This window comes from Kitasatospora sp. NPDC058492 (assembly GCF_042720685.1).
In the GTDB taxonomy this organism is placed as follows: Bacteria; Actinomycetota; Actinomycetes; order Streptomycetales; family Streptomycetaceae; genus Kitasatospora.
On the sequence record NZ_JBHXMU010000040.1, the window covers coordinates 1 to 57,671 of the forward strand.

A 57,671-nucleotide genomic window follows, 5' to 3' on the forward strand; every position below is an offset into this window, starting at 1 on the left:
GCCATCTGATCGTGCTTCAGATCCGGATCGGATCAGATGTCGCGGAAGGTCTCGATCTGCGCGCCGATGGAGTTGAGGCGCTCGGCGAGGTCCTCGTAGCCGCGGTTGATGACGTAGACGTTGCGCAGGACGGAGGTGCCCTGGGCGGCGAGCATCGCGAGGAGGATGACGACCGCGGGGCGCAGGGCCGGCGGGCACATCATCTCGGCGGCGCGCCAGCGGGTGGGGCCCTGGACCAGGACGCGGTGCGGGTCGAGGAGCTTGACGTCGGCGCCGAGGCGGGTCAGCTCGGTGAGGTAGATCGCACGGTTGTCGTAGACCCAGTCGTGGATCATCGTGGTGCCGTGGGCGGCCGCGGCGATGGCCGCGAAGAACGGCACGTTGTCGATGTTGATGCCGGGGAACGGCATCGGGTGGATGGTGTCGATCGGCGCGGTCAGCTTGGACGGGCGCACGGTGAGGTCGACCAGACGGGTGTGGCCGTTGTGGGCCCGGTACTCGGGGGTCCGGTCGTAGTCGAGGCCCATCCCCTCCAGCACCGCGAGTTCGATCTCCAGGAACTCGATCGGCACCCGGCGGATCGTCAGCTCGGAGGAGGTGACGACGGCGGCGGCGAGCAGGCTCATCGCCTCCACCGGGTCCTCGGCCGGGGTGTAGTCGACGTCGCAGGTGATCTCCGGGACGCCGTGGACGGTGAGGGTGGTGGTGCCGACGCCCTCGATCCGTACGCCCAGCTTCTCCAGGAAGAAGCACAGGTCCTGGACCATGTAGTTGGGCGAGGCGTTGCGGATGACGCTGACGCCGTCGTGCCGGGCGGCGGCCAGCAGGGCGTTCTCGGTGACGGTGTCCCCGCGCTCGGTCAGCACGATCGGACGGTCCAGCGGGGTGCCCGGCTCGACCGAGGCGTGGTAGGCGCCGCCGGTGGTGGCGACCTCCAGCCCGAAGCGGCGCAGCGCGGTCAGGTGCGGCTCGACGGTGCGGGTGCCGAGGTCGCAACCGCCCGCGTACGGGATGGCGAAGCGGCTGGCGCGGTGCATCAGCGGGCCGAGGAACATCAGCACGCTGCGGGTGCGGCGGGCCGCCTCGACGTCCATCGCCGCGAGGTCGAGCTCGGCGGGCGGGGTGAGTTCGAGGTCGCGGCCGTCGTTGGTCCAGCGGCTCTTGACACCGATGCTGGTGAGCACCTCGAGGATGCGGTAGACCTCTTCGATCCGGGCGACGCTGCGCAGCGTGGTGCGTCCGGTGGTCAGCAGCGAGGCGCAGAGGATCGCGACGCAGGCGTTCTTGCTGCTGCGGACGTCGATGGCGCCGGAGAGTCGGGTGCCGCCGGCGACCCGCAGGTGCATCGGGCCGGAGTAGCCGAGGGAGACGATCTCGCTGTCGAGGGCTTCGCCGATGCGCGCGATCATCTCAAGGCTGACGTTCTGCTTGCCCTGCTCGATGCGGTTGACCGCGCTCTGGCTGGTGCCGAGGGCCTCGCCGAGCTGTGCCTGGGACCAGCCGCGGTGCTGGCGGGCGGTACGGATGAGGGTGCCGATACGGGTGAGGTAGTCGCCTGTCACTCGCCAGACCATATCTCATGGTTGAGATGGCGACAGAACCAGGGGCGGGCGTGACACTACTTTTGTCCGTTTCTCGCCCCGTATGAACGTCAGATCTTCACATCACCAGGCGGTATTGCCGCGATTCTGTGAGAGCGTCACGGCCCGAGCGGCTCCACCCGGCCGACGACGGTGCCCGCGCGGTCGATGCAGATGACGTCCACCGCCACCGGCGAGCCGACCAGCACGCCGAGCGCCGTCGCCCGCGCCGCCTCGGCGACCAGATCGCCCAGCGGCACCCCGGCCGCCCGGCACAACTGCACCGCCTCCAACCCGGTGTTGGCGGCGGCCACCGCCTCGGCCAGCGCGCCGTCGGCCCCGCCCCGCCGCGCCAGTTCGGCCAGGTACCCCTTGTCCACCTGGGAGCGCGCCGAATGCAGGTCGAGGTGGCCGGCGGCGAGCTTGGACAGCTTGGCGAAGCCGCCCGCGATCGTCAGCCGGGGCACCGGGTGGCGCTTGAGGTACTTGAGGACGGCGCCCGCGAAGTCGCCCATGTCGAGCAGCGCGTCCTCAGGCAGTCCGTGCACGGCGACGGCGACCTTCTCGGAGGTCGAACCGGTACAGCCGGCCACGTGGGTGCGGCCCGCCGCCCGGGCCACGTCCACGCCGCGGCGGATGGAGTCGATCCAGGCGGAGCAGGAGTAGGGGACGACGATGCCGGTGGTCCCGAGGATGGACAGGCCCCCGAGGATGCCCAGCCGTGGATTCCAGGTGGACCGGGCGATCTCCTCGCCGTGGTCCACGGAGATCTCGACCACCACGTCCCCGCTGCCGCCGTGCGCGGCGGCCACCTCCGCCACGGCGTCGCGGATCATCTGCCGGGGCACCGGGTTGATCGCGGGCTCGCCGACGGGCAGCGGCAGGCCCGCCTTGGTGACCGTCCCCACCCCCGGGCCGGCCCGGAACACCACGCCGGCGCCGGGCTCGCCGGCCCGCACCGTCGAGCGGATCAGCGCGCCGTGGGTGACGTCGGGATCGTCGCCGGCGTCCTTGACCACGGCGGCCATGGCGCTCGCCGGCATGGGCGGGGCGGCGGCTCGGCCCCCGGTGGCCCGCCCCCCGGTGGCCAGATCCCCGGTGGCCAGCCCCCCGGCCCTGGGGGCAAGTTCCGCGGCGACGAGTTCCTCGGCGGCGAGGGCGAAGGCCGGCTGCTGGCCCTTGGGGAGGGTGATGGCCACCGGGTCCGGGAACTCACCGGTGAGCAGCGCGGTGTACGCGGCCTTGGTGGCGGCGGTGGCGCAGGCGCCCGTGGTCCAGCCGTGCCGCAGGCCGCTGCTCTTCAGCTGGCCGGCCCGGCCTCCGGCTTCGACTCCAGCCTTGGCCGCCGCTTCGGCCCCGGCTTCGGCCCCCGCATCGGCTCCCGCTTCGGCTCCCGCTTTGGCCACCTGCGTCTCGCTTCCGGCTCCGTTGAGGTGCGGCCGCACCGGCCGTCGGTACCGATTTTCCCCCATTCGCCTGGCCGCGCCCCGACCGGGGGCGGTGGAGCGGGGCCCCGCGGCCCGGTGTCCGAGTCGGGGAGCGGCCGCTGCCCCGCGTTCCCGAAGAGTTCTCCGCACGGGCCTCGCACCCCGCTCCTACCAGTGAGTAATCTGGCGGTCCGCCAGAGGGCGGGTTCATGACACGGGGTCCGGTGGCCGGGTTGTCCGGCCGGGCCATCAGCATGTGGGGGTTTTTGTGGCAGGGATGAGTCGGCGTACGTTCCTCACCGGTACGTCGGTGGCCGCCGCCTGGTCGGCCTTGTCGCTGGGCGGCGGGCAGTTCGCCTCGGCGGCGGAGCGCGAGCGCGCACTGACGGCCACCGCCGCGCGGGCGGTCAAGACGACGGGCACCACGCTCGACCAGGTGGCCACGCCCGTCGGCACCGGCGGGTACAAGCGGCTGACGGCCGGGCCGGGCTGGCCGCTGGTGGTGCGCGGCGACCTGGCGGCGCCGGGCACCGGGCGGGACGACCGACGGACCGGGCTGGCCAGCTTCGTCCAGTTCAGCGACCTGCACCTGGTGGACACCGAGTCCCCGGTGCGATTCGAGTACCTGGCCCGGTTCACCGGCAGCGCGTACCGGCCGCAGGAGGCCCTGAACGCCCGCGGCGTCTCGGCCCTCGTCGAGCGGGTCAACGCGCTCGACGGCGGCCCCTACACCGGGATGCCGTTCAGCATGGTGATGGCCACCGGCGACAACACCGACAACCACGAGCAGGCCGAACTCGACTGGTACCTCACCGTCATGGGCGGCGGCCGGCTCGCCCAGAACACCGGTGACCCGAACCGCTACGAAGGCGTGCAGAACTCGGGCAACGCCGCCTACTGGAACCCCGAACTCGCCTACAACGACGACTACAAGGCGAAGGGCTTCCCGCAGATACCGGGCTTCCTCGACGCCGCCGGCCGGCCGTTCGACGCGCCGGGCCTGCGTACGCCCTGGTACACGACGGTCGGCAACCACGATGACAGCCTTGAGGGTTCACTGCCGGACCTCGGGCTGCTGAACGACCTCTACACCGGCCAGTACAAGCTGGAGGGCTGCAACGACGCCGACGCGGCGCGGCTGATGGACTCGCTGCGCCGCGACCCGGCCGGCGCCGCGCTCCTGCTCGCGAAGCTGCTCGCGAGCGGCGACGCGGTGCGCCGGATCACCCCGGACGAGCGCCGACGGCCGTTCACGCTCAAGGAGTTCGCCAAGGCCCACCTGAACCCGGCGCACACCGGCGCCGGCCCGTACGGGCACGGCTTCACCTCGGACATGGTGGGCAGCGGCAAGCTCTACTACACCTTCCGTATCTCGGAGAAGGTGCTCGGCATCAGCCTGGACACCACCAACCAGGCCGGATTCGCGGACGGTTCACTGGGCGCCGCGCAACTGCGCTGGCTGGAACAGCAGTTGAAGGCGCACAGCGGGCACTGGTACGACACCGACGGACGCAAGGTGACGGGTGGCAGCACGGACGAGGTGATCCTCCTGTTCAGCCACCACACGAGCACCACCATGGGCAACCTGCTGCCCGACCCGCGCAACATCTTCGAGAAGCGGCACGACGGCAACGAGCTGGTGGCGCTGCTCCAGCGCTACCCGAACGTGATCGCGTGGGTGAACGGCCACACCCACATGAACAAGGTCACGGCGCACGGCCACGCGGTGCCGGAGCGGGCGTTCTGGGAGATCAACACCGCCTCGCACATCGACTACCCGCAGCACGGGCGCATCATCGAGATCGCGGACAACGGGGACGGCACGCTCTCCCTGTTCACGACGCTGATCGAGTCCTCCGCACCGTACGGCACGGACTTCGGCAGCACCTCGGACGCCAACCTCGCCGCGCTGTACCGCGAGCTGTCGTACAACGACCCGAACGGCCGGCCGGCGGCGCTGCTGGGCGCGGGCGAGGACCACAACACGGAGCTGGTGATCGCCAAGCCGACCCGGTGACGGGGAGGCGGGGACGCCGGGCGGCGAACAAGTAACAGAAAACAGATGACAGCTAACAGATGATGAAATCTGTTAGCTGTCATCTGTCAGTCGCCGCCCGTTACTCCTCCGGGTACCGCCGCGGCGTCCAGACGACCTTCACGCCGCCGCCCCGCTCGACCGCCTGGGTCTGCGAGGAGCCGATCAGCAGGATCGTCCGCATGTCGACCAGCGCCGGATCCAGCTCGCCCAACCGGACGATCCGCACGCGCTCGGTCGGCCCGCCGACGTCACGCGCCATCACCACCGGCGTCTCGGGCGCGCGGTACTCCAGCAGCAGGTCCCGGGCGAGGGCGACCTGCGTGGTGCGCGACTTCGAGCCCGGGTTGTAGAGCGCGAGCACCAGGTCCGCCTCGGCCGCCGCGCGCAGCCTGCGGGCCACCACGTCCCAGGGCTTGAGCCGGTCCGACAGCGACACCACCGCGTAGTCGTGCCCGAGCGGGGCGCCGGCCCGGGAGGCGGCCGCGTGCGCCGCGGTCATCCCCGGGACGATCCGCACCGGGACGTCCCGGTAGGCCTCCTCGCAGGCGACCTCCAGGACGGCGGTGGCCATCGCGAAGACGCCCGGGTCACCCGAGGACACCACCGCGACCTTGTGCCCGCGCCGGGCCAGTTCGAGGGCGTACTCGGCGCGCTCCGACTCGACCTTGTTGTCCGAGCCGTGCCGCCGCTGGCCCGGCCGCTCGGGCACCCGGTCCAGGTAGGTGGTGTAGCCGACCAGGTCGGTCGCCTCGGCGAGGACGCCGCGCGCCTCGGGAGTGAGCCAGAGCGGCCCGGCCGGACCGGTGCCGATGACGGCCACCGCGCCCGCGCCGTCCGTCCGCCGCTCCACCGGCTCCAGCGGCGCGACCTTGCTCGGCAGCACCGCCACCGAGAAGTACGGGACGGTCTCGCCCTCGACCTCCGCGAGCGGCAGGATGCGCTCCCCGTCCATGAACGCGCGCTCGACGTACTGCGCGTCGTCGAGCCGGCCGGCCCGCTCCAGCGCCCGCCGGACGGCCGGGAAGGTGCGCCCCAGCTTCATGATCACGGCGGAGTCGGCGGCGGCGATCCGCGCCGTCAGCTCCTCCTCGGGCAGCGTGCCCGGGATGACGGTGAGCGTCTCCTCGGCCTCGGTCAGCGGCTGGCCGAGCCGGGCGGCCGCGGCGCTGACGGAGGTCACGCCCGGCACCACCTCGGTCGGGTAGCGGTGCGCGAGCCGCTTGTGCATGTGCTGGTACGAGCCGTAGAACAGCGGGTCGCCCTCGGCGAGGACCACGACGTCGCGACCGGCGTCCAGGTGGGCGGCCAGCCGGGCGGCGGCCTCCTCGTAGAAGTCGTCCAGCGCGCCTCGGTAGCCGCCCGGGTGGTCGGTGGTCTCGACCGTGATCGGGTAGACCAACTTCTCCTCGATCTGACCATCCGTCAGATAGCGTTCGGCGATCGAGCGCGCGATGGACCGGCCGTGCCGGGCGCTGTGGTAGGCCACCACGTCGGCCTTGCCGATGAGTTCGGCCGCCCGGACGGTCACCAGCGACGGGTCGCCGGGGCCGAGCCCGACCCCGTAGAGCCGGCCGACACCAGAGATCTGACGATCCGTCACTCTTCTTCGCTCGCAATCGCGTTGACGGCGGCGGCGGCGATCGCGCTGCCACCGCGCCGGCCGCGCACCACCAGGTGCTCCAGGCCGGACGGGTGCTCGGCCAGGGCCTGCTTGGACTCGGCGGCGCCGATGAAGCCGACCGGGACGCCGATCACCGCGGCCGGGCGCGGCGCTCCGGCCTCGATCATCTCCAGCAGCCGGAACAGCGAGGTCGGCGCGTTGCCGACGGCCACCACCGCGCCTTCCAGCCGGGGCAGCCACAGCTCCATGGCGGCGGCGCTGCGGGTGTTGCCCATCTTCCGGGCGAGCTCCGGCACGGACGGGTCAGTGAGGGTGCACACGACCTCGTTGTCGGCGGGCAGCCGCTTGCGGGTGACGCCGCTCGCCACCATGTTCACGTCGCACAGGATCGGCGCCCCGGCCCGCAGCGCCGCGCGCGCGGAAGCGACCACGCCCGGTGAGTACACCAGGTCCTCGACCAGGTCGACCATCCCGCAGGCGTGGATCATCCGCACCGCGACCTGGGAGACGTCCGCCGGGAGGGCGGCCAGGTCGGCCTCCGCACGGATGGTGGCAAAGGACTGGCGGTAGATGGACGCGCCGTCCTTCTCGTACTCGATCACTTCGTGGTCCTCCTGGCCTCGGCGACCGCCTCGGCCATCTCCTCGTTCGTCACGTCCACGGCCGCCCCGGCGGCCGCCGGACCGTTCACCGTCACCCGGTAGCCCTGCCCGGTGGCGAGCACGTCCACCCACCGCCCGGCCGGATGACCGCAGCGTCGTTCACACCCCGACCAGTGCACCGGGAGACCGGCGGTCGGGAGGCCGGCCATCGGAAGGCCCGCGGCCGGAAAGCCGGTAACCGGAAGGCCGCCGACCGGCGGGCTCCCGGTGGTGGCCGCCGCATCGAGCGCCCGCGCCGCGTCGGCCCGGACGTCGACCCGCGACTTGGCGCACCCCGGCAGTCCGGTGCAGGCGGTGGCCCGCTCCCAGGGCGAGCCGGGCGCGGTCCGGAACCCGGCCGCCGCCAGCGCGGGCAGCCGGTCGGCCGGCGCCCCCGGCAGCACCGCGCCGCGCCAGGGCGTCAGCCGGATCTCCCCGGCGCAGGCGTCCGCGAGTTCCCGCCACTGCGCGGCGCCGGCCCGGCCGAAGCGCATGCCCACCGACAGCCCGCCCGCCACCTCGGGGAACGAGCCGGCCGTGCGGACCACGCCGACCGCGGGCGCGGCCCCGGCGAGGGCGGGCACCGGCACGGGCCCGGCCGGCAGCAGCTCGGGGACCTCGCGCAGGTGCCAGGCCTTGCGCCCGCTCTCGCGCAGCACGTCCAGGAAGGTCCGGGCCGCGTCGAGCACGGCCGTCACCTCCTGCCCCGCCGGCACCGGACGCCCGTGGGCGGCCCGTCCGAGGCGCAGCAGCGCCGACCCGTCCGGGCCTGCGATCAATGTCACATCGGCGTCGAACGCGGCGACGTCGCCCCGCCCGTCGTCCAGCGCGAACAGGAACTTGCCGGAGAGCCCGGCCGCCCAGTCGCTCGCGCACAGCCGCGCGTCCAGCTCCCGCGCCCAGGCCTGCACGTCGGCGAAGCCGTGTCCGTCGAGCCCGGCGAGCGGGGAGGCCACGATGTTGCGGACCCGTTCGTGCGTGTCCGAGGGCAGCAGGCCGACGGCGCGCAGCCGTTCGGCGAGTTCGGCCCCGCAGTGCGAAGCCAGGCCGCGGAGTTGGACGTTGCCGCGGGAGGTGGTCTCCAGTTCGCCGTCGCCGAGCGCCTCGGCGGCGTCGGCCAGCGCCAATGCCTGACGGACCGTCAGCAGACCGCCGGGCAGCCGGACCCGGGCCAGGGCGCCGTCGTCGGCCGGATGTAGACGAAGGGCCCCTGGGCAGGCGTCCGCGCGCCCCCGGTCGGGCACCGCGGCGCCCGGCGCGGTGGCGTCGGGTGTCGGTGGCATGGCCGCGAGCATACAGATGATCCGATCGGTTGCCTTTGTCCGTCGCCTCACACCCCGGGCGCTCCGGGCGGCCTCCCCGGGATCGCCCTCCCCCAGGTCAGCCGCACCCCGTACGATGCTGGCGGACGGTCCCCGCGGACCGTCCGCACGCCAGCGACGGCGCAGGGGAGGAAACCGGTGCAAGCCCGGTGCGGTCCCGCCACTGTGACCGCGGTTCACCGGGAGACCGGACGGCCGCGGGAGCCAGGAACTCCTGCCGTCCTCCACCGGCCCGGGGCGCGGACCCCGAGGAAGGCTCGAAGAGCAATGCGCTGCCGCATGCCCGCGCCCGGGTCCCCGGGCACCTCACGCCCGCCCGACTCCGGGCGCTTCGCCGACGTCTCGGCGCTCCTTCGGTCGCCGGTCACGCGCCGTCGCCCGCTTTCGTCCGCCGCATGCCACGCGCCTTCGTCCGTCGCATGCCACGCGCTTTCGTCCGTCGCTCGTCACTCGTCACTTTCCACGCCGGCGCGCCCTTCGGCTCGGGGCGGCTCCGAGGCCGGGAGGGCCTTCGCATGATCCTGCTGCTGTCGACGTCCGACACCGACCTGCTCAGTGCCCGCGCCGCCGAGGGCCCGGTCCGCTACCGGCTCGGCAACCCGGCCCGGCTCACCCCCGAGGACCTGCCCGCGCTGCTGGAGGGCACCGGCCTCGTCGTGGTCCGCCTGCTCGGCGGTCGCCGTGCCTGGCAGGAGGGCCTGGACACGCTGTTGGCCGGCCCCCGCCCGGTGATCGTGCTGACCGGTGAACAGGCCCCCGACGCCCAGCTGATGGAACTGTCCACCGTCCCGGCCGGCATCGCCGCCGAGGCGCACGCCTACCTCGCGCACGGCGGCGCCGCCAACCTCGCCGAACTGGCCGCCTTCCTCTCCGACACCGTGCTGCTGACCGGCCACGGCTTCGCCCCGCCCGCCTCCGCCCCGGCCTGGGGGCCGCTGGAGCGCGAAGCCCGTACGCAGGACGGCCCGACGGTCGCGGTGCTCTACTACCGCGCCCACCACATGAGCGGCAACACCGCCTTCGTCGAGACGCTCTGCCGGGCGATCGAGGACCAGGGTGCGCAGGCCAGGGCCTACTACTGCGCCTCGCTGCGCGGCGCCGAGCCCGAACTGCTGGCCGCGCTCGGCGAGGCCGACACGCTCGTCACCACCGTGCTCGCCGCCGGCGGCACCCGCCCGGCCGACGCGCAGGCCGGCGGCGACGAGGAGGCCTGGGACGCGGGCGCGCTCGCCGCCCTGGACCGGCCGATCCTCCAGGCGCTCTGCCTCACCTGGTCGCGCGCCCAGTGGGAGGCCAGCGACGACGGCCTGTCCCCGCTGGACACCGCCACCCAGATCGCGGTGCCGGAGTTCGACGGCCGGCTGATCAGCGTCCCGTTCTCCTTCAAGGAGCTGGACGAGGACGGCCTCACCGTCTACGCCGCCGACCCGGAGCGCGCCGCCCGGGTGGCCGGCACCGCCGTCAAGCACGCCCGGCTGCGGCACATCCCGGCCGCCGAGCGCCGCCTGGCGCTCGTGCTGTCCGCCTACCCGACCAAGCACGCCCGGGTCGGCAACGCCGTCGGCCTGGACACCCCGGCCAGCGCGATCCGCCTGCTGAACCGGCTGCGCGCGGAGGGCATGGACCTGGGTTCGGACCTCCCCGGGCTGGACGGAACGAACGACGGCTCCTCCGATGCGTCCCAGGACTCCTCCCTCGACGCCTCCCACGAGGGCGACGCCCTGATCCACGCCCTGATCGCGGCCGGCGGCTACGACCAGGACTGGCTCACCGAGGACCAGCTGGCCCGCAACCCGGTGCGCATCCCCGCCGCCGACTACCGCCGCTGGTACGCCACGCTCCCCCAGGGGCTGCGCGAGCAGGTCGAGGCGCACTGGGGCCCGGCCCCCGGCGAGCTGTACGTCGACCGCTCGCAGAACCCGGACGGCGACATCGTGCTGGCCGCGATCCGCTCCGGGAACCTGCTCGTCCTGATCCAGCCGCCGCGCGGTTTCGGCGAGAACCCCGTCGCCATCTACCACGACCCCGACCTGCCGCCGAGCCACCACTACCTGGCCGCCTACCGCTGGATCGAGGCCGCGCAGGCCGACGGCGGCTTCGGCGCGCACGCCGTCATCCACCTCGGCAAGCACGGCAACCTGGAGTGGCTGCCCGGCAAGACCGCCGCGCTGTCCGCCGAGTGCGGCCCCGACGCCGTCCTGGGCGATCTGCCGCTGATCTACCCGTTCCTGGTCAACGACCCGGGCGAGGGCACCCAGGCCAAGCGCCGTGCCCACGCCACCCTGGTCGACCACCTCGTCCCGCCGATGGCCCGCGCCGACTCCTACGGCGACATCGCCCGCCTGGAGCAGCTGCTGGACGAGCACTCCAACATCGCCGCGATGGACCCGGCCAAGCTGCCCGCGATCCGCGCGCAGATCTGGACCCTCATCCAGGCCGCCAAGCTGGACCACGACCTCGGTCTGGACGAGCGCCCCGAGGACGACGGCTTCGACGACTTCCTGCTGCACGTCGACGGCTGGCTGTGCGAGATCAAGGACGCCCAGATCCGCGACGGCCTGCACGTCCTCGGACAGGCGCCGGCCGGCACCGACCGGGTCAACATCGTGCTCGCCATCCTGCGCGCCCGCCAGATCTGGGGCGGCGTCAGCGCGCTGCCGGGCCTGCGCGAGGCCCTCGGGCTGGACGAGGCCGCGCTCACCCTCGGGGCCACCGACGCCGCCGAGGCCCAGGCCCGCGCCCTGGTCGAGGCCATGGAGGCGCAGGACTGGGCGGTCGAGGCGGTGGAGAAGGTCGCCGCCGGGCTGCCGGAGGCCGTCCACGAGGTGCTGACCTTCGCCGCCACCCAGGTGGTGCCGCGGCTGGCCGCCACCACCGACGAGCTGGACGCCGTGCTGCACGCGCTGCGCGGCGGCTTCGTCCCGGCCGGGCCGTCCGGCTCGCCGCTGCGCGGCCTGGTCAACGTGCTGCCGACCGGCCGCAACTTCTACTCCGTCGACCCGAAGGCCGTCCCGAGCAAGCTCGCCTGGGAGACCGGCCAGGCGCTCGCCGCCTCGCTGGTCGAGCGGTACACCGCCGACAACGACGGCGCCTACCCGCCCTCGGTCGGGCTGTCGCTGTGGGGCACCAGCGCGATGCGCACCGCCGGCGACGACATCGCCGAGGCCTTCGCCCTGCTCGGCGTCCGTCCGGTCTGGGACGACGCCTCGCGCCGGGTCACCGGCCTGGAGCCGATCGCCCTCGCCGAGCTGGGCCGCCCGCGCATCGACGTGACGCTGCGCATCTCCGGCTTCTTCCGCGACGCCTTCCCGCACGTGGTCGCCCTGCTCGACGACGCGGTGCGTCTGGCCGCCGCCCAGGAGGAGCCCGCGGAGCAGAACTTCGTACGCGCCCACGTCCAGGCCGACCTCGCGGTGCACGGCGACGAGCGCAAGGCCACCGTCCGCGTCTTCGGCTCCCGCCCGGGCACCTACGGCGCGGGCCTGCTCCAGCTGATCGACAGCCGGGACTGGCGCACCGACGCCGACCTGGCCGAGGTGTACACGGTCTGGGGCGGCTACGCCTACGGGCGCGGACTGGACGGGCGGCCGGCCCGCGAGGAGATGGAGACCGCGTACAAGCGGATCACCGTCGCCGCGAAGAACACCGACACCCGCGAGCACGACATCGCCGACTCGGACGACTACTTCCAGTACCACGGCGGCATGGTGGCCACCGTCCGGGCGCTCACCGGCAAGGCGCCGACCGCCTACATCGGCGACTCGACCCGCCCGGAGACGGTCCGCACCCGGACGCTGACCGAGGAGGCCGCCCGCGTCTTCCGCGCCCGGGTGGTCAACCCGCGCTGGATCGAGGCGATGCGCCGGCACGGGTACAAGGGCGCGTTCGAGATGGCCGCGACGGTGGACTACCTGTTCGGCTACGACGCCACGACGGGCGTGGTCGCGGACTGGATGTACGAGAAGCTCACCCAGGAGTACGTGCTCGACCCGGTCAACCGGGAGTTCCTGACCGGCGCCAACCCGTGGGCGCTGCACGGGATCAGCGAGCGGCTGCTGGAGGCGGCCAGCCGCGGGCTCTGGGAGCAGCCCGACCCGGAGCTGATCGCGCAGTTGCAGGCCGCGTTCCTGGAGACCGAGGGGGACCTGGAGGGCGACGAGGGCTGAGCCACGGGGGTGGCCACCAGTGTTCCCGTAGTCCATTCGGGTGACAGGAACACTGGTGGCGCAGTCCGTCCGAGCGGACAATACGGGGCATGCCCCGCCGCCTCGCCCTCACCAGCCCCGCCCGGCGCACGCCGCACCGGGAGCACTCCGAGCACCGCGAGCACCCTGAGCACTCCCCGCATCCCGGGCACCCCGAGCACTCCTCGCATCCCGGGCACCCCCGGCACCCTGAACCTCCCGGGCACTCCGAACACGGCGGGCAGTCCGGACACGGCGGCCACCCGCAGGCGCGCCCGCACCGCTACCGCGCGCGGTTCGGCGCCCTGGCGGCCGGGGCGGTACCGGTGCTCGCCTTCCCGGCACCGGGGCAGGCCTGGCTGGCGTGGGTCGCGCTAGTCCCCGGGATGCTGCTGATGCAGCGCGCGCCCGGCGGGCGGGAGGCGGCGGTGCGCGGGTGGTGGTTCGGGGCGGGCTTCATCCTGACCGCGATGTACTGGCTGGTCCCGTCCATCGGGCCGGGGCTACCGGTGCTCGCCGTGCTGTTCGGGGCGCTCCAGGGCGGCTTCGGGTACGCCGTCCACCGGCTGCTGCACCCGCCGCTGACCGGCCGTCGGGCGCTGCTCGCGCTGGTCGTCGTCCCGGCGGTCTGGGTGACCACCGAGTACGCGCGCTCCTGGGACGCCCTCGGCGGGCCGTGGGCACTGCTCGGCGCCACCCAGTGGCAGCACCCGGCGATCCTCGGGCTCGCCTCGACCGGCGGGATCTGGCTGGTCAGCGCGGCCGTCGCGGCCGCCAACACCGGGGTGCTGATCGTCCTGACCTCCGTGCACCGGCGACCGCGCGCCCTCGCGGCGCTGACCACCGTCCTGGTTCTGGCCGCCGGCCCGCTGCTGTTCGCCCTGCGCGACGCCCCCGCCCCGGCCGGAGCGGTCACCGTCGCGCTGGTCCAGCCCGGCATCGTGGACGACCCGCAGGCCCGGTTCGAGGCCAGCGCCCAGGCCACCGCCGCGCTCGGCGGGCAGCCGGTGGACCTGGTCGTCTGGGGCGAGAGCAGCACCACCGCCGACCTCGACCGCGACCCGGCCGCGCTCGACCGGCTGCGCCAACTCTCCACCGCCACCGGGGCGCAGATCATCGCCGGAGAGGACGCCCGCAAGGCGGACGGGCGGATCTCCAAGGACGCGGTACTGGTCTCCCCTGCGGGCGTGCTGGACCGCTACCGCAAGATCCGGCTGGTGCCCTTCGGCGAGTACATCCCGCTGCGGCCGGTGCTCGGCTGGATCGCCGGCGTCAGCCGGGCGGCCGGCGAGAACCGGGCGCCCGGCACCGCCTTCCACGTCCTGCCGGCCACCGACCGGGCGGGAGGACCGCTGCCGGTCGGCGCGCTAATCTGCTTCGAGTCGGCCTTCCCCGACCTGGCCCGCACCGCCGCGCGGGACGGCGCCCGGGTGCTGGTCTACCAGTCCTCCACCTCGACCTTCCAGCACACCTGGGCACCCGAGCAGCACGTCTCGCTGGCGGCGATCCGGGCCGCCGAGACCGGCCGGCCGGCCGTGCAGGCCTCGCTGACCGGGGTGTCGGCGGCCTTCGACGCGCAGGGCCGCGAGCTCGCCCGGCTCGGTACCGACGGCACCGGCGCGCTGACCGTCCGGCTGCCGCTCACCGAGCCCGGGGCGCTGACCTGGTACGACCGGATCGGCGACGTGGTACCGATCGGCGCGCTGCTCGTCACCGCGGGCGCGACGGCGGCGGCGTGGCGTTCCAGCCGCAGTCGGCGCCCGGTGTGAGGGCGGAGACTGCGCCCGACGGGAGGACGTCGGGGTCCTCGGCAGGGGCGCGGGCAGCGGCGCGGGCAGGGGCGTCGACAGGGGCGCGGGCAGGGGCGCGGCCTTCGGGGGGTCAGCCCTCGGTGCCGGCCGGGTAGACGCCGAACGACGCGCCCTGCGGGTCGCGCAGCACGGCGATCCGGGGGCCGTCCGGCACGTCGGTGGCCCCCATCAGCACGTCCGCGCCGAGGCCGCTCGCCCGGGCGACGGTGTTGTCGACGTCCGCGACCGAGAAGTACGGCAGCCAGTGCGGCGGCACCTGCGGCGGGAAGCGGTCGTCCATCACGAGCATGCCGCCGAAGTCGGCGCCGTCCAGGCCCCACTGGGTGTACTGCTCGGACGGGCTGACGGACCAGCCGAAGACCGCCGGGTAGAAGGCGGTCGCACCGGCCGGGTCGCGGGTGAGCAGTTCCACCCAACCGAGCGAGCCCGGCTCGTTGAACACCTCGGCGCCCGCGAACGCGCGGGCCTGCCAGAGCAGGAACACCGCGCCGGAGCTGTCCCCGACCACCGCGAAGCGGCCGAGGTCGGACACGTCGGTGGGCTCCTTCAGGACCTTGCCGCCGGCGTCCTCGACCTTCGCGACGGTGGCGTCGGTGTCGGTGACCGCGAAGCAGGTCGACCAGGCGATGGGCTGCTGCGGCGCGAACCGCGGGCTGACGGCGGCCGCCGTGGCGTCGCCGAGGAACATCTGGGTGTAGCCGCTGGCCTCGGGGCGCACATCGGCCTCGGCCCGCCAGCCGAACAACTCGCCGTAGAAGGTGCTGGCGGCGGCCGGGTCGGAGGTGCCCAGCTCGACCCAGCAGGGGCCGCCGATGGTCACGGAGTTCTGCTTCATGGCTTCTCCTCTCGACTTCTTCTCTCGGTTCTCGATCTCTCGGTCTTTGTTGACTGATCGTCACTCTTGCCTTGTGTCACGCGACTTCGAGCACCACCTTGCCGCGGGCATGGCCGGATTCGACGAAGGCGAGCGCCTCAGCGGCCCGGGCCAGCGGGTAGCGGCCGGTGATGTTCGGGTCCAGCTCACCGGCGGCGACCAGGGCCGCCAGCGCGGACAGGGTCTCGGACGTCGTCGAGCGGGTGATGTAGCGGCCGCCGAGTTCGGCCACGGTGGCCGGGTCGGCGGTGCTGACCAGCTCCGTACGGTCCTTGCGCACGGGGACGGCGGCCCGCAGGGCGTCGCCCCCGACCAGATCGAGGATGCCGTCGACGCCGTCGGGCGCCGCGGCCGCGATCCGTTCGGCGACGCCGTCGCCGTAGCGGACGGGCACCGCGCCGAGGGACTCCACGTACGCACGGTTGGCGTCGCTCGCGGTGCCGAGGACGATCAGGCCGCGACTGCGGGCGATCTGGGCGGCCGCGCTGCCGACACCGCCGGCGATGCCGAGGATCAGCAGCGTCCGGCCGGCGCCGAGGCCGAGGTCGCGGACGGCGTCATCCGCGGTGGCCGCCGACACGGGCAGGACGGCCGCCTGGTCGAAGCCGACGCCCTCGGGCTTGAGCGCGCTCAACTCGGCGCGCATCAGCGTCTGTTCGGCGTAGGCACCGGCGGCCGCGAGGCCGAACACCTCATCGCCCGGGGTGAACCCGGTGACCCCGGGGCCGACTTGCAGGACCACGCCCGAGGCCTCCTGGCCCATGACGGCGGGGAGTTCACGCTCCCGGCCGAGCAGGCCCGTGCGGATCTTCCAGTCCACCGGGTTCACCCCGGCCGCGCCGACCGCGATCGCCAGCTGCCCGGGGCCGGGCTCCAGCACCGGGCGGTCCAGGAACTCCTGTGTCTCCGGCCCGCCGTAGTCGACGAAGCCGAATGCCTTGGCCATCGGTGATCCCACTCCTCGGGTAGCGGTTGCGATCCCCCGTCCTCCCCCGCCCCAGCATGCGGGCGGGGGAGGACGGGTGCGGGCGCTGCTGGGCCGAACGGGGGCGGGCGGGGCGGCGGGCGGCGGCAGTGGGCGCTGTGGGCGAACAAAAAACAGATGACAGATAACAGATTTCGAAATCTGTTACCTGTCATCTGTTAGTTGTCGGCTGCCACCTGTCAGCGGCCGTCCGTCAGCGCAGCGCCCGCGCCACCGGAATCCACAGCTGGGCCTCCGCCTGGCCGTCCGACAGGAACCGGGTGCGCAGGATCTCCGGCCCCGGCCGGAACTCGTACGGGTTGGACGGGAACCACTGCGTGAAGACGTCCCGCCACATCTCCTGGAGGGCCTTCGGGAAGGTCCCGGTGTTGGAGAAGGCCGCCCAGGTGCCCGCCGGCACCTCCCGAACGTCCAGGCCGTCCGGGACGACGGTGTCCGCGTCCGCCACCACCGCGTGGTAGTAGTCGAGTTCGACACCCTCTTCACGGCTCTCCGAGAAGAACTCGGTGACCGAGAGGATGCCTTCCGGCTCGCGGCCCGAGAGCGCCGAGATCCGGTCGACGGTCTCCTGGCCGAGCCCCTTGATGAACGAGGCGATGGCCGGGTTCACGCCCTCGTGCACCAGCGGGACCCGCGCCCGCCGACCGATGATCCGGAAGTCCGGCTGCTCGATGATCCGGTATTCCATACTGCTGCTTCCCTCCACGACGAGTCGGAAGGACATCCGGGGCTGGGACTTGAGCACCGCGCCCTCGCGCCGGGCCTCACCGGGCCCGACCCCGTGCATCGCCCGGAACGCCCGGGCGAACGCCTCCCCCGAGGTGTAGCCGTACCGGATCGCGACCTCCAGCAACGTCCGCTCCCCGCCGAGGACTTCGGCCCCGGCGACGGTCAACCGCCGACGCCGGACGTAGTCCGACAGCGGCATCCCGGAGAGCATCGAGAACAACCGTCGGAAGTGGTACTCCGACGTCATCGCGATCCGGGCCAGCTCGGCGACCTCGACCTCCTGGTCCAGGTTCCGTTCGATGTGCTCCATCGCCCGGTTCAGGTGTTCCAGCACTCCAACCCCGTCCTTCCCTTACTGATCACCACCGTAGGAAGGACCCACCCTGCCGCACCCGACAATCGGTGCCCGCTCCGGTCGGGTACCGATCGCCGGGTGACGGCGAGTCGCGCCATCGGCGCCGGGCGAAGGGCCGCGGGCGCCAGGCGGAGGACCGCGAGCTCCAGGCGGAGGGCCGCGGGCACCGGGTGGCGGGCGGCAGGGCTCAGATCAGGCCCTGGGCCAGCATCGCGTCCCCGACCAGCTCGAAGCCGGCGATGTTCGCGCCCACCACGTAGTCGCCCGGGTGTCCGTAGCGCTCGGCGGTGGTGAAGCAGGAGTCGTGGATGTGCTTCATGATCCCGGCCAGCCGCTCCTCGGTGCGGGCGAAGGTCCAGGAGTCGCGCGAGGCGTTCTGCTGCATCTCCAGGGCGCTGGTGGCCACGCCGCCCGCGTTCGCCGCCTTGCCCGGGCCGAAGGCCACCCCGGCTTCCTGGAACACCCGGACCGCCTCCGGGGTGGTGGGCATGTTGGCCCCCTCGGCGACCGCCAGCACCCCGCCCCGCACCAGGGCCAGCGCGTCCGTCCCGGTCAGCTCGTTCTGGGTGGCACAGGGCAGCGCGACGTCGCAGGGCACGCTCCACACGCCAGGGCCCTCGACGAACCGGACGTGGCTGCCGCGCAGCTCGGCGTAGTCGGCGACCCGGCCGCGCCGGACCTCCTTGACCTCCTTGAGGAGCGCGAGGTCGATGCCCTTCTCGTCCACCACGTAGCCGGTGGAGTCGGAGCAGGTGAGCACGGTCGCGCCGAGCTGCTGCGCCTTCTCGATCGCGTAGATGGCGACGTTGCCGGAACCGGAGACGACGACCCGGCGCCCGTCCAGGCTCTCGCCGCGGCTGTGCAGCATCTCGGCGGTGAACAGCACGCAGCCGTAGCCGGTCGCCTCGGTCCTGGCCTGCGCGCCGCCCCAGCCGAGGCCCTTGCCGGTGAGCACGCCGCTCTCGTAGCGGTTGGTGATCCGCTTGTACTGGCCGAACAGGTAGCCGATCTCCCGGCCGCCGACGCCGATGTCCCCGGCGGGGACATCGGTGTGCTCGCCGAGATGGCGGTACAGCTCGGTCATGAAGGACTGGCAGAACCGCATGACCTCGGCGTCCGAGCGGCCCTTGGGGTCGAAGTCGGAGCCGCCCTTGCCGCCGCCGATCGACAGCCCGGTGAGCGCGTTCTTGAAGATCTGCTCGAAGCCGAGGAACTTGACGATGCCGAGGTTCACCGAGGGGTGGAAGCGCAGCCCGCCCTTGTACGGGCCGAGGACGCTGCTGAACTCCACCCGGAAGCCGCGGTTCACGTGGATGTCGCCGGAGTCGTCCGTCCACGGCACCCGGAACATGAGCTGCCGCTCGGGTTCGCAGATCCGCTCGATGATCCGGGCGTCGACGAACTCGGGGCGGCGGGCGAGCACCGGCCCGAGGGTCTCCAGGACCTCGTGGACCGCCTGGTGGAACTCCGTCTCACCCCTGTTCCGGCGGACCACGTCCGCGTAGAGCGCCTCGATCACGCGCTGCTCGGCGTCGAAGGAGGTCGGGGAGGTGGCGGCGGGAGGGGTTGTGGGCATCTGATCAGGACCTTCCGTGGTCGTCGGTGCTCGTGCGCGAGGCATTCCCGTGCCCAGGAAACGGGGAAATCCTCGCAGTGTCCACGGTCCGGCTCCCGACGCATCCACATGCTGAAACCCCCACGCCTCGCGGACCGTACGATCCACCAGCGCCCTCGCGTCCGCACGGAGCCCGGCTGAACCACAGTCCGTAGTCGAACCGGGCACGGACAGTATTTAGTTGTTCAAATTGGAACTACCGAGTACGGTCATCGACATCCGATCCACCCCGGGCCGGCCGGCCCGCCCCTCTCGACCCATCGGTTCGTCGGTTCGCCGACCCATCTCCTCATCGACGGAGGCCCACCCATGCCGCAGCCCGGCCCCGCCACGGTGCGCTCGCGTGTGCGCATCCCGCTGACCTTCCACGACGGCTACCGCGCCGAGGCGCAGGCCCTCACCTTCCACGACCTCGCCGACGGCGCGGAGCACCTGGCGCTCGCGTTCGGCGAGGTGCCGGAGGGCGGGACGCCGCTGGTGCGCCTGCACTCGGAGTGCCTGACCGGCGACGTCTTCGGCTCGGACCGCTGCGACTGCGGCCCGCAGCTGCGCGAGTCGGTCGAGCGGATCGCCGAGGCCGGCGGCTACCTGCTGTACCTGCGGCAGGAGGGCCGGGGCATCGGGCTCTACAACAAGCTGGAGGCCTACTCCTTGCAGGACTCCGGATTGGACACGTACGACGCCAACACGGCGCTCGGCCTGCCCGAGGACGGCCGGGACTACACCGCCGCCGCCCAGATGCTCGCCACCCTCGGCGCCACCGGCATCGACCTGCTGAGCAACAACCCGGACAAGGCGCAGCAGTTGGCCGACCTCGGGATCACCGTGCGGCGACGGGTGCCGACCGGCGTGCACCTGTCCGCGAGCAACGTGCGCTACCTGCGGGCGAAGGTTCGCGGAACGACCTTTTCACTCGCTCATGATCTTTTGCGGGGGCGCGTCAGCTGACCGAAGGTGTGATCATGGACGGCCCCGACGTGATGGACCTGTACTGCCGCAAGTCGAAGAAGCTGCGACAGGGAAGCCACAAGCAAGAGCTGTCCATGGACGCCCAGGAGGCCCGAGGAAGGGGCTTCGCCGCCCGCGAGGGCTACCGGATCGGGGTCGTCCACCGCGAGAACCTGTCGGCGTACAAAAGCGAGGTCCGGCCGAGGTTCGACAAGGCCCTGGACCGGCTCCACGAAGGCGAAGCGGCGGCCCTGTGGTCGTACGACATGAGCCGGTTCAGCCGGAAGGGCGCGGGTGAGGTCGTCGGTGTCCTGGACGCCGGTAAGCGGCTGATCTTCGATTGGGACGGCCTGGACTCGATCCGGCCGCGCGATCGGAAGCACATCATCAACGCGGCCGAGGAGTCCCGCGAGTTCTCCGCCCGGCTGTCGGAGAAGGTCCGGGACACGAAGAACGAGCAGCGCCGACAGGGCCGCTGGCTCGGGGCCGCTCCGTACGGCCTGAAAGCGACCACGAAGCGGAAGCTCGCCCACACCGAGGCTGCGACACCGCGCCCGCTGTTCGGCCGGGGCGGGCTCGACCCGACCGCCCCCGCCAAGCCCGACCACCTGGCCATCGCCGAACAGCTGCTCCGTAAGGCGTGGTGAGCACAGGGGTGGGGCTTTAAACGGGCCGGAATGTCCCCTTCACAGCGTGGCCGGGAATAACGGGTACAGGATTCACCCCCTATTCAGAGCCCACGGAAGGGCGACCCGCAAGACTCTGTGCGCCCGCACGGTGGCCCCTCGGAGCCCGGCCGCAGCCGAGGGCCCGTGGGCGCCCCGTGAGGCCGTGACGCGGGTGGGCAGCAGCCTTGGCGACCCCGCCCAACTGGACCAGGTCACGGCGTCTCCGCAACTGCGGCAGATTCCGTAGCTACCCGTGCAGGCCAGCGCGCGGCCAACGAATCGCGGTTGCACGGCTTCGCGCCGGCCTTGCGCGCCTTACGGCTACAACTTCCTTTCTTCGTAGCCTTGTTAATCAGAATCGAGGGAATGGAGAGTGCGCGTCGGCGCGTGACGCCGGCCACTGCCCCGGGGGGTGACTCCCCTTCGCGCCTCCTTCTTCACCGGGGCGTCATAGCAGGCCAGCACCGATGCGCATGGGCACAGACCAACCCTCCTGCGCACACTGTGACAATCAACCACCCTGAGTAGGGAAAGGGATTCCCCTGCACGAGATCATCACTGACCTTCGGGCCGGACTCGCCGCCCTGGAGATCGAGTTGGACCCCCAGGAGGACGCCGCGCTCCGCCTCGCCGAGCACCACCTGCGCGACGCCTCCCACTGCGACGAACAGGTCCGCGCCGACGGCCGACTGATCGCCGGAGGCACCCGCCACGGCGTCCAGGTCGCCCACCCCCTGATCGCAGAAGCCCGACAGCTCCGCGCCGAGGCAGGCCGCCTGATCGCCCGCGTCCGCCTCCCCGGCGACGAGCCCGAGACGGGCCGCTCCAACGCCGCGCGCAGCCTCGCCGCCCACCGTTGGGGCAACCGCATCTGACCGCCTGAGCAGACCGGCCCCGGCCGCCCAATGAACTGGGTGGCCGGGGCCTTTCGTGCGTTCTGGACCCTCGGGATTCCAGTGGGCTATCCGGGCTTGCCTGCCGAGCGAACGTCCCGGCTCATCTTGCGTTGAACGGCGTGGGGGACGCGCCTCATACCGACTTCGTGCAATTTCGTGCATGCGGGGTTGTGGATCTCACTCACAGGGCTGACGGTGGTGCATGTCCCCGCAACTCCCTAGACGTTGGAGATCGTCGTGGCACTAGATTTCGTGGGCATCGACCCGACCACCGGCGGCGGAGGCTCGCCCACCGTGTGGGTCGAGGACGAGACGGAGGAGATCGTCGTGCAGAGCTTGACGGCCGATGCCGCGCTCTGCGAGAAGATCGCGGGGACCGAGTGGGTTCCCGGCCACGCGATCGGAGTCCCCGCTCATGAGTCCGTGATCCGTATCCCGGCGCGCATGCTGCCGATCCTGAAGGAGGCTGTCGAACGTGTCGAACGTGCCCGACTTCGCCGCGCTGCTGAAGAACGCGCAGAAGACCGCAGTACACCTGGAGATGCGTGACGCCTACGCTGTCGGCGACGAGGCAGAGGAGATCGACCGCTTCGCCCGCACTGGCGAGATCGAGTTGGACCCCGAAGCCTCGTGGTGGCCCGAGTGGCTGGGTCTCGTCCGCGAGACGATCGGCCGTGGGGTGGTCATGCGCAGGGCCCGGATCGTCTCCGAGCCGGTGACCGACTACATCCGGTGGGAGCACGCGGTCACCCCGATGAATCTCGCTGCTGGGGAACTGGTCCGGTGGCTTCCGAGGAGTCAGGCGTCGGACATCGCGTTGCCGGGTAACGACTTCTGGCTGATCGACGACAGGTTGGTGCTGTTCCACTTCTTCACGGGGTACGGCGACTGGGCCGAACCCGGGTTCGCCTTCTCCGAGGACCCCGCGACGATTCGTCTCGTCTCTTCCGCGTTCGAAGCCGTCTGGGAGCGGGGCACCCCGCACGACGAGTACAGCGTCTGACCTACCCCTACCCTGCGAGCACCGGACCGCCAGACAATGCCGACGTCACCGTCATCAAGCGCGCAAGCGGCGCGTCTTGCCCTTGCCAACCGCCTGGTCGACCTCCGCAAGGATGCCGGACTGACGGGTAAGCAACTGGCGTTCCGGTGCGGGTGGAACCCTTCGAAAGTGTCCCGAATCCAGAGCGCGCGGACCCCGCCGGCCGATTCCGATATTCGGGCGTGGTGCGCGGCCTGCTCGGCGTCCGACCAGGCGGACGATCTGATCGCCACGTCGAGAGCGGTCGAATCGATGTACCTGGAGTGGCGGCGGCTCCACCGCACCGGGATGCGCCAGGTACAGGAGGACTTCTATGCGCTCCACGAGCGGGCGGAGTTGTGCCGGACGTACGTCTCGAACGTCGTTCCTGGCTTCCTCCAGACTCCGGAGTACGCGACTGCCCTGATGCGCTCCATCACGGAATTCCAGGGAACCCCTGACGACGTAGCCGACGCCGTTGCCACGAGGGTGGCGAGGGGACGGCTTCTGCACGAGGGCAGACACCGGTTCGCGGTACTGATGGAGGAATGGGTACTCCGCTCCCGTATCGGCGACGCGGAGACCATGGCCGGACAACTCGGCCATCTGCTGGCCATGATGCCGCTGGCCTCGCTGTCGCTGGGGGTTATCCCGTCCACCGCGCAGCGCAGCATGTGGCCCCTGGAAGCGTTCTACCTGTACGACGATCGGCACGCCGTCGTGGAGACGCTGACGGCTGAGGTCAACGTCACTCAGCCTCGTGAGATCGCTGACTACGTCCGGGCGTTCGGCGAGTTGCAGCGTCTCGCGGTCTACGGTGCCCAGGCGCGTGCACTCATCACATCGGCGATAGGCGCGCTTGGGTGAATCCGCGCAAGGCTGTGCAACTTGCTCGCGGGCCGCGCCGCCACCTCCCTACCTTCCTGCTGACGGCTTGCAGACGCAGTCGCAGCGGCGGATGTAGGGAGCGTGCGAGCGATGACTGTTTCGCGGCAGCGACGGCCCCGCCGGGACGACCGGCGGGCCTCCCCGGAGGAGATGGCCGCGATCCTGGCCGAGTACCGGAAGGCCGAGGCCGATCGGAAGGCGGGCGCCCTGCCGAGCGTGCGTCCGGCGTGTGGTTGCCGCGTTCACGCGGGGAGGTTGCCTGATGGCTGGCGCTGACGCCTGGTACGGCCGCCCCGGGCACGCCGGGCTGTGCCCCGTCCCTCGTTCCGGTGCGATCGGCATGGAGGGGTACGGCGTCCTGAACTACCGCGCGGGTGGTGCGCCGACCTGGGCGCGGGGGCAGGCCGGGCGGGACGTGTGGTTCTCCGGCTACGCGGAGGCCCGGGACTGGGCGGCGCAGCAGATGAGCCCGACCGCCGAGAGGCCCGAGTTGGAGCCCGCCGTGGATTCGCCGACGCTGGCCCGGCTGCGGGCGGCTACGCAGCAGATCAACGCGCGGCCCGTATGGATGAGGTGACTGCGGCCGACCTGGGGCGGCTCATGGCCGATGACCAGATGGCCGAGTACCGCGAGGCTGCCGAGCAGGCCCGCGCCGGTCACACCACCCGGGCCGAGGTCTGGGCCTACGTGGTGGCCGGATCGCTCTGCATGGTCGCCCTGGGATGGCTGCTGACCCGCTGAGACTCCCGTCCGTGCGTCGTCCCCCCGGGGCGCACGGGCGGGCCCGAACTCCCGCCCCGACCGGCGGACCTGGACAGCTCGAACGGTCGGAGCGGGTTCCGCAACACCGAACGGCCCGGCCGCCAACCGGTGACCGGGACATCCCAGCGCGAGGAGGCACCAGTATGCGCTACGACCCGCCCAACAAGCCCGAGAGGCCGCCCGGCCCCATGGAGCCCGGATCGTCCGCCACCACCGCCGAGTAGGAGGACTCACCCATGCGCTTCGAGATCATCGTGTCCAAGCACAAGGGCAACGAGAAGCCCCCGCCGAAGCACGCGGGCAAGCCCGCGAAGGAGAACCCCAACCCGACGCCGTCGAAGTGACGGACTGACACTCTGGACGGCCCCCGCGTGCACCATGCCGCGCGGGGGCCGTCCCCCGTTGCAAGGGAGTCACTCGGTGGACGACCGAATCGTCATCTCGTACCAGTCGCGCCACTTCGCCGGAACGGACTGGAAGGCGCGGGCCGACCGCTGGACGGCAAGCTTCTACCTCAATGACGGCGACACCGTGTTCGGCACCGCCACCATGACGCGTGTGATCCCGGGTGCGACCCCGAACCCACGCGCAGCGCTGGAGTTGGACCCCGGCCTGCTCGATCGCATCCCTCGTGTGATCTTCACCGAGGACGGTGGACTCGTGCCGATCCTGGCTGAGCTGTGCCCCTCGCTACTGCTCCTGCTGGAGTCCGTCGAGGTCTCCGCCGAGTGGCGGGGGAAGGGCGTCGCGATGCGCCTGGCCGTCGAGGCCCTTCGCCGCCTGGCGGTCCCCGGGGCGCTCGCCGTCTGCTACCCGGCACCGATCCACGACCACGGGCCGGACGAGCCGTGCAGCTACGACTCCGACGACCCCGAGGTGCGGCGGCCGGACGAGGAGGCCATCGAGAAGCTTCGGCGGGCCTGGGAGGAACACGGGTTCTCGTTGCTCGCCGAAGGGGTGTACGTCCGGCGCGTGGAACCCTGATCGAGGTAGGCACGACGACCAGCATCGAGCGCACGTGTCGCCCAGGGGAAAACCGCAGGTCAATGGCGAGGTGTACCCTTATTCGCTGCGCCAAGGCGGAGCGGACCGGGCACTCGATCGAACTGTCCCGGCTGGTCGGCTGAGCCGGATGGCGGCTGGATCGCCGGCGGCGGGCGGCTGACAACTAACAGCTGACAGATAACAGATAACAGATTTCAAAATCTGAAAGCTGAACTCTGTCATCTGTTATCTGTCAGCCGTTCGCCCGTCAGCCGCCCGCCCCCGTACCCGCCCCCCGCGCCCGGGCCGTGCGCAGCACCCCGTACGCCGCGAGCGGGAGCGCGACCAGCAACGCGGCCCAGAACGCGCCGTGCCCCCAGAACTCCGCGACGGCCGTGAACTGCCCCTGGAGCACCGGGATCCGCAGCGCCTCGACCGGGCCGAGCGGTCCGGGCCAGGCGCCGAGCACCAGGGTGGCGGGGATCCAGCAGCCGAGGAGCGCCCGGGCGGTGACCGGCGTCCCCAGGGTGCTCGCGAGGGAGACGACGGCCAGCAGGACGACGAACCCGGACTGGTAGGCCGCACCGGTCTGGCCGGTCCCCCAGGAGGCCGGCGTCGGGTGGTGCCTGGTGGCCGCCAGCCGCACCTCGACCGCCGCCCACAGCAGCAGGGCGAGCACACAGGTGCTCCCGAGCGCGAACAGCGCGCGGTCGCGGGCGCCCACGGGGCCCGTCCGCCACTGCTTGCCGTCCCACCGTGCCGCCGCGCCCCGCCCGGCGAGCCGCCGCCAGGCCTCCCGCACCTGCCGCCGGGCCTCGTGCGCGGGCTTCAGCAGCCGGTTCGCCGCGCGCTCGATCAGCACGAACGACGCCACGATCGCCGCCACCGCCGCGAGGCCGGCCCAACTGCCCATCCCGCCCTCGAACAGCACCACCCGCTCGGCCACCGGTTTCGGCATCTCCAGGCCCGTCATCGGCGGTCCGAGCCGCAGGTAGCCGATGGCGAAGGCCCCGACGCCGGACAGGGCCGCCGTACCGAGGCCGACCCGGGCGGGGAAGAAGGCGAGGACGGCGGCGGCGACCAGCGCCGCCCCCAGTTGGCCGACCACCTGCTGGGCCGCGTGCTCGCCGGCCTTCCTCAACGGCCCGCCGAAGGCGCCGTCGGGCGAGATCTTGAGCTGGACCCCGGCCTCGACGGGGTAGCGGAACACCGCCCCCGCCCACAGCAGCAACCCGAGGGCGAGGAACAGCAGCAGCACGGCGCCCGCCCGACGCGGCAGACCGGTCCGGGCGTGCGGCCACCACTCCCGCAGCCGGGCCGGCCAGTCGACCGGCATCCGTTCACGCCCGCCCTGCCACAGCCGCCCCAGCCACCGGTCCCGGCCGGCCCGGTTCTCCCGGCCTTCCCCGCCCTCCCGGCCCTGGTCGCCGTCGGGCCGCTCGCCCCGGCCCCGGCCGCGCGGGCGCAGCGTCTCGGCGGCGACCAGGGCCGCGCGCCCGGCGTCGTCCCCCGGGTCGGCGCCCACCGCCCGCCGCCGCAGCGCCGACCAGCGGCGCCGGACCGCCTCCGGCGCGGCGGTCGGGTCCGGCGCGGGCCGGCGCACTGCGGCGCGTACGGCCGTGCGGAGCCCGGAGCCGGCGGCCAGGGCCGCGTCCACCACCACCGCCGCGACCAAGGCGGCGAGCTCCGTCGCCCGTTCGGGCAGCGGCAGCCGGTGCAGGGCGGTGGGCAGCGGCGAGAGCCGGCCGAGCAGCCGGTCGCGTTCCTCGGGGCGCACGCTCAGCCACACCACCAACCGGTGTGCCTCCTCGCGCTCCTGCGGGCTGAGCCCGTCGCCGCCCCGCCGGCCGCCGCCGACGGCGTGGGCGGCACGGTCCACTTCGGCCAGGACGTCCGGGAGTTGGGCCAGGGCGAGCAGTCGGGAGCAGTGTTCGCCGGAGCACTCGGGGTGGAAGCAGTCGTAGCGGGCGGCGACGGCCGGGGCGCCGACCCGGACCAGTGCGTCGATGAACGCGGCGCCGTCCGGTTCGGTGGCGATGCGTTCCAGCCCGGGGGTGTCGATCGGGCGGTCGAGGTAGTAGGGGGTGGCGGAGGGGGCGAAGGCGGCGCCGAAGGCGAGCACCGCGAGGGCGGCCACGGCGTCGCGGCGGGAGCCGGGAGCCCGGGCGACGTCGGTCAGGTGGTGCAGGTCGAAGACGTTGTCCTGGACGTCGTCGCGCAACCAGTCGCGCAGCCGCTCCGCTCCCCCGGCGGAGAGCCAGCGGGCCGCGTCGCCGGAGCGCCGGAGCAGGACCTCGGCGAGCTTGGCCGGGTCGGTGAAGGGGGATCCGAAGAAGGTGATCGGCCGGTGGGTGCGGCCGGTGTCGGCCCGGGTCTGTCGCCGGACCACCGCGGGGCTGCCGCCGGCCAGCCAGCTGCGGACCTGCGGGGCGGTCCAGCGGTCCTCCGGGTTCTTGGTGAACAGCCCTTGAAGGAGCAGCAGTTGGCGGGGGTCGGCGAGGGCCGAGAGGTCGACCTCGTCCCCCAGGACCAGTTCCAGTTGCAGCACCTCGTCGCTGATCAGCAGGCCGTCCGCGCCGAGGAAGCGGGGGCGGCCGGTGAACAGCTCGTACAGGACGTTGCCGAGCGCCCACCAGGGCCCGGCCTCGTGGTTGCGGCCGGCCAGGAGTTCGGGGGCCATGTACGGGATGGTGACGATCGTCTCGGGCGTGAAGCGGCGGCTGGCGGTGAGCCGGGCGACACCACCGAAGTCGGCTATCACGAACTCCCCGGGCTCGCGGCCGGGGCGGACCAGGACGTTGGCCGGCTTGAAGTCCAGCGGGTTGCGCTCGATCCGCCGTTGCCAGAAGTCGAGCAGGGCGACGAGCTCGTAGACGATCCGCTCGGCCTCCCGCCGGTCGGTGTGCCGGCCGCGCTTGCGAAGTTCGGCGAAGTGGTCGGCGAGGGTGACCGGCAGGTACTCCATGGCCACCCAGTCGAGTTCGGCGCCGTGGTGGCCGACCCGGCCGAAGTCGACGATGTGCGGGACGTGGCGGCGGTAGTCGTCGTTGCGCAGGTAGCCGAGCAGGTCGGCGTCCATGGCGTGGCCGGCGGCCGTCACCTTCACCGCGGCCTCGCCGCCGCCGTCGGTGCGCCGGACGTGCCAGACGGTGCCCTCGGTGCCGGAGCCGGCCACTCCGAGCGGGGCGAAGCGGCCGCGCAGGGCGTCGGGGAAGGCGCCCGCGAACCGTCCGCCGGTGGGCCCCGCACTCTCCGACGCCCCGCCCCCCGGTATCCCACCCTCCGACACCCCGCCCTTCGACACCCCGCCCACGGGGCCCTCGCCGCTCCGGCTGGGCCCGGGGCCGACGTTGTCGGCCCAGCCGGGGGCGGCGGCACGCCCGGTGCCCGCACGCCGCTGGACCTTGGTCGGGGCCTCCGGGTCGACCCGCTCCGGCGCGGCCCGCTGGACCCTGGTCGGCGCCTCCGGGTCGAAGCGGGCCCCGCCGTCCGGCTCCCGCCCGGTCGCGGCGTCGGGGTCCGTCCGGGTGCGCGGGACGGCGCCGAGCCGGGACGGCCGGTCCGGTACGACACCGAGGCGCCGCCCCCACGGCCGCCGGTCCACCCTGGTCGAGGGCTCGGGCCGGGGCCCGGGGCCGCTCTCCGGCCAGGGGCCTCGTCGGTCGTCGTCGGCCGGGCCGGCGTCCTCCGGTGTGGCCATGGCGGCGCTCTCCTCCCCGCTTCCCAGGGCCGGCGCGGGGCCGTAGCCACGCACCACACGGCCCCGGGTGGTGATTTTGACGCGCCATCATCCCGCATGGTGGGCCGTGGTGTTGGCCGATTTTCCGGAACGCGACCGAGCGGTTGCACGACCGCCGCCGAACGCCACCGCGGGCCTTCCCCACCTGCTCGGCCCCTGCCCCCTGACGGCCCCGACGCGTCAGCCCCCGACCGGGCGCCCCCGCGGCTCCTCGGCGATCCGGCGGGCGATCTCGGCCGGCCGCACCGGGCGGCCGAAGTGCCAGCCCTGCGCCCAGTCGCAGCCGATGGTCCGCAGTCGTTCGGCGTCCTTGCGGGTCTCCACGCCCTCGGCGGTGACGGTCAGCCCGAGCGCGTGCGCCATCGACACCAGGCCGCTGACGATCCGCCACCCGGTGGACTCGTCCTTCTCCGGGTCGTGCAGGTCGCCGACGAAGGAACCGGCGATCTTCAGCCCGGAGACCGGCAGGTCGCGCAGGTACGCGAGGTTGGACCAGCCGGTGCCGAAGTCGTCCACGGCCAGCGACACGCCGAGGTCCACCAGCCCGTGCAGGGTGCGCAGCGCCTCGTCCTCGGGCCCGACCACGGTCGACTCGGTGATCTCCAGCTGCAGCCGGGCCGGATCGAGTCCGGTCGCATCCAGGATCCGGCCGAGGTCGGTGACGAGCGCCGCGCTGCGCGCCTGGCGGACCGCCAGGTTGACGTTCAGCTGCGGCGCGGCGTCGCCGAAGCGCTTGACCCAGTCCGCGGCCTGGCCACAGGCCTGCTCCAGCACCCAGCGGCCGAGCGGCATGATCAGCCCGGTCTCCTCGGCGGTGGTCACGAACTCGTCCGGGCCGAGCACGCCGAGCTGCGGGTGGCGCCAGCGCACCAGCGCCTCCACCGCGGCCAGTCGGCCGTCCGCCAGCGCGTACAGCGGCTGGTAGTCGATGAAGAACTCGCCCCGGTCGAGGGCGGCCGGCATCCGCACCGACACCGCGTAACGGCTGACCGCGCGGGCGTTCTCCTTGGGGTCGAACAGTGTCCAGCGGCCGCGGCCGGCCTCCTTGGCCCGGTACAGCGTCAGGTCAGCGGCCCGCACGGCCGCGCCCGGGGTGGTGGTGGACACCCGCCGCTCCAGCACGCCGACGCTCGCACCCACGGCCAGCTTGTGATCGCCGATCAGCACCGGCCCGGCCAGCGCCTTGAGCACCGTCTTCGCCGCCGCGACGGCCTCCTGCTCGCCCCGGCAGTTCTCCAGCAGCACCACGAACTCGTCGCCGCCGAGCCGGGCCACCAGGTGGCCGAGCGGGTTGAGCGCGGCCTTCAGCCGGGCCGCCACGGCGGACAGCAGCTCGTCCCCGGTGTCGTGGCCGAGGCTGTCGTTGACCACCTTGAAGCCGTCGAGGTCGACGTAGCAGAGGCCGAACCTGGCGCCCGGATCCGGATCCTCGAACAGCTTCTCCAGCCGCTCGAAGAAGGCCGCCCGGTTCGGCAGGCCGGTCAGCGGGTCGTGGGTGGCCTGGTGGCGCAGCCGCTCCTGGAGCCGGTAGCGGTCGGTGACGTCCTCCAGCATCGCGACCTGGTACTGCGGGACGCCGTCGTCGTCGCGGATCAGCGAGACGGTCAGATGGGTCCAGACCACCTCGCCGTCCTGGCGGTAGTACGGCTTGTCGAACTGGAAGTAGTCCCGCTTGCCGCTGATCAGCTCCTCGTACGCCTCCCACACGCCCGGGGTGTCCTCGGGGTGGACGAGGTCGCCGACCCGGCGGCCGGTCATGTCCTCCGGGCTCGCGCCGAACAGCTCCTGGAGCGCCTTGTTGACCGCCAGGATGTTGCCGTCGGTGTCGCCGATGCCGATCCCGATGGCCGCGCTCTCGAACAGCGCCCGGAACCGGGCCTCGGAGTCGCGCAGCGCCCGCTCGGCCTCCTTGCGGGCGGTGTCGGCGGCGGTGCGGATCGCCTCCTGCTCCCGCAGCGTGCGCTCGCGCAGGGCGGCGGCCCAGCCGGCCGCGAAGGCGCCGGTCAGGGCCGGGCCGCGGTCGTCGCCGAGCGGCTGCACCTGGAGCAGTTCCACCGCCCGGGCCAGCACCACCGGGTCGGTGAAGTGCGCGTCGACCAGTTCCGCGCCGGCCTGCTCGGCCAGCCGGGGCTCGAACGGCTCGCCCAGCTGCGCGCGGTGGAGCAGGGCTGCGGTGCGGGCGGTGAGGCGGCCGAGCAGCCCGGGGTCGACGGCCGTGCCGTGGTCGGCGGAGAGCAGCCGCGCCCAGGCCTCGTGGAACCGCTCGGCGCTGCCGGCGACCGGGGAGGCGCTCATGCGTCCGCCCGGGTGCGTGCGGTCACCGCTGCGGGGTGGCCGCCGCAGACGGCGGCGGGCCGGGCGGGGGGCGCAGTGGTCCGGGCAGGGGGCGCAGTGGTCCACGCGGCGGGCACGGCGGGGTGACCGGCGGCCGCTTCGCGGAGCCCGCGGCCGTCGGTCACTCGCCCGATCCGTCCGCTCAAGGGCGGAACCCCACGCCCGCCACCCCGGTCATCCGCTCGGGGTGCTCGCCGACCGTCTCCGGCTGGTCCGGGCGCCACTGCGGCAGGTAGACCACGCCCGGTTCGACCAGCTCGAAGCCGGCGAACATCCCGCTGATCTGCTCGTGGGTGCGCATGGTCAGCGGGGTCGGCGTCCTGCGGTAGAGCTCCTGGTGCTCCTCCGCCTGGTCCGGTCGGCCCTCCAGGGAGGCGTGCGAGAGGACCAGCGCGCTGCCGGGCGGGAGCGCGTCACGGAGCGTGCCGATCAGCTTCCACGGGTCCTCGTCGTCGGTGACGAAGTGCGCGACGGCGACCAGCAGGACGGCCACCGGCTCGCCCTGCGCCAGCAGGGCGGCCACCTCGGGGCGGGCCAGCAGGTCGTGGATGTCGCGCAGATCGGCCTGGACGACCTCGCTGCCGGGGTCGTCCTCCAGCAGCAGGCGGCTGTGTGCGACGGCGACCGGGTCCCGGTCCACGTAGAGGACCGTCGCCTCGGGGCGGATCGCGCGGGCGATCTCGTGCACCGCGCCGAAGGTCGGGATGCCGGAGCCGATGTCCAGGAAGCGGGTGACGCCGCGCTCGGCCAGGAAGGACACGGCCCGCCGCAGGAAGGCCCGGTTGGAGCGCATGATCTGCGGCAGCTCCGGCCACAGGGCCATCGCCTTGCGCGCCATCTCCCGGTCGACCTCGAAGTTGTGCGAGCCCCCCAGGTAGTAGTCGTAGACCCGCGCGGCGTTCGGTTTGTCCAGGTCCGTGCCCTCCGGTACCCAGCTCGGTCGCCGCATGCCTGTGACTCCTTCACTCCGTTTTCCGGGGATGCAGTGCCTCGCGACAGCTGCTGTGACAGACGAGACTACAAGCACACAAGATCCTCCCCTGCACCCCGAACGGCCGCAAGCGGAACACCTCCGTCCTGGCATGCGACGTTTACGGAGCGTTCGCCGCCCGTCTCACCGGCACCGGACCGACCGACGGCCGGGCCGACACAGGGGCCCACGCAGGGGCCTACACAGGGACCCGGTCCGGGCCGACGAGGGAACCCGACCGAAACGGGCCGGCTCCGGACCGGAGCGTCCTAGGGTGGGGCCCGTGGACCCCAACCACTACCGTTTCCGGGGCACGTGGCGACTCGCGGCGCCGGCGCCCGACGTGTACGCGGCACTGGAGGACGTACGGAGTTACCCGCTGTGGTGGCCCGAGGTCCTCGAAGTCCGGCAGACCGGCGAGGAGTCCGGGGACCTCGTGGTGCGCGCGCTGCTGCCGTACCGGCTGGTGATCCGCCTGGAGACCCGACGGCGCGACCCGGCCGCCGGAGTGCTGGAGGCGGCCATGCGGGGCGATCTCACCGGGTGGTCACGGTTCACCGTCACCTCGGACGGGCCGGGCAGCCGCGTGCTCTTCGAGGAGGACACCCGCCCCGGCAAGCCCCTGCTGCGCCGCCTCGCGCTGCCCCTGCACCCGCTGTTCCGGGCCAACCACGCGGTGATGATGCGCCGGGGGCGGCGGGGGCTGGCGGCGCACCTGGGCAGCGGGGGCGGGCCGGCGAAGAGGTGACTACACGGCCGGTGGCGGCCAGGACCCGTCCGGCTCTAGCGTGGCGGCGCACCCCCGACCACCGGAGGCCGTCATGCCCACCACCGCACCGGACGCGTTCGGCTTCACGGCCCCCTTCGACCGGACCGGGACGGGCAGCAGCAAGTGGGCCCGCGCGGGGGCGCCCGGGGTGATCGCGATGGGCCTGGCGGACATGGACCTGCCCGGGCCCCCGGCCGTGGCCGCCGCGCTGGAGCGCCGGGCCCGCCACCGCGCGTACGGGTACACGGTGTGCGACCCGGCCGGGCGGGCTCTGGTGGCCCGCTGGTACCGCTCGCGGCACGGCGTCGAGGTGGATCCGGACTGGGTGCTGCTGCTGCCCTGCGGCCCGCGCACCGCCCTGCGCCTGCTGCTGGAGACCGTGCGCCCGCAGGCGCCGGTGCTGTTCCCGACGCCGGAGTGGGGCGGCTTCGCCCAACTGTGCCGGGCGGCCGGCCTCCCGTACCGGGAACTGCCCCTGGCCGTCGGCCCGGACGGCTACCGGCTCCCGGACGGCCCGCTCCCCCACCCGGCCGGAGCCGTTCTGCTGAGCAGCCCGCACAACCCCTCCGCCCGGGTCTGGCCGGCCGCCGAACTGCGGTCCCTCGCCGAGCGGGCGGCGGAGGCCGGCGCGCTGCTGGTCTCGGACGAGGTGCACGGCGATCTCACCCACCCCGGGTACGTCCACCCGGTGGCGGTGGCCACCGTCGACGCGGCGCTCCGGCCCCGGGTGGTCACGCTGAACTCGGTCGGCAAGACCTTCAACTGCTCCGGCCTGCCGAGCAGTTTCGCGCTCGTCCCCGATCCGGGCCTGCGCGCCCGGTTCACCGAGGTGCTGGCCGGCTTCGGCCTCTGGGAGGGCGGCCTGCTGGAGCAGACCGTCCAGCGGGCGGCGCTGGCCGAGGGCGGGCCGTGGCTGGACGCACTGCTCGCCCACCTCGCCGCCGCCCGCGCCCGGCTCACCGGCCGGCTGGGGACCGCCGTCCGCTCCGCGCCGCAGTCCTCGTACCTGCTCTGGCTGGACGCCGCCGCCCTGGGGCTGCCGCCGGACGGGGCCCGCCGGGCGCTGCTGGAGCGCTGCGGCCTGGAGGCCTCGGACGGCGCCGAGTTCGGCCCCGGCGGCCGGGGCGGGCTGCGGCTGAACTACGCCCTGCCGGGCCCGGTGCTGGACGCCGTCCTGGAGCGCCTCGACCGACGGTGACCGAACCGCCGGGGCACCCCGCCCGACGCCCGCGCGCCATCTGCTCACCGACGTCCCTCAACGCTCCCGCCCGGCACCCCGCGCACGCCCGGAAAGCCGCCCCGGATCCCCGGATTCACCCGATCGCGCCAACCCTGACCTGCAGAAACGAACGTTCACACGATATTTGCGAAGCGCCCCCGCATGCTCCGTAGCAGACTGGGCAGGGTAGTTCGGGCCGCAATCCTGACCCCGAGGATGGTAAGTCCGGTGATACCGACATCCCGCACCACTCCGCCCGACCGGCAGAGCCCCCCAGCGCCCCCGCCGGGGGTGACCCCGCTGACCGAGTCGGGGGCGCTCAGCCACGTGTCGGGCGTCTGCTTCAAGATCGGACCGCCCCGGCTGGTGGGCGTCGAGGTCGAGTGGTTCGTCCACGACGACCGATGTCCCGGCAAGCCCGTCCGACCGGAACTGGTCCACGCCGCACTGGAGTCGCTGCCACTCGGCGGCCCGGACGGGGCCTCGCTCCCCTCCGGCTCGCGGCTCACGCTCGAACCCGGCGGGCAGGTCGAGCTCAGCTCCCCGCCCGCCACCGGCCTCCTGGCCTGCGTCGAGGACACCCGACGCGATCTGACCGCCCTGCGGGCCGCCTTCGCGACACAGGGCCTGCGCCTCACCGGCACCGGGACGGACCCGCTGGCCCGCCCCCGCCTGATGGTCCTGGACCACCCCCGCTACCTCGCGATGGAGCGGTTCTTCGACTCCGCCGGCCCCTGGGGCCGGATCATGATGACCGGCACGGCCTCGGTGCAGGTGTGCCTGGACGCCGGCGACGCGGGCGGCCCGCACGCGGTGGAGCGCCGCTGGCGGCTGACCCACCTGCTCGGCCCGGTCCTGGTCGCCGCCTTCGCCAACTCCCCGCTGCTGGACGGCAGGCCGACCGGTCACCGGTCCACCCGGCAGACCGTCTGGTCCCGGATGGACCCGACCCGCACGCTCGCCCCGGAGCCGGACCACGGCGACCCGCGCGAGGCCTGGGCGCAGTACGTGCTGGACGCCGAGGTGCTGTGCGTGCGCCGCCCGGAGGGGCTGCCGTGGACGGCCCCGCCCGGCCTGACCTTCCGCGACTGGGTCCGCGGCGGTGGTGAACGCCCGCCCACGCTGGCCGACTTGGACTACCACCGGACCACCCTGTTCCCGCCGGTGCGCCCACGCGGCCACCTGGAGCTGCGCATGATCGACGCCCAGCCCGGGGACGGCTGGGTGGTACCCACCGCCCTGGTCACCGCGCTGCTGGACGACCCGCCGGCCGCCGAGGCCGCGCTCGCCGCGCTGGAGCCGCTGGACCGCCCGGACGGTCCGCGCCCGCCGCGCAGCGACGTCTGGCGCCGGGCCGCGACGCTGGCCGTCGCCGATCCCGAGCTGCGCCGCGCCGCCCTGACCTGCTTCGCCGCCGCCGACGCCGCGCTGGGCCGCCTGCCCGGCGCCGGACGGCTGCGCGCCGCCGTCGCCGAGTTCGCCGAGCGCTACCCCGCGCGAGGCCGCTGCCCCGCCGACGACCAGCTGGACGCCCTGCGCTCCGGCACCCGACGCACTCCTCCGGAGGAGGCCGCACCATGACCGACGTCCGCCCCCCTGCCGCCCCGGCGGCGGGCACCGAGGAGTTGCGCGAGACCATCGCGGCCGAGCTGCTGGCCGCCCGCGCCCGCACCGCCGCGCTCACCGACTGCGTCGAGGACGGCGACCTCACCGCCCAGCACTCGCCGTTGATGTCCCCGCTGGTCTGGGACCTGGCGCACATCGGCAACCAGGAGGAACTCTGGCTGCTGCGCAACGTCGGCGGCCGCGACCCGATGCACCCGGAGATCGACCCGCTGTACGACGCCTTCCAGCACCCCCGGGCCGAGCGGCCGAGCCTGCCGCTGCTGGCGCCCGCCGAGGCCCGGGCGTACGCGCACGAGGTGCGCGGCCGGGTGCTGGACCTGCTGGCGGCCAGCCCGCTGGAGGGGGCGCCGCTGCTGGACGCGGGGTTCGCGTTCGGGATGATCGCCCAGCACGAGCAGCAGCACGACGAGACGATGCTGATCACCCACCAGCTCCGCCCGGGGGAGCCGGCGCTGGCCGCTCCCCCGCCGCCGCCCGCCCCGGCGGACGCGGCCGCTCTGCCCGCCGAAGTGCTCGTCCCCGCAGGGCCGTTCACGATGGGCACCGACACCGAGCCGTGGGCGCTGGACAACGAGCGCCCCGCGCACGTGGTCGAGCTGCCCGCCTTCCTGCTGGACACCACGCCCGTCACCAACGCCGCGTACCAGCGGTTCATCGCGGACGGCGGCTACGACGAGCCGCGCTGGTGGACGCCCGAGGGCTGGGAGCACCGGCGGCGGGCCGACCTGACCGCCCCGCTGTTCTGGCGCCTGGACGGCGGCCAGTGGCTGCGGCGCCGGTTCGGCGCGGTGGAGCCCGTCCCGGCGGACGAGCCCGTCCTGCACGTCAGCTGGTACGAGGCGGACGCCTACGCCCGGTGGGCCGGACGGCGGCTGCCGACCGAGGCGGAGTGGGAGAAGGCGGCCCGGCACGACCCGGCGAGCGGCCGCTCCCGCCGCTACCCGTGGGGCGACCAGGCCCCCGGAGCCGAGCACGCCAACCTCGGGCAGCGGCACCTGCGCCCGGCCCCGGCCGGCGGCTACCCGGCGGGCGAGTCCCCGTGCGGTGTACGGCAGTTGATCGGCGACGTGTGGGAGTGGACGGCCAGCGACTTCCGCCCCTACCCGGGGTTCCGGGCCTGGCCGTACCAGGAGTACTCGGAGGTCTTCTTCGGACCGGAGTACAAGGTGCTGCGCGGCGGCTGCTTCGCGGTGGCGCCGGTCGCCTGCCGGGGCACCTTCCGTAACTGGGACTACCCCGTCCGGCGGCAGATCTTCGCCGGGTTCCGCACCGCCCGCGACCTGGAGGTGGCCTGATGTGCCGCCACCTCGCCTACCTGGGTGAGCCGGTGGCGCCGCAGGAGCTGCTGGTGCACCCGCCGCACGGCCTGTACCGGCAGTCCTGGGCGCCCCGGGCGCAGCAGTACGGCACGGTCAACGCGGACGGCTTCGGCCTCGGCTGGTACGCGGACGGCGACGAGGTGCCGGCCCGCTACCGCCGGGACGGGCCGATCTGGGCGGACGCCGCGTTCGCCGACCTCGCCCGGGTGATCCGCACCCGGGCGCTGCTGGCGGCGGTGCGCTCCGCCACCGAGGGCTGCGCGGCGGGCGAGAGCGCGGCGGCGCCGTTCGCGGCCGGGCACTGGCTGTTCAGCCACAACGGCGCGGTGGCGGGCTGGCCGGGCAAGCTGGACGCGCTGGCCGCCCTGCTCCCGCCGGCCGAGCTGCTGGAGCTGGAGGCGCGCTCCGACTCGGCGCTGCTGTGGGCCCTGGCCCTGCACCGGCTGCGGGCGGGGGCCGGGCTCGGCGAGGCGCTGGCGGGCACCGTCGCGGACGTCACCGCACACACCACCGGCCGGCTCAACCTGCTGCTCACCGACGGCCGCACGCTCGCCGCGACCGCCTGGGGCGACACCCTGCACCACCGCGACCTGCCCGGGCTCGGCACGGTGGTGGCCTCCGAGCCGTACGACGACGCCCCCGGCTGGACGGCCGTTCCGGACGGCTCGCTGGTGGTGGTCGACGAGCGCGGCGTCACCGTCCGTCAGCTCCTCGGCCACTACTGATCCTCCATCGCCCCTTCATCTTCTGAACAGAGGACCCACCCTGTCATGGACACATTTGATCTCACCCGGCTGCTGCCCGCCGACCACTTCAGCACCGCGCTGCGCCACGACGTGCAGCACGGGCTGACCTCCGAACCCAAGTGGCTGCCGCCGAAGTGGTTCTACGACGCGCGGGGCAGCGAGCTGTTCGAGGAGATCACCCGGCTGCCGGAGTACTACCCGACCCGCGCCGAGCGGGCCATCCTGACCGCCCGGGCCGGCGAGATCGCCGCCGCCACCGGGGCCCGCACGCTGGTCGAGCTGGGCTCCGGCTCCTCCGAGAAGACCCGGCTGCTGCTGGACGCGCTGCGCGCGCTCGGCACCCTGGAGACGTACGTCCCGGTGGACGTCAGCGAGAGCGCGCTGACCGCCGCCGGCGTCGCGCTCGCCGCCGAGTACCCCGGGCTCGCCGTACACGGCGTGCTGGCCGACTTCACCGCCCGGCTCGGCCTGCCCCCGGAGGGCGGCCCCCGGCTGGTCGCCTTCCTCGGCGGCACCCTGGGCAACCTGCTGCCCGAGGAGCGGGCGGCCTTCCTGCGCGGGCTGCGCGCGGCCCTCGACCCGGGCGACTTCCTGCTGCTCGGCACCGACCTGGTCAAGGACCCGTCGATGCTGGTCGCCGCCTACGACGACGCGGCCGGGGTGACCGCCGAGTTCAACCTCAACGTGCTCAACGTGCTCAACCGCGAGCTGGGCGCCGACTTCGACCCGACCGCGTTCGCGCACGTCGCGCGGTGGGACCCGGACCGGGAGTGGATCGAGATGCGGCTGCGCTCGCTGCGCGCGCAGACCGTGAAGATCCCGGCGCTGAACCTGCCGGTGCACTTCGACCGGGGCGAGGAGCTGCGCACCGAGGTGTCCGCCAAGTTCCGCCGGGAGCGGGTGTCCGCCGAGCTGGCGGCGGCCGGGCTGCGGCTGAGCCACTGGTGGACGGACGAGGAGGGCCGGTTCGGGCTGTCACTGTCCGCCCCGGCGTAGGGAGGGTCGGCGCAGCCTAATTTGCTTGTTCACTTTACGAATACTCAGAGCAAAAATTGAGGTTTCAGGTGTACAAGACTTAAACGAATAGGGGTTACGATCTCGGCTACCGAGCTCAGCGTTGAGTACCAGGAGTCAAGATCGTGAGCGTCACCAAGCAGCCCTCCGGGGCGGTCGAGGCCTCCGCGCCCGGCCGCCTCGGCTTCGTCGTCTTCATCACCGCCGCCGCAGCCCTCGGCGGGTTCCTGTTCGGCTACGACAGTTCCGTGATCAACGGCGCCGTCTCCGGAATCCAGGAGAAGTTCGGCGTCGGCGACGGCGTGACCGGTCTGATCGTCTCCTCCGCCCTGCTGGGCTCGGCGATCGGCGCCGCACTGGCCGGCCGGTTCGCCGACCGCTACGGCCGCATCAAGGTCATGAAGGCGGGCGCGCTGCTGTTCGCGGTCAGCGCGATCGGCTCGATGCTCCCCTTCGCCGCCTGGGACCTCGCCTTCTGGCGCGTGCTCGGCGGCGCGGCCATCGGCATCGCCTCGGTGATCGCCCCGACCTACATCGCCGAGGTCGCGCCCACCAAGTACCGGGGCCGGCTGGCCTCCTTCCAGCAGGCCGCGATCGTGCTCGGCATCGCGATCTCCCAGCTGGTCAACTGGCTGCTGGCGAACGCGGCCGGCGGCGACACCCGCGGCCAGCTGCTCGGCCTGGAGGCCTGGCAGTGGATGCTCGGCATCTGCGTCGTCCCGGCCGCGGTCTACTTCACCCTCGCCTCGGTGATCCCCGAGTCCCCGCGCTACCTGATCCAGGCCGGCCGGCTGGACGACGCCCGCGCCGTGCTCGCCCAGGTCGAGGGCCAGGACATCGACACCGACGCCCGGATCGCAGAGGTCCAGGGGCTGATCGCCTCCGACCACCGCCCGCGCTTCGGCGACCTGCTCGGCGGGCGCTTCGGCCTGCTGCCGATCGTCTGGGTCGGCATCGGCCTGTCGGTCTTCCAGCAGCTGGTCGGCATCAACGTGATCTTCTACTACTCGTCGATCCTGTGGCAGTCGGTCGGCATCGACCAGAGCAACTCGCTGCTGATCAGCTTCGTCGGCTCGGTCATCAACATCCTCGGCACCGTCGTCGCGATCCTGCTGGTGGACCGGATCGGCCGCAAGCCGCTCGCCCTGATCGGCTCGGCCGGCATGGCCGTCGCGCTCGGCGCGGCCGGCTGGGCGTTCTCCTCCGCCACCGGCAGCGGCGACAACGTCACGCTGCCCGACCTCCAGGGCACCGTCGCGCTGGTCGCCGCCAACGCCTTCGTGCTGTTCTTCGCGATGTCCTGGGGCGTCGTCGTCTGGGTGATGCTCGGCGAGATGTTCCCGAACCGCATCCGGGCCGCCGCGCTGTCCGTCGCCGCCTCCGCGCAGTGGATCGCCAACTGGGCGATCACCGTGTCGTTCCCGTCGATGTCGCGCTGGAACCTGTCGGCGACCTACCTGGTGTACGCGGCGTTCGCGGCGCTGTCGATCGTCTTCGTGGCGAAGTTCATGAAGGAGACCAAGGGCGTCCGACTGGAGGACATGGGCTGATCCGACAGTCCGACCATCGGCCCCCGCACCCTAGCGCGATCAGCGCGGGTGCGGGGGCCGAATCGTTCACTCCCTGCGGCGGCCCGGACACCTCCGGTACTCCTGTTCGCCAGGAGGGATGTGTCCTTGATCTTCAACCGGCTCCGCGCCCGCAGACCGGCCGCCGCCCCCGCCGGCGGCTGCCCGTACGCCCACACCCACACCCACACCCCGGCCGCGGCCCGGCCGTCGCCCCCGCCATCGTCCACGCCGCCGTCCACGCCCCCGCCATCGTCCACGCCGCCGTTCACCGACCCGGAGCAGGCCGCCGAGTTCATCCGCCGCTTCCATCGCGAGCAGCCCGCCACCGGGGCCCCGGACGCCCGGATACGGGCCGTCCTCGACGAGATCGGGCGCACCGGCAGCTACGAGCACACCCCCGCCGAACTCGCCTACGGCGCCAAACTCGCCTGGCGCAACGCCGCCCGCTGCATCGGCCGGCTGTACTGGCGCAGTCTGGTGGTGCGCGACCTGCGCCACCTCGACTCGGCCGACGACATCGCCGCCGAGTGCTTCGAGCACCTGCGGCTGGCCGGCAACGGCGGACGGATCCGCCCGGTGGTCTCGGTGTTCGCCCCCGACCGCCCGGGCCGCCCGGCCGCCCGCATCGTCAACCAGCAGCTGGTCCGCTACGCCGGCCACCGGGTCGGCGACGCCGTCGTCGGCGACCCGGCCGGCACCGCACTCGCCGCCCGCGCCCGCGACCTCGGCTGGAAGTGCGCCGAGGACCGCTTCGAGGTGCTGCCGCTGCTCGTCCAGGAACGCCCCGACGAGCGCCCGCGCTGGTACGAGCTGCCGGACGACACCACCCTGGAGGTGCCGCTCACCCACCCCGCGTACGACTGGTTCGCCGACCTGGGCCTGCGCTGGTACGCGGTGCCCGCGATCAGCGACATGACGCTGGAGATCGGCGGCGTCCGCTACCCGGCCGCGCCCTTCAACGGCTGGTACATGGGCACCGAGATCGGCGCCCGCAACCTCGCCGACGCCGACCGCTACGACCTGCTCGGCACCGTCGCCGAGCGCCTGGGCCTGGACACCTCCAGCGAGCGCACGCTCTGGCGCGACCGCGCGCTGATCGAGCTCAACATCGCGGTGCTGCACTCCTTCCAGGAGGCCGGAGTGACGATCGCCGACCACCACACCGAGTCCGAGCGCTTCCTCCGGCACGTCGCCCAGGAGAAGCGGCTCGGCCGGCCGACCCCGGCGGACTGGAGCTGGATCGTGCCCCCGGTCTCCGGCGGACTCACGCCCGTCTACCACCGGTACTACGACCCGGTGGACCCGTCGCTGCGGCCGGCCTTCCTGGCGCGCGAGCCCTGGTGAGGCGGGGGGCGGCGGGGGCAGCGGGGGCGGGGGCAGCGGGGGCGGGGGCAGCGGGGGCGGGGGCAGCGGGGGCGGGGGCAGCGGAAACAGCGGGACGGTGGGACAGGGGGAAGGCCGGCGGCGGGGTCTAGGGGCGTTCGGTGAGGCGCTCGAAGCGCAGGACGAGCCCGTCGAGCAGCGCTTCCAGGCCGGTCTCGAAGGCGCCCTCGTCCACCGTCCCGCGGTGCCCGGCCAGCCGGTGCGCCTCGCCGAGGTGCGGGTAGTCGGCCGCGTCGTACACCTCGGCGTCCGCGGGGAAGCCGGCCGCGAAGGAGGCCAGTGCCGAGCCGGTGACGAAGTAGCGCATCAGCGCGCCGATCCGGGTGGCCTGGCCGCGCGGCCAGCCGGCCTCGACCAGGTGGCCGAAGACCGCGTCGGCCAGGCGCAGCGCGTTCGGTCGGCGGCCCGGGCCCTGGGCGAGCACCGGCACGATGTTGGGGTGGGCGGCGAGGGCGGCGCGGTAGGAGCGGGCCCAGGCGCGCAGCGCGTCCGGCCAGGGCGTCGGCCGGCCGCTGGGCGTAGCGGTGGGTGCGTCGTCGGGCGTGCCGTCGGGCTTAGCGGTGGGCGTAGCGGTGGGCGGGCCGTCGGGCGTGCCGAACATCGACAAGTCGACCTCGCCGATCACGCTGTCCACCACCGCGTCCAGCAGTTCGTCCTTGGTCGCGACGTGGTTGTAGAGCGAGGGACCGCTGACCGACAGTTCGGTGGCGAGGCGGCGGGTGGAGAGGGCAGCCAGGCCCTCGGCGTCGATCAGCCGCAGAGCAGCGGCGACGATGCGCTCGCGGCTGAGCAGCGGGGTGCGCGGGCGGGCCATCGGGGTGCTGCCTCCGGTTCCTCCGGTCGGGTGGGGCGGGGACCGATTCTGGCAGGTGCCCCTTCCCAGCGCGGGCCGGCCGGGGCTACAGTCCCTCCATAAAACTTGCAGCGCTAGTTTAATGGATCTGGAGCCGCCGTGAACCTGGAGCTGTCCGAGGAGCAGAGCGCCGTCCGGGACCTCGCCGCCTCCTTCACCGACCGCGAGATCGCTCCGCACGCCGCCGCCTGGGACCGTGCCGAGTCCGTCGACCGCGCGATCATCGGCAAACTGGCCGGGCTCGGCTTCCTCGGCCTCACCATCCCCGAGGATTACGGCGGCAGCGGCGGCGACCACCTCGCGTACTGCCTGGTCCTGGAGGAGCTCGGCCGCGGCGACTCGGCCGTCCGCGGCATCGTCTCGGTCACGCTCGGCCTGGTCGCCAAGTCCGTCAACGGCTACGGGACCGAGGAGCAGAAGCAGCACTGGCTCCCCCGGCTCACCTCGGGCGAGTCGCTCGGCTGCTTCGCGCTCACCGAACCCGGCACCGGCTCCGACGCGGCCAACCTCAGCACCCGCGCCGTCCGGGACGGCGACGACTGGCTGATCAGCGGCGCCAAGATGTTCATCACCAACGGCACCTGGGCCGACGTCGCCCTGGTCTTCGCCCGCACCGGCGGCGACGACCCCGACCGGCAGGGCCACAAGGGCATCACCGCTTTCCTGGTGCCCACCGACCTGCCCGGCTTCACCCGCACCGAGATCCACGGCAAGCTCGGCCTGCGCGGCCAGGCCACCGCCGAGCTCGCCCTCGACCGGGTCCGGGTGCCCGACAGCGCGCGGCTCGGCGAGGTCGACAAGGGGTTCCGGGTGGCGATGTCCGCGCTCGCCAAGGGCCGGATGTCGGTCGCGGCGGGCTGCGTCGGCATCGCCCGCGCCTGCCTGGAGGCCGCCGTCCGCTACGCCGGCGAGCGCGAGCAGTTCGGCCGCCCGATCGCCTCGCACCAGCTCGTCCAGGAACTGCTGGCCGGCATCGCCGTCGACGTCGAGGCCGCCCGGCTGCTCACCTGGAAGGTCGCCGACCACATCGAACGCGGTCTGCCGTTCGCCACCGAGTCCTCCGTCGCCAAGCTCTACGCGAGCGAGGCCGCCGTCCGGGCCGCCAACAACGCGCTCCAGGTGTTCGGCGGCTACGGCTTCATCGACGAGTACCCGGTCGGCAAGTACCTGCGCGACGCGCGGGTCATGACCCTCTACGAGGGCACCAGCCAGATCCACCAGTTGCTCATCGGCCGCGCCCTCACCGGGGTCAACGCCTTCTGACCAGCCCGTTCATCCCATCCGATCAGCCAGGACGGGTCACCCGGACCACCCGGACCGTCCTGACTGCTCGGATCACCCTGACTGCTCGGATCACTCGGATCACTCGGATTCAACCGGATAGGAGCCCGACGACGTGCGTCCCGTCTACTTCGCCGCAGCCCGCCGCACACCCATCGGCCGGCTGCGCGGAGCGCTCGCCACGGTCCGCCCGGACGACCTCTCGGCCACCGTGCTGCGCGCCCTGCTCGCCGACGTCCCCGCCCTCGACCCCGCCCGCATCGACGACGTCTACTGGGGCGCCGCCAACCAGGCCGGCGAGGACAACCGCAACGCCGCCCGGATGGCCGTCCTGCTGGCCGGCCTGCCGGAGACCGTCCCCGGCGCCACCGTCAACCGGCTCTGCGCCTCCGGGCTGGAGGCCGTCACCCTCGCCGCCCGGGCCATCGGCTCCGGCGAGGCCGACGTCGTCCTGGCCGGCGGCTGCGAGTCGATGACCCGCGCCCCCTTCGTCCTCCCCCGCCCCGACGAGGCCCTCCCGCACCGGATCGAGACCTACGACACCCGGCTCGGCTGGCGGCTCACCAACCCCCGGATGGCCGAACTGCACGGCGTGCTCAGCATGGGCGAGACCGCCGAGGAGGTGGCCGGCCGGTACGGCATCGGGCGGGAACGCCAGGACGCCTTCGCGCTGCGCAGCCACCAACGGGCCGCTGCCGCCCGCAAGGACGGCCACTTCGACGCCGAGCTGATCCCGGTCGAACGGCCCGACGGCGTGACGGTCGGCCAGGACGAGGGCATCCGCGAGGACACCAGCCTGGAGAAACTCGCCCGCCTCAAGCCCGCCTTCCGCCCCGGCGGCACCGTCACGGCCGGCAACGCCTCGCCGATGAACGACGGCGCGGCCGGGCTGCTCCTGGTCGGCGAGGAGGCGCTGCGCGACCTCGGGCTGCGGCCGCTCGGCCGGTACGTGGCCGGCGCCTCCGTCGGGGTGCACCCCGACGTGATGGGCATCGGCCCGGTGCCGGCCACCCGCAAGGTGCTCGGCCGGGCCGGCTGGTCGCTGGCCGACCTCGACACCGCCGAACTCAACGAGGCCTTCGCCGCCCAGGCCCTGGCCTCCGCCGACGGCATCGGATTCACCCCCGAACAGGCCGACGAACTGGTCAACCCGAGCGGCGGGGCGATCGCGCTCGGCCACCCGCTGGGCGGCTCCGGCGCGCGCATCCTCACCACCCTGCTGCACCGGATGCGCCGCACCGACGCCCGGCGCGGCCTCGCCACCATGTGTGTGGGGGTCGGTCAGGGCACTGCCGTCCTCGTCGAGAACGTTGACTGAGTGCGCGCCCGCGTTCGCGGCCGAGTTCACGGTCGAGTCCGCGTCCGAGTTCACGTCCGAGTTCGAGTTCACGTCCGAGTTCAAGGGAGCACCGGGAATGACTGAAGTAGCCGCAGTGGCTGAAGTGACGGGCCTGGCGGGCAGGTTCGCGGGGCGGGTCGCCGTCGTGACCGGCGCCGCGCAGGGCATCGGCGCGGCCACCGCCCGCCGGCTCGCCGAGGAGGGCGCGACCGTCGCCGTCGTCGACCTCACCGCCGAACGGGCCGCCGGGACGGTCGCGGAGATCACCGCCAAGGGCGGCACCGCTCGGGCGTACGGCTGCGACGTGGCCGACTACGACGCCGTCGAGGCGGTGTTCGCACAGGTCGCGGCAGACCTCGGCGGGGTGCACATCCTGGTGAACAACGCCGGGATCACCCGGGACAACCTGTTCTTCAAGATGCCGAAGGCCGACTGGGACGCGGTCCTGACCGTCAATCTGACCAGCGCGTACAACTGCAGCCACGTCGCGCAGAAGTACATGGTGGCGCAGAAGTACGGGAAGATCGTCTCGCTCAGCTCGCGCTCCGCCCTCGGCAACCGGGGGCAGGCCAACTACGCGGCCGCCAAGGCCGGCATCCAGGGGCTCACCGCGACCCTCGCGATCGAGCTGGGGCCGTTCAACATCAACGTCAACGCCGTCGCCCCCGGGTACGTCGCCACCGCGATGACCGCGGCCACCGCCGAGCGGGTCGGCAGCACGGCCGAGGACCAGCACGCGGAGGTCTCCGCCCGGACCCCGCTGCGCCGGGTGGGACAGCCGGAGGAGATCGCGTCCGTGGTCGCCTTCCTGGCCAGCGAGGACGCCTCGTACGTCAGCGGGCAGACGCTGTACGTCAACGGCGGGGCGCGGTAGGGCTGGCCCGGGCGGGGATCGTCAAGAACCCCTCAGCATTAGTACGATAATACTGATGTGTCGTCACATGACCGTCCCGGGCGTGGGGTTACCTTCACCTGGGACGGTCTTTACCTTTTCGCGTGGCCGAGCATGACCATGCCTCTGATCAGGCGACCCCACCAAATGACTATGGCATGATCATGCGGCAGTCGATGGGATGGCCGGACCGACCCGACCGGACCAGGTCGGGCCCTGCGCCCCAAGGAGTCCCATGGGCAGCCCCGCCCCCCTTCGCCGTGCCCTGGCTCTGCTCGCCGTCGGGGCCACCGCCCTCACGGCCGGCACCATCGCCGTCCCGGCGGTCGGCGCCGCGACCGCCGCCCCCGCGCACGACCTCACGGGCGTCCACGTCCGCCCCGCCTCCTTCGGGCACCACAACGCCCAGGGCCGCACCGCCCCGCTGACCACCACCCAGTGCGTCAGCCAGATCGGCATCCACTGCTACTCGCCGCTGCAGTACCGGAACGCCTACAACCTGAACCCGCTGTACCAGGAGGGCATCACCGGCAAGGGCCGCACGATCGTCATCGTCGACTCCTTCGGCTCGCCGACCATCCAGCACGACCTGGAGGTCTTCGACAAGCAGTGGGGCATCCAGGACACCAACGTCGAGGTGGTCAAGTGGGGCAACGTCCCCGCCTTCGACCCCAAGAACCCCGACCACACCGGCTGGGCCGGCGAGACCACGCTGGACGTCGAGTACGCCCACGCCATCGCCCCCGACGCGCACATCGTCCTGGTCGAGACCGGTGTCGCCGAGACCGAGGGCACCACCGGTCTGCCCGAGATGATGGACGCCGAGAAGGCCCTCATCAAGGCCGGCCGCGGCGACGTCATCTCGCAGAGCTTCGGCGCCACCGAGAACACCTTCCCGGGGTACGACAAGGGCGACTTCAAGTCGCTCACCGACCTGCGCTACGCCTTCAAGGCCGCCGCCGACCACAACGTCACCGTGCTCGCCGCCTCCGGCGACAACGGCGCCACCGACGCGCAGACCAACGGCACCGACCTGTACCCGTACAAGGTCAACTCCTGGCCGTCCTCCGACCCGCTGGTCACCTCCATCGGCGGCACCCAGCTCACCCTGGACGACAACGGCGCGCGCACCGCGCCCGACAAGGTGTGGCACGACAAGTCCGGCGCCGGCGGCGGTGGCGTCTCCGGCATCTTCGAGCGCCCGTGGTACCAGGCCGGCGTCGCCAACGTCACCGGCAACCACCGCGGCACGCCCGACATCAGCATGAGCGCGGCCGTCGACGGCGGCGCCTGGACCTACGAGTCCTACGACCCGACCTCCGTCGGCTGGCACCTCACCGGCGGCACCAGCGAGGCCACCCCGCTGTTCTCCGGCGTCGTCGCCCTCGCCGACCAGCTCGCCGGCCACCGCCTCGGCCAGCTCAACTGGCGCCTGTACGGGCTCAACCTGCTCCCGGGCGCACGGACCGGCATCACGGACGTGAAGGAGGGCGACAACTCCTGGGGCGGCGTCACCGGCTACACCGCCACCGAGGGCTACGACCTCTCCAGCGGCCTCGGCACCATCGACGGCGCGAAGTTCGTCCACGCCATCGCCGGTCGCTGACGGGCAGTGGTGGGTAGCAAGTAACAACTAACAGCGAACAGATAACAGATTTCGAAATCTGTTATCTGTTCGCTGTTTTCTGTTTTTTGTTTTCTGTTCGGTGTTAGCTGCTCGCAGCCCGGTGCCGGTCGCCGGCCCGGCCGCGCGGCGCGAAGGGTCAGACGCGGTCCGCCGAGGCGGAAGCGGGCTCCGGGGCGGGCGGCGCTGCGGGCTCCGGGGCGGCGGCCAGTTGGGCGAGGTAGCGCTCGGCGGCGCGGAGCTTACGGCCGTCGGGGCCCGGGAGGTAGGCGCGGAGCTCGATGATCTCCGGGGCGATCCGAAGGGCCGCCGCGCGGTCGGGGACCGAGCGCCAGCAGGCCTCGGCATTGGTGGCCGCCTGCTGGGTCTCCGGGTGGTCCGGCCCCCGCGAACGGAGCAGCGCCAGGGCCACCTCGCGGTAGATGTCCGCGGCCTCGGCCGGCCGGCCCGCGAGACGGCACACGTGCGCCCGGACCTGGCGCACCTGGAGGACCGGTTCGGAGACGGCGCCGTGCTCGGCGATCGCCTCCAGTTCGAGGGCGAAGGCGAGTTCGGTGGCGGCACCGTGCTCCCCGGCATCCGCGCTGCGGACGATCCGGCCGATGGCGTCCCGGTAGTCGGCACGCGGCTGACCGGACGCCGGAGCGTCGACGGGCACCGCGTCTGCAGGCACCGCATCGGCAGGCACCTCGTCCGCCGGCACCGCGCCTGCCGGCACCTCGTCCGCTGGGGCCTCCGCCACCGGGACCGCGTCCACGGGGGCCTCGTCAACGGGAGGGGCCGTGTCGTCCGGCGCTTCCACCGTCGACACCGCATCGGCGGGGGCCTCGTCAACGGGAGGGGCCTGCGTCGGGGCGGCGTCCTGCGGTTCCGCCGTCGGCGTGGCGACGTCTGCCAGCGCCTGCTCCGACTCCCGCTCCCGCCCGGACTCCAACTCCGGCTTCAACTCCGGCTCCGGCCCCGGCTGCTGGGGCTTGGCCAGCGTCACGCCTGCGGACGGCTCGACGACCTCGGGCGTCGCGTCCGCCGGAACGGGCTTGTGCAGGGTCACACCAGCCCGGCCGGCCGGCTGCCCCTTCAGCAGGCTGACCGGGCGGGACGGCCTGGGCGGGGTGGGCGGCACGCCGGGCTTGACCAGGCTCACCGGACCGGCCTCGGTCGCGGGAGCCGGGGAGGCCGACGACGGCAAGGCCGAGGGCGCCACGGGCGGTTCGACGACGGCGTCCTGCGACTCCGCCCGACCCGGCACCGGCGGCACCGCCGACAGCGCGGCCGGCCCGGACGACACCACATCGGCCCGCACGGCATCGACCGGCGGCACCGCGTGAACCGGCACCACGTCAGCCGGCACCGCGTCGGCCGGCGGACCGTCGCCACGGCGGGCGGTGTTGCGGAAGACCGGCCGGTCCGGGGCGTGCGTGGCCAGGATGACGACGTCCGGCCGCAGCACCGAGTACACCTGTTGCCGCAGTTGCTCGGGCGCGAGCACGTCCCCCGCGCCGGGGTGGCCGCCGTGCAGCGCCTCGATCAGGGCCCTGGTGAAGGTGCCGATCTGCTCCGGGTCCGGGCTGACGACCGCCCACAGCGGGATGCCCTCGCTGAGCGGCGAGGCGGCGCCCTGGAGGTACGGCCAGGCGTTCTGGTCGGCGCTGAGGTCGGCGACGACGAGGGTCTGCCACTCGGCCGGGCGGTGGCTCAGCTCGGCGGCGACGGCCTGCCAGGGCAGGCCGTCCTGCTTGGAGTCGCGCAGGGTGAGCTGGAGCTGTCCGCCGCGCTTGTCGGCGACCACGTGACCGCCCAAGTGGACGAGCAGCGGCCCCGGATGGCGGGACGCGGCGCGCAGGTGGGCGAGGACGGTGTGCGGGTCGCTGGCGCCGGGGAGGTGGACGGCGTCCACCGCGTCCGCGGCGAGCAGTACCTGCGGTGAGACGGCCGCGAGCATCGCGGACAGCACCGACGCCTGGGCGGGACCGCCCCGACCCCAGGTGCGGCGCCCGGAGTTGCCGTAACCGCCCTCGACGACCAGGATCCGTCCGCGCGGCGCCGCCCCCAGTCCGCCCGCACCGGGGGCGCTCACGCCCGGGGCCGGGAAGGGCGGCGGCGTGGCCGCGGACGGCGGCGCGCCCACGGCGGGCATGCCGGTGACGGTCCATCCGGTGGGCGCGGTCGGCGGTGGGCCCGGCACCGCGGCCAGAGCCGACGGAGCCGACGGAGCCGTCGGAGCCGTCGGAGCCGACGGCGGGGCTGCCGGAGCGGACGGCGGGAGCGGGGGCACGGGCGGCGGCTCGTAGAGCGCGGCGGGCCCGGGCGGGTGCTCCTCGGCCGGGGTGCGCGGCGGCGGTACGGCGTCCCAGGGGCCCGAGTCCGCTGCCGGTTCGGGGCCTCCGGGGACAGCTGTCGTCTCCGCCATCTTCTGGTCACCGCCCACCCCGCCGCTTCGCGGCGTCTGATGCCCTTGCTGGGTGGTGCCTGCCACCACTCCCGTCGCGCCACCCTACGAGATCCCGGCACACCCGATCCAGGCCGGGTCTCCGATCGGCGTGCCACGCGGCCCGCTATCGTGCCGTCATGGCAGGCCCCGGTACACCTCTCCTGTTCCTCGACGTCGACGGACCGCTCATCCCCTTCGGCGCGCCGCCCCCGGGCGGCTACCCCGTCTTCCGCGGCGTCTCCGCCGCCGCACCCGGCCCGGGCGTCAACCCCCTGCTGGCCCGCGTCGATCCGGCGCTCGGCGGGCGCCTGCTGAGCCTGCCGTGCGAACTGGTGTGGGCGACGACGTGGATGTCCGATGCGAACGACTGCCTCTCCCCCTGGCTCGGACTGCCGCAACTACCCGTCGTGAGCTGGCCGGTGGAGGACGGCGACGAACCGGCCGGCCTGCACGGGAAGACCCGCGCGCTGGTCGCCCGGGCCGCCGGCCGCCCGTTCGTCTGGGTGGACGACGAGATCGCCGCCACCGACCGCCGCTGGGTCGCGGCCCACTCACCCGCCCCCGCGCTCCTCCACCGCGTCGACCACCAACGCGGCCTCACCGCAGCCGACTTCGCCACCCTGGACGCCTGGTTGCGCACACACCGACACGACACGCCTTAGACTCCCCGACCATCTGGACTCCCCGGCCATGGACTTCGCCGCCGGACCGCCCCTGCCCTGGCACCTGACGCTGGACGGCGGGGCGGTGGTCGAGCTGTGGGCGGACGGGTACGGCGTCGAGGGCGGGGCGTACGTCTTCAGCGTGCTCGCCCGGGCCACCGTGGCGGAGCAGGGGCAGGTCGACGTCGTCGCCCGGACGCCGGCGGACCGGACCCGGGTGGGTGTGGCGGTGGCCCGGGTCCCGCTCGCCGCCGTCCGGGACGTCCACACCGCCACCGAGCGCACCGTCGACGGCCGGTGCGTCTGCCCGACCTGACCGGACTGACCGACGGGCCTGACCGGCCCGGCCCTGCATGCCGCTGCCCGGTCACCCCGAGGGGCGGCCGGGCAGCGGCGTGCAGGGGACGTCAGGAACCGGCCAGCAGGTCGCGGAGCAGGGCGACGGTGTCGGCGTCCAGGTCACGGCCGGTGCGGCGGCTGAGCGCGTCGAGACGGTTGACGGCGCGCAGGAGTTGGTCGCGGGCGCCGGCCGAGGCGTAGGCGTAGAAGAGGTCCCGGTGCAGGAGTTCGACGTCCGGGGCGACGGCGAGGCCGCGGAAGACGGCGGCCTCGGCGCTGCGGTGGTCGCCGTACTGCAGGCGGCGGGCGGCCAGTTCGTGGGCGGTGTCGACGATCGCCGCGATCATGTCCTGGCGTTCGGCCTCGGCCCAGCCGTAGGAGGCGGGCGGGGCCTCGGCGAACGGGGCGCCGCGTACCAGGGCCAGGGCGTGGGCGAGGGCGGCGTCGGCGGTGGCGCTGGTGCTGCGCATGCCGCGCCGGTAGAGGCTGCGGAACTCGTCCCAGTCGCAGGTGACGACCGGGGTGAAGGAGTAGCCGTCGGTGGTGTCGGTGGGCAGGAAGGCGCGGCCCTCGGGCGAGGTGCCGAACCAGGCGGCCAGGTCGGCGAGTTTGCCGGGGAGCGGGCTCTTGGCGTCGGCCGCGGTGGGGTGCGGGTCGAGGTGGGCGGCGCCGGGGTGGAGGTCGTGGTCGAGGGCGTGGTGGTCGGCGCCGGGCCGCAGCGCGAGGTAGACGGCGAGTTCGGTGAGCCGGGACAGCGCGCCGGGTTCGGCGGTACCGAGGGCTCCGGCGACGTCGACCGGGCCGAGCAGGCGGATCCGGGGGGCGTTGCGGGCGGCGTGCGCCTCCGGGGAGCGCAGGATGGCGAGCAGGTCGTCGCTGTCGCTGCGCCCGGGGGTGGTCTGGGCGACCGGAGCGACGGCGGCGGGGCCGGGCTCGGCTCCGGGTTCGACTCCGGACTCGGTGTGGGAATCAGCGTGGGAATCGGCTTCGGCCGGGGCCTCGGCTTCGGTGCCGGGCAGGAGATCGGGCGAGGGCTCCGGCCGGGACGGGACGCGCGGGTCGACGCCGGAGGACGCGGGCGCGGGCTGGTGGACCGGGGCCGGCTCGACGGGCGACTGCGGCACGACCGGCTGGACGGACTGAACGGCGGGAACGGACGGCACGGGCTGGACGGCGAGGACGGCCGCGGGGGCTTGCTGCGGTGCCTCCGCCGCGTCCCCCGCCACCGCGTCCGGGCGGCGCAGGTCCCGGGTGGCCTCGTCCGTGGCCTCGTCAACGAGCTGCCCGACCACGAGCTCTTCGTCGGTCCCGATCCCGCTCCCGGTCTCGGTACCGACTCCGCTCCCGGTCTCGGTCCCGGTCTCGGCGGAAGCGGCCTGCCGCCCCTGCCCGTTGACCGCGTACCGCCCCGGCCCGGCCGGAGGGGCCGGTACCGGCGTCGCCGGGTCGGTGCCCGCGAACGGGCTGGCGCCGGTGCCGATGACCCGGGCGAGCAGCCGGGGCCCGGCGGCCGTGTCCGTACCGCCCTGCGCGCCGGTCGCGGCGGCGCCGACGGCGGCCAGCACGGGTACGGCGGCGGGCAGTTCGGCCGTGTCGGTGTCGTCGTCGTCCGCGTCGGGGTCGAGGCCGGGACCGTCCAGGGTCCAGGCGGGGGCCGGGTGCTGGGTGAGGTCGTCGGCGGCGCGGAGCAGTTCGGTGACCTGGTCGTACTGCTGGTCGCTGAGCCGCTGGAGTTCGACGGTGAGGTGCAGGCCGGGGATGGCCGCCTGGCCGGTGGCCGGGAGGGTCCAGCGGGCGACGGGGCCGGTGCCGCGTTCGGGGGCGCGGGTGATGACGGCGACGCAGGTGCGCGGCCGGGCGTCGAGCAGGCGGCCGAGTTCGGCGGGGACCTCGCCGCCGGGCTGCTGGGCGCAGAGCACGATCTCGGGGGTCCAGGACTCGTCGGCCTGGCCCCGGCTGCGGGCGTCGCGCGGGCTGGCGGCCTCGGCGGCGACCAGCGTGGCGCGGGCCTTGGCGGTGCGCGGGCCGAGGGCGGCGAGCGCGGCCTCCAGGGTGGGGTGGCGGTGGATGCGTTCGGCGGCCGGGCCGCTGATCGGCACCTCCTCGGCGAGGTCGACCAGGTGCAGGTGGAGCCGGTCGGCGAGCGGGCTGTGCGCGAGTTCGACGGCGAGGGTGCGCAGGATGTCGCGGGCGTCGTCGGGGTGGCCGGAGAGGTGGAGCAGCCGGACGGCCTCCAGGTCGGCGAGGACGACCGAGCCGTCGGGCGAGGTGCCGAGGGTGACCAGGGCGGGGTAGGGCGCGGCGGTCTTGCGGGCCTGGGCGGCGCTGAGCAGGTCGCCGGAGTCGAGGCTGCACCACCAGACGTTGGCGGCGTGCGCGGCGCGGAACGGCGCGATCGGGGTGGCCGGGCCGGAGAGGTGCAGTTCGATGGTGTGGCCGGGGGTGATCCGGGCGGCGACGATGGCGGGCAGGCGCTTGCCGCCGCGCACGGTGTTGCGGGCCATGGTGCGCAGGGCGCGGTCGAGCAGGTCGAGGCCGGCGTCGTCCTGACGGGCCCTGAGCTCGTTCTCGAAGGCGGCGGCCTCGGCGTCGGGCATGGTGATGCGGTGCCGGGGGCGGCGGGCGCGCAGTTGGGTGCCGCGCTTGTGGGCGACGGTGCCGACCATGACGGCGGCGAGCAGGACACCGACGGTGGAGGCGGTGAGGGCGATGGAGTAGTCGTCACCGGCGGCCGGTTCGGCGTGCGCGGCGGGGGCGGGCGCATGGGTGGGCGCCGGGGTGACGGGCTGGGACGCGGCCGGGGTCGGCGCGGGGGCGGGAGTGGCGGGCGCCTGGTCGGCCGGCGGCTGGCCGGTCGACGGCGCCGGCTGCGGCGCCGGAGCGGGCGCGGGCTCGGACGGAGGAGCAGGCGAAGGAGCAGGCGCGGGAGCGGCCGCCCCCGGCACCGTGAGCACCATCCCGGGCACCAGCACGTCCGGATCGGTCAGCCGTTCTCCGTCCGGCGCCTGGGCGCCCTTGTTCGCCTCGAAGAGCTTCGGCCACGCCTCGGCGTCCCCCAACTCCCTCTGGGCGATGACGGACAGGCTGTCCCCGCCCTGGACGGTCACCGTCGCGTGCCCGCCCGCACCCGGCTCCGTCCCGGCCTGCGGCACCTGGGCCGACCCGGCACCGGAAGCAGGGGCGGGCGCGGGCTCGGACGGAGGAGCAGGCGTCGGAGCAGGCGCAGGCGCCGACCCGTCCGCCTTCGCGTCCCCCGGCATCAGCAGCGCCCACCCCGGCTGGATCGGCCGGTCGGCGTCGAAGCGGATACCTGAATCATCCATCACCCGGCCGTCGTTGAGCTTGGCGATCTCCACCCACCGTTCACCGGAGCCCAGTTGGCGTTCGGCGATGGACCACAGGCTGTCGGCGGGCCGGCTGTCCCGCACGGTGTACGTGGGGTTCTGCTCGGCGGCGGGCGCCAGGGCGGGCGCGGCCTGGGCGGCGGGCAGGGCGGCGCGCTGCACGCCGGCCGCCAACTGCGCCGGGGCGGTGGCGGTGTGGGCCGGGGTGGCGGCGAAGGCCGAGCCGGCGACCGGCATCAGCGCGAACACCGAGCCGACCAGACCGGCCGCCATCCGCTGGCTCCAGCCGAAGGCGGGGATGCGGCGGGCGATCCGGCCGCGCAGCTGCGCGGGGATCTCCAGCAGGACGGAGAACGCGAAGCAGCCCCAGGCGAGCCAGCCGACCACGACCAGCAGCCAGAGGAACAGCCGTCCGTCGTCCGGGCCGGTGAGCGCCTGGCCGACGCCGTCTGGCGCGACCTCGCCCATCGCGGCGACCGCACGGGTGCCGTAGAGCAGCAGCGCGGGGACGCCGAGCAGCAGGGCGAGCAGGGTGACCAGCGCGGCGAGCGCGGTGATCAGGGCTGCGCCGCGGCCGCGCCCGCGCGGTGGGCGGGGCGCCGGGGCGGCGGGGCGGCCGGCGGCCCGGTGTCCGGTGTGGGCCCGGCCGTTGGCGCTCCGGGCCTGGTCCTCGGCACCCGGGCTCCGGCCCTTGGCGGTTCGAGCCCGGCCCGGGGCGGTTCGGGCCTGGTCCTTGGCACGTGGCGCGGCCATCAGTCGGTCTCCGCTTTCTCGACTCCGTGGACGAGGGTCGCACTGCCCTTGCCCGTTACCTTCCGCTCCCCGAGCGCGCCCAGCAGGACGGGCCGGTAGTCGGCCCGCACGGTGACGGTGACGACCTTGCCGTCGCCGGAGAACTCGACCTCGCCCGCCTGGAGGCCGTACAGGGCCAGGTAGGCGTCGGCGGCCTGCCGGACGTAGTCCTGCTGGATTTTGAAGCCCTTCCCCTGGAGGACGGCGGCCTGGTCGAGCTGCTGTCCGCCGACCCGCGCGGCCTCCTGGGCGTAGGCGTCGGTGCGTTCGGCGACCCGCAACCGGCCGCCGGCGTCGATCACCAGGGCGATGACGAGCACGACGTAGGCCGCGCAGATCGCCACGAAGAGGGCGACCGCGCCCCGGTCGGAGCGGCGTCGGCGCCGCGCCCTGACAGGCACTCCCATCCCCCCTGCCCCTCCCGCACCTCGTCCGCCCCACCGGCCCCCACCGGGCGCCGGCCGGTCCCGTCGCGTCATCCCCCGTGCGCTCTCCGCTTGCGTCTCCCCCGCGCGGGCCGTCCCCAATCCCCCGTCGTGGCCCGTGTCCCGCCGGGTGCCGCCCCGGGCCGTCATGTGCCCCGGTAGCGGTCCACCACGGAGGTGAACTCGCCGACGAGGTGCTTCGTCACGGGTACGCCGGACGGTCCGCCGAGCAGGTCCGCCAGTTCGACGTCGCACACCACGGTGACCTTGACGGTCGTGACGGCGCCGCCGGGCAGGTCCAGTCGGCCGGGCACGACCTGGACGTCCCCGTTGCGGCAGGAGACGCCCTGCTGGCGCAGCGTCGCGAGGGCCGAGTCCCGGCCCGGCTGCGTCATCCCGTCGACGCTGCGCTGCAGCGAGGCGGTGCGGGCGCCGGCCCGGGCGGCGGCCTCGACCGTACCGGCCGTGGTCTGCACCCGCCCGGCGGCGATGGCCACCAGGACCAGCCCGACCACCGGCGGCACGACGATCGCCGCCTCGATGGCGACGGCGCCGCCGTCGCTCCGCCGGACCGGCCACCACCGGGGCCGGCGCGCGGAACGGCGCTCGGCCCGGGGCGCGGAACGGTCCCCGGAACCACGCTCGGCGCGCGGCGCCGGCCACCAGTCGGCCCGGGTCCGCCGTCTCACGGCGCCACCGCCACCGGCGGGACGAAGTGCTCGCGCGGCGCCTCGGCGAACTGCGTGAGGGCGGGCGCCGACAGCCCGGGTATCAGCAGCGGCGGGCGCACCGCCACCGTGACCCGGACCACTTCGGGCGTGCTGCCGTCGGTCGTCACCGTGTACGAGTGCACGCCCTGCCGGTCGAGGAAGTCCCTGGCCTGTCGGCGCGCCGCCTCGTTCTTCACCTCGTCCGTCGCGTTGCCCTGGATCCGGCCGGCGTCCACGCCCTCGCGGGCGGCGGTGAGCGCGAGCTGGCGGTCGTACCACAGCAGCGCGGCCTGGACGACGAGCATCAGGAGCACCAGGACGACCGGGAAGACGATGGCGAGGCTCACGCTCATCGACCCCCGGTCGCCGCGGCGGCGAGGTCGGTACGTCACTTGGTGGCGCCTCCCGCGGCCGCGCCCGCACCCGGCATGTTCGGGTCCTGCTGCACCTTCTGCACGACCTTGTCCTTCAGCAGGTACAACGCGGTCGCGACGGCACCCGCGACGAAGACCAACGCGATGATGGCTAGGGCGAGTTCGATGCTGATCGCGCCGCGGTCGCCGCGCGCGCGGGCGGCCCGCAGCCGGCCGAGCCGCAGGGTGAACAGCAGCAGGGCGAACTGCACGGGCAGCAGGACGGGCCGGATCAGCCGGCCTGCCAGGTGGACGAGTCGGACGGTCATTCGGGTCTCCCGGGGGTGGAGTGCGGTGTGGTGCCAGATGCCCTGTGAGGAGGGTCAGTTGAGCATCTGGTGGAGTGCGGGGAAGACGATCAGGACGGTCATCAGCAGGGTGAGGGCGGCTCCGGGTGCGACCATCCGCTCGCTGTCGGCGTTGGCGCGGGCGAGGTCCTCGGCGAGCAGTTCGCCGCGCAGGCCCTTGGCGCGCGCCCGCAGGGTGTCGTACACGGCGGCGCCGTCGGTGCCGGACAGCCGCATGAT

Annotated in this window: 46 protein-coding genes and 1 riboswitch (1 of these 47 running past the window's edge); of the genes, 26 read left to right on the forward strand and 20 right to left on the reverse strand. The window is 73.7% G+C overall.

Annotated features, from left to right (window positions below):
* Positions 1-32: 32 nt before the first annotated feature.
* Positions 33-1,562 (reverse strand): UDP-N-acetylglucosamine 1-carboxyvinyltransferase, encoded by a 1,530-nt coding sequence (locus ACFWPI_RS24750; RefSeq protein ID WP_350875492.1) that lies wholly within the window; start codon positions 1,560-1,562, stop codon positions 33-35.
* A 137-nt stretch (positions 1,563-1,699) separates the two neighbouring features.
* The gene (locus ACFWPI_RS24755; protein ID WP_380373965.1) at positions 1,700-2,884 is read right to left on the reverse strand and encodes a cobalt-precorrin-5B (C(1))-methyltransferase; all 1,185 of its coding nucleotides are present in this window, start codon (positions 2,882-2,884) and stop codon (positions 1,700-1,702) included.
* 400 nt (positions 2,885-3,284) lie between these two features.
* Here ACFWPI_RS24755 and ACFWPI_RS24760 point away from each other — a divergent pair, with 400 nt between their 5' ends.
* Positions 3,285-5,024 carry a TIGR03767 family metallophosphoesterase gene (locus ACFWPI_RS24760; protein WP_380373868.1) on the forward strand — a complete coding sequence of 580 codons (1,740 nt, stop codon included), beginning with the start codon at positions 3,285-3,287 and terminating at the stop codon, positions 5,022-5,024.
* Positions 5,025-5,124: 100 nt separating this feature from the next.
* Here the strand turns inward: ACFWPI_RS24760 and ACFWPI_RS24765 are convergent, their stop codons facing one another.
* From ACFWPI_RS24765 to ACFWPI_RS24775, 3 genes are read right to left on the reverse strand one after another with little or no spacing between them, the layout of a single operon-like run.
* Positions 5,125-6,645, reverse strand: coding sequence for a precorrin-2 C(20)-methyltransferase (locus ACFWPI_RS24765; protein WP_380373871.1), 1,521 nt, complete (start codon positions 6,643-6,645; stop codon positions 5,125-5,127).
* On the reverse strand, positions 6,642-7,268 hold the full coding sequence (locus ACFWPI_RS24770; protein ID WP_063350072.1) for a precorrin-8X methylmutase: 627 nt from the start codon (positions 7,266-7,268) through the stop codon (positions 6,642-6,644). Before ACFWPI_RS24770 ends, ACFWPI_RS24765 begins: the two co-directional genes overlap by 4 nt.
* Complete coding sequence (locus ACFWPI_RS24775) at positions 7,265-8,590, reverse strand: hypothetical protein (RefSeq protein WP_380373874.1); 1,326 nt, start codon at positions 8,588-8,590, stop codon at positions 7,265-7,267. Before ACFWPI_RS24775 ends, ACFWPI_RS24770 begins: the two co-directional genes overlap by 4 nt.
* A 167-nt stretch (positions 8,591-8,757) precedes the next feature.
* Positions 8,758-8,843: riboswitch (cobalamin riboswitch) on the forward strand.
* 301 nt (positions 8,844-9,144) lie between these two features.
* Here ACFWPI_RS24775 and cobN point away from each other — a divergent pair.
* Positions 9,145-12,795 (forward strand): cobaltochelatase subunit CobN, encoded by a 3,651-nt coding sequence (cobN, locus tag ACFWPI_RS24780; RefSeq protein WP_380373876.1) that lies wholly within the window; start codon positions 9,145-9,147, stop codon positions 12,793-12,795.
* A gap of 89 nt (positions 12,796-12,884) precedes the next feature.
* Positions 12,885-14,582, forward strand: a complete 1,698-nt coding sequence (lnt, locus tag ACFWPI_RS24785) for an apolipoprotein N-acyltransferase (protein WP_380373879.1) — start codon at positions 12,885-12,887, stop codon at positions 14,580-14,582.
* 112 nt (positions 14,583-14,694) lie between these two features.
* Here the strand turns inward: lnt and ACFWPI_RS24790 are convergent, their stop codons facing one another.
* From ACFWPI_RS24790 to gdhA, 4 genes are all read right to left on the reverse strand, one after another.
* A complete protein-coding gene (locus ACFWPI_RS24790; RefSeq protein ID WP_380373882.1) occupies positions 14,695-15,459 on the reverse strand; it encodes a VOC family protein in 765 nt (254 codons plus the stop codon).
* 76 nt (positions 15,460-15,535) lie between these two features.
* Positions 15,536-16,444, reverse strand: coding sequence for an NADP-dependent oxidoreductase (locus ACFWPI_RS24795; RefSeq protein WP_063350067.1), 909 nt, complete (start codon positions 16,442-16,444; stop codon positions 15,536-15,538).
* A gap of 232 nt (positions 16,445-16,676) precedes the next feature.
* Entirely contained in the window at positions 16,677-17,546 is an 870-nt protein-coding gene (locus tag ACFWPI_RS24800) for an AraC family transcriptional regulator (protein ID WP_063350066.1), read from the reverse strand.
* 208 nt (positions 17,547-17,754) lie between these two features.
* Positions 17,755-19,143, reverse strand: coding sequence for an NADP-specific glutamate dehydrogenase (gdhA, locus tag ACFWPI_RS24805; protein ID WP_380373885.1), 1,389 nt, complete (start codon positions 19,141-19,143; stop codon positions 17,755-17,757).
* 348 nt (positions 19,144-19,491) lie between these two features.
* Here gdhA and ribA point away from each other — a divergent pair, with 348 nt between their 5' ends.
* The 9 genes from ribA to ACFWPI_RS24850 all read left to right on the forward strand — a co-directional run bounded on the left by ribA (position 19,492) and on the right by ACFWPI_RS24850 (position 25,349).
* Entirely contained in the window at positions 19,492-20,130 is a 639-nt protein-coding gene (gene ribA / locus ACFWPI_RS24810) for a GTP cyclohydrolase II (protein WP_380373888.1), read from the forward strand.
* Positions 20,131-20,144: 14 nt separating this feature from the next.
* The gene (locus ACFWPI_RS24815) at positions 20,145-20,777 is read left to right on the forward strand and encodes a recombinase family protein (protein ID WP_380373891.1); all 633 of its coding nucleotides are present in this window, start codon (positions 20,145-20,147) and stop codon (positions 20,775-20,777) included.
* A 617-nt stretch (positions 20,778-21,394) separates the two neighbouring features.
* The gene (locus ACFWPI_RS24820) at positions 21,395-21,673 is read left to right on the forward strand and encodes a hypothetical protein (RefSeq protein WP_380373894.1); all 279 of its coding nucleotides are present in this window, start codon (positions 21,395-21,397) and stop codon (positions 21,671-21,673) included.
* A 246-nt stretch (positions 21,674-21,919) separates the two neighbouring features.
* Positions 21,920-22,243 carry a hypothetical protein gene (locus ACFWPI_RS24825; RefSeq protein WP_380373897.1) on the forward strand — a complete coding sequence of 108 codons (324 nt, stop codon included), beginning with the start codon at positions 21,920-21,922 and terminating at the stop codon, positions 22,241-22,243.
* A complete protein-coding gene (locus ACFWPI_RS24830; protein ID WP_380373968.1) occupies positions 22,161-22,697 on the forward strand; it encodes a DUF6879 family protein in 537 nt (178 codons plus the stop codon). The genes ACFWPI_RS24825 and ACFWPI_RS24830 overlap by 83 nt, the downstream gene beginning before the upstream one ends.
* A 36-nt stretch (positions 22,698-22,733) precedes the next feature.
* Complete coding sequence (locus ACFWPI_RS24835) at positions 22,734-23,582, forward strand: helix-turn-helix domain-containing protein (protein WP_380373900.1); 849 nt, start codon at positions 22,734-22,736, stop codon at positions 23,580-23,582.
* A 283-nt stretch (positions 23,583-23,865) separates the two neighbouring features.
* Complete coding sequence (locus ACFWPI_RS24840; protein ID WP_380373903.1) at positions 23,866-24,180, forward strand: hypothetical protein; 315 nt, start codon at positions 23,866-23,868, stop codon at positions 24,178-24,180.
* A gap of 23 nt (positions 24,181-24,203) precedes the next feature.
* Positions 24,204-24,344 carry a hypothetical protein gene (locus tag ACFWPI_RS24845; protein ID WP_380373906.1) on the forward strand — a complete coding sequence of 47 codons (141 nt, stop codon included), beginning with the start codon at positions 24,204-24,206 and terminating at the stop codon, positions 24,342-24,344.
* Between the two features lie 441 nt (positions 24,345-24,785).
* Complete coding sequence (locus ACFWPI_RS24850) at positions 24,786-25,349, forward strand: hypothetical protein (RefSeq protein WP_380373908.1); 564 nt, start codon at positions 24,786-24,788, stop codon at positions 25,347-25,349.
* A 268-nt stretch (positions 25,350-25,617) separates the two neighbouring features.
* On the opposite strand, the gene ACFWPI_RS24855 is transcribed toward ACFWPI_RS24850, so the two are convergent.
* The 3 genes from ACFWPI_RS24855 to ACFWPI_RS24865 form a co-directional block, all read right to left on the reverse strand.
* Entirely contained in the window at positions 25,618-29,049 is a 3,432-nt protein-coding gene (locus tag ACFWPI_RS24855) for a hypothetical protein (protein ID WP_380373911.1), read from the reverse strand.
* A 219-nt stretch (positions 29,050-29,268) separates the two neighbouring features.
* Positions 29,269-31,383, reverse strand: a complete 2,115-nt coding sequence (locus tag ACFWPI_RS24860) for a putative bifunctional diguanylate cyclase/phosphodiesterase (RefSeq protein ID WP_380373913.1) — start codon at positions 31,381-31,383, stop codon at positions 29,269-29,271.
* A 181-nt stretch (positions 31,384-31,564) separates the two neighbouring features.
* Positions 31,565-32,371, reverse strand: a complete 807-nt coding sequence (locus ACFWPI_RS24865; RefSeq protein ID WP_063350062.1) for an SAM-dependent methyltransferase — start codon at positions 32,369-32,371, stop codon at positions 31,565-31,567.
* A 304-nt stretch (positions 32,372-32,675) separates the two neighbouring features.
* Between ACFWPI_RS24865 and ACFWPI_RS24870 the strand changes: the two genes are divergently transcribed.
* From ACFWPI_RS24870 to ACFWPI_RS24905, 8 genes are all read left to right on the forward strand, one after another.
* Positions 32,676-33,140 carry an SRPBCC family protein gene (locus ACFWPI_RS24870; protein ID WP_063351550.1) on the forward strand — a complete coding sequence of 155 codons (465 nt, stop codon included), beginning with the start codon at positions 32,676-32,678 and terminating at the stop codon, positions 33,138-33,140.
* Positions 33,141-33,213: 73 nt separating this feature from the next.
* Positions 33,214-34,359 (forward strand): aminotransferase class I/II-fold pyridoxal phosphate-dependent enzyme, encoded by a 1,146-nt coding sequence (locus ACFWPI_RS24875; RefSeq protein ID WP_380373917.1) that lies wholly within the window; start codon positions 33,214-33,216, stop codon positions 34,357-34,359.
* 312 nt (positions 34,360-34,671) lie between these two features.
* Complete coding sequence (gene egtA, locus ACFWPI_RS24880; RefSeq protein ID WP_380373920.1) at positions 34,672-35,961, forward strand: ergothioneine biosynthesis glutamate--cysteine ligase EgtA; 1,290 nt, start codon at positions 34,672-34,674, stop codon at positions 35,959-35,961.
* Positions 35,958-37,301: an ergothioneine biosynthesis protein EgtB gene (egtB, locus tag ACFWPI_RS24885; RefSeq protein ID WP_380373923.1), complete on the forward strand. Its 1,344-nt coding sequence runs from the start codon at positions 35,958-35,960 to the stop codon at positions 37,299-37,301. Before egtA ends, egtB begins: the two co-directional genes overlap by 4 nt.
* Entirely contained in the window at positions 37,301-38,050 is a 750-nt protein-coding gene (egtC, locus tag ACFWPI_RS24890; RefSeq protein ID WP_380373925.1) for an ergothioneine biosynthesis protein EgtC, read from the forward strand. The genes egtB and egtC overlap by 1 nt, the downstream gene beginning before the upstream one ends.
* Positions 38,051-38,095: 45 nt before the next feature.
* The gene (gene egtD / locus ACFWPI_RS24895) at positions 38,096-39,067 is read left to right on the forward strand and encodes an L-histidine N(alpha)-methyltransferase (protein WP_063350058.1); all 972 of its coding nucleotides are present in this window, start codon (positions 38,096-38,098) and stop codon (positions 39,065-39,067) included.
* Between the two features lie 143 nt (positions 39,068-39,210).
* Positions 39,211-40,635: a sugar porter family MFS transporter gene (locus ACFWPI_RS24900; RefSeq protein WP_244293502.1), complete on the forward strand. Its 1,425-nt coding sequence runs from the start codon at positions 39,211-39,213 to the stop codon at positions 40,633-40,635.
* 120 nt (positions 40,636-40,755) lie between these two features.
* Complete coding sequence (locus ACFWPI_RS24905; protein WP_380373929.1) at positions 40,756-42,000, forward strand: nitric oxide synthase oxygenase; 1,245 nt, start codon at positions 40,756-40,758, stop codon at positions 41,998-42,000.
* Between the two features lie 127 nt (positions 42,001-42,127).
* On the opposite strand, the gene ACFWPI_RS24910 is transcribed toward ACFWPI_RS24905, so the two are convergent.
* On the reverse strand, positions 42,128-42,853 hold the full coding sequence (locus ACFWPI_RS24910) for a TetR/AcrR family transcriptional regulator (RefSeq protein WP_063350056.1): 726 nt from the start codon (positions 42,851-42,853) through the stop codon (positions 42,128-42,130).
* 138 nt (positions 42,854-42,991) lie between these two features.
* On the opposite strand from ACFWPI_RS24910, the gene ACFWPI_RS24915 reads away from it, so the two are divergent.
* The 4 genes from ACFWPI_RS24915 (at position 42,992) to ACFWPI_RS24930 (ending at position 48,010) form a co-directional block, all read left to right on the forward strand.
* On the forward strand, positions 42,992-44,155 hold the full coding sequence (locus ACFWPI_RS24915) for an acyl-CoA dehydrogenase family protein (protein ID WP_063350055.1): 1,164 nt from the start codon (positions 42,992-42,994) through the stop codon (positions 44,153-44,155).
* Positions 44,156-44,288: 133 nt separating this feature from the next.
* A complete protein-coding gene (locus tag ACFWPI_RS24920) occupies positions 44,289-45,491 on the forward strand; it encodes an acetyl-CoA C-acyltransferase (protein WP_063350054.1) in 1,203 nt (400 codons plus the stop codon).
* Between the two features lie 124 nt (positions 45,492-45,615).
* On the forward strand, positions 45,616-46,386 hold the full coding sequence (fabG, locus tag ACFWPI_RS24925; protein ID WP_380341806.1) for a 3-oxoacyl-ACP reductase FabG: 771 nt from the start codon (positions 45,616-45,618) through the stop codon (positions 46,384-46,386).
* Positions 46,387-46,639: 253 nt separating this feature from the next.
* Positions 46,640-48,010 carry a S53 family peptidase gene (locus tag ACFWPI_RS24930; RefSeq protein WP_363367221.1) on the forward strand — a complete coding sequence of 457 codons (1,371 nt, stop codon included), beginning with the start codon at positions 46,640-46,642 and terminating at the stop codon, positions 48,008-48,010.
* 157 nt (positions 48,011-48,167) lie between these two features.
* Here the strand turns inward: ACFWPI_RS24930 and ACFWPI_RS24935 are convergent, their stop codons facing one another.
* A complete protein-coding gene (locus ACFWPI_RS24935; protein WP_380373936.1) occupies positions 48,168-50,165 on the reverse strand; it encodes a hypothetical protein in 1,998 nt (665 codons plus the stop codon).
* 431 nt (positions 50,166-50,596) lie between these two features.
* Here ACFWPI_RS24935 and ACFWPI_RS24940 point away from each other — a divergent pair, with 431 nt between their 5' ends.
* Positions 50,597-51,121: an HAD domain-containing protein gene (locus ACFWPI_RS24940; protein ID WP_380373939.1), complete on the forward strand. Its 525-nt coding sequence runs from the start codon at positions 50,597-50,599 to the stop codon at positions 51,119-51,121.
* Between the two features lie 28 nt (positions 51,122-51,149).
* Positions 51,150-51,437 (forward strand): hypothetical protein, encoded by a 288-nt coding sequence (locus ACFWPI_RS24945; protein WP_380373941.1) that lies wholly within the window; start codon positions 51,150-51,152, stop codon positions 51,435-51,437.
* A gap of 91 nt (positions 51,438-51,528) precedes the next feature.
* Here the strand turns inward: ACFWPI_RS24945 and ACFWPI_RS24950 are convergent, their stop codons facing one another.
* The 6 genes from ACFWPI_RS24950 to ACFWPI_RS24975 all read right to left on the reverse strand — a co-directional run.
* Positions 51,529-55,557: a BTAD domain-containing putative transcriptional regulator gene (locus tag ACFWPI_RS24950; protein WP_380373943.1), complete on the reverse strand. Its 4,029-nt coding sequence runs from the start codon at positions 55,555-55,557 to the stop codon at positions 51,529-51,531.
* Positions 55,557-56,003 carry a hypothetical protein gene (locus tag ACFWPI_RS24955; RefSeq protein ID WP_063350047.1) on the reverse strand — a complete coding sequence of 149 codons (447 nt, stop codon included), beginning with the start codon at positions 56,001-56,003 and terminating at the stop codon, positions 55,557-55,559. Before ACFWPI_RS24955 ends, ACFWPI_RS24950 begins: the two co-directional genes overlap by 1 nt.
* 164 nt (positions 56,004-56,167) lie before the next feature.
* Positions 56,168-56,710, reverse strand: a complete 543-nt coding sequence (locus ACFWPI_RS24960; protein ID WP_380373947.1) for a TadE/TadG family type IV pilus assembly protein — start codon at positions 56,708-56,710, stop codon at positions 56,168-56,170.
* Positions 56,707-57,123, reverse strand: coding sequence for a TadE/TadG family type IV pilus assembly protein (locus ACFWPI_RS24965; RefSeq protein WP_159398548.1), 417 nt, complete (start codon positions 57,121-57,123; stop codon positions 56,707-56,709). Before ACFWPI_RS24965 ends, ACFWPI_RS24960 begins: the two co-directional genes overlap by 4 nt.
* Positions 57,120-57,413 carry a hypothetical protein gene (locus ACFWPI_RS24970; protein ID WP_363367209.1) on the reverse strand — a complete coding sequence of 98 codons (294 nt, stop codon included), beginning with the start codon at positions 57,411-57,413 and terminating at the stop codon, positions 57,120-57,122. The genes ACFWPI_RS24965 and ACFWPI_RS24970 overlap by 4 nt, the downstream gene beginning before the upstream one ends.
* Positions 57,414-57,467: 54 nt before the next feature.
* Positions 57,468-57,671, reverse strand: partial view of a hypothetical protein gene (locus ACFWPI_RS24975; protein ID WP_063350044.1) — the 3' portion only. 675 nt of this gene lie beyond the right edge of the window; only the last 204 of its 879 coding nucleotides appear in the window; its start codon lies off the right edge, out of view; it ends in the stop codon at positions 57,468-57,470.

Bases quoted from the DNA above. Each gene is read 5' to 3' on its own strand.
- ACFWPI_RS24840 (WP_380373903.1), top strand. From the start codon at position 23,866: ATGGCTGGCGCTGACGCCTGGTACGGCCGCCCCGGGCACGCCGGGCTG.
- ACFWPI_RS24865 (WP_063350062.1), bottom strand. From the start codon at position 32,371: ATGCGGCGACCGAGCTGGGTACCGGAGGGCACGGACCTGGACAAACCG.
- ACFWPI_RS24970 (WP_363367209.1), bottom strand. From the start codon at position 57,413: ATGACCGTCCGACTCGTCCACCTGGCAGGCCGGCTGATCCGGCCCGTC.
- egtD (WP_063350058.1), top strand. From the start codon at position 38,096: ATGGACACATTTGATCTCACCCGGCTGCTGCCCGCCGACCACTTCAGC.
- egtB (WP_380373923.1), top strand. From the start codon at position 35,958: ATGACCGACGTCCGCCCCCCTGCCGCCCCGGCGGCGGGCACCGAGGAG.
- ACFWPI_RS24855 (WP_380373911.1), bottom strand. From the start codon at position 29,049: ATGGCCACACCGGAGGACGCCGGCCCGGCCGACGACGACCGACGAGGC.
- ACFWPI_RS24790 (WP_380373882.1), bottom strand. From the start codon at position 15,459: ATGAAGCAGAACTCCGTGACCATCGGCGGCCCCTGCTGGGTCGAGCTG.
- cobN (WP_380373876.1), top strand. From the start codon at position 9,145: ATGATCCTGCTGCTGTCGACGTCCGACACCGACCTGCTCAGTGCCCGC.
- ACFWPI_RS24955 (WP_063350047.1), bottom strand. From the start codon at position 56,003: ATGGGAGTGCCTGTCAGGGCGCGGCGCCGACGCCGCTCCGACCGGGGC.
- ACFWPI_RS24835 (WP_380373900.1), top strand. From the start codon at position 22,734: ATGCCGACGTCACCGTCATCAAGCGCGCAAGCGGCGCGTCTTGCCCTT.
- egtC (WP_380373925.1), top strand. From the start codon at position 37,301: ATGTGCCGCCACCTCGCCTACCTGGGTGAGCCGGTGGCGCCGCAGGAG.
- ACFWPI_RS24930 (WP_363367221.1), top strand. From the start codon at position 46,640: ATGGGCAGCCCCGCCCCCCTTCGCCGTGCCCTGGCTCTGCTCGCCGTC.
- gdhA (WP_380373885.1), bottom strand. From the start codon at position 19,143: ATGCCCACAACCCCTCCCGCCGCCACCTCCCCGACCTCCTTCGACGCC.
- ACFWPI_RS24860 (WP_380373913.1), bottom strand. From the start codon at position 31,383: ATGAGCGCCTCCCCGGTCGCCGGCAGCGCCGAGCGGTTCCACGAGGCC.
- ACFWPI_RS24795 (WP_063350067.1), bottom strand. From the start codon at position 16,444: ATGGCCAAGGCATTCGGCTTCGTCGACTACGGCGGGCCGGAGACACAG.
- lnt (WP_380373879.1), top strand. From the start codon at position 12,885: ATGCCCCGCCGCCTCGCCCTCACCAGCCCCGCCCGGCGCACGCCGCAC.
- ACFWPI_RS24910 (WP_063350056.1), bottom strand. From the start codon at position 42,853: ATGGCCCGCCCGCGCACCCCGCTGCTCAGCCGCGAGCGCATCGTCGCC.
- ACFWPI_RS24845 (WP_380373906.1), top strand. From the start codon at position 24,204: ATGGCCGATGACCAGATGGCCGAGTACCGCGAGGCTGCCGAGCAGGCC.
- ACFWPI_RS24815 (WP_380373891.1), top strand. From the start codon at position 20,145: ATGGACGGCCCCGACGTGATGGACCTGTACTGCCGCAAGTCGAAGAAG.
- ACFWPI_RS24935 (WP_380373936.1), bottom strand. From the start codon at position 50,165: ATGCCCGCCGTGGGCGCGCCGCCGTCCGCGGCCACGCCGCCGCCCTTC.
- ACFWPI_RS24775 (WP_380373874.1), bottom strand. From the start codon at position 8,590: ATGCCACCGACACCCGACGCCACCGCGCCGGGCGCCGCGGTGCCCGAC.
- ACFWPI_RS24760 (WP_380373868.1), top strand. From the start codon at position 3,285: ATGAGTCGGCGTACGTTCCTCACCGGTACGTCGGTGGCCGCCGCCTGG.
- ACFWPI_RS24950 (WP_380373943.1), bottom strand. From the start codon at position 55,557: ATGGCCGCGCCACGTGCCAAGGACCAGGCCCGAACCGCCCCGGGCCGG.
- ribA (WP_380373888.1), top strand. From the start codon at position 19,492: ATGCCGCAGCCCGGCCCCGCCACGGTGCGCTCGCGTGTGCGCATCCCG.
- ACFWPI_RS24875 (WP_380373917.1), top strand. From the start codon at position 33,214: ATGCCCACCACCGCACCGGACGCGTTCGGCTTCACGGCCCCCTTCGAC.
- ACFWPI_RS24940 (WP_380373939.1), top strand. From the start codon at position 50,597: ATGGCAGGCCCCGGTACACCTCTCCTGTTCCTCGACGTCGACGGACCG.
- ACFWPI_RS24945 (WP_380373941.1), top strand. From the start codon at position 51,150: ATGGACTTCGCCGCCGGACCGCCCCTGCCCTGGCACCTGACGCTGGAC.